The sequence below is a fragment of the Streptomyces sp. MS19 genome, assembly GCF_047200595.1.
GTDB lineage: Bacteria > Actinomycetota > Actinomycetes > Streptomycetales > Streptomycetaceae > Streptomyces.
The window spans coordinates 1-54,731 of sequence record NZ_JBJZOH010000031.1; the positions used below are offsets into that span (position 1 = coordinate 1).

General features: G+C 72.9%; 58 protein-coding genes and 4 pseudogenes (1 of these 62 running past the window's edge). 26 read left to right on the forward strand and 36 right to left on the reverse strand.

Going from position 1 to position 54,731, the window contains the following annotated elements; all coding sequences use genetic code 11:
- Together ACL02R_RS23250 and ACL02R_RS23255 are read left to right on the forward strand one after the other, a co-directional pair.
- Window positions 1-203, forward strand: a pseudogene (locus ACL02R_RS23250) (SAM-dependent methyltransferase); the annotation flags it as partial.
- A 60-nt stretch (window positions 204-263) separates the two neighbouring features.
- On the forward strand, window positions 264-776 hold the full coding sequence (locus tag ACL02R_RS23255; protein WP_412798918.1) for an AAA family ATPase: 513 nt from the start codon (window positions 264-266) through the stop codon (window positions 774-776).
- On the opposite strand, the gene ACL02R_RS23260 is transcribed toward ACL02R_RS23255, so the two are convergent.
- Window positions 725-1,246 carry a winged helix-turn-helix transcriptional regulator gene (locus tag ACL02R_RS23260; protein ID WP_412798919.1) on the reverse strand — a complete coding sequence of 174 codons (522 nt, stop codon included), beginning with the start codon at window positions 1,244-1,246 and terminating at the stop codon, window positions 725-727. The genes ACL02R_RS23255 and ACL02R_RS23260 overlap by 52 nt on opposite strands.
- A 77-nt stretch (window positions 1,247-1,323) precedes the next feature.
- Between ACL02R_RS23260 and ACL02R_RS23265 the strand changes: the two genes are divergently transcribed.
- Together ACL02R_RS23265 and ACL02R_RS23270 are read left to right on the forward strand one after the other, a co-directional pair.
- On the forward strand, window positions 1,324-1,683 hold the full coding sequence (locus ACL02R_RS23265; protein ID WP_412798920.1) for a nuclear transport factor 2 family protein: 360 nt from the start codon (window positions 1,324-1,326) through the stop codon (window positions 1,681-1,683).
- 38 nt (window positions 1,684-1,721) lie between these two features.
- On the forward strand, window positions 1,722-2,564 hold the full coding sequence (locus ACL02R_RS23270; RefSeq protein WP_412798921.1) for an SDR family NAD(P)-dependent oxidoreductase: 843 nt from the start codon (window positions 1,722-1,724) through the stop codon (window positions 2,562-2,564).
- A 139-nt stretch (window positions 2,565-2,703) separates the two neighbouring features.
- Here the strand turns inward: ACL02R_RS23270 and ACL02R_RS23275 are convergent.
- The 3 genes and pseudogenes from ACL02R_RS23275 to ACL02R_RS23285 all read right to left on the reverse strand — a co-directional run.
- Window positions 2,704-3,734 (reverse strand): annotated as a pseudogene (locus tag ACL02R_RS23275) (MFS transporter); the annotation flags it as partial.
- 69 nt (window positions 3,735-3,803) lie between these two features.
- Window positions 3,804-4,397, reverse strand: coding sequence for a WHG domain-containing protein (locus ACL02R_RS23280; protein ID WP_412798922.1), 594 nt, complete (start codon window positions 4,395-4,397; stop codon window positions 3,804-3,806).
- A complete protein-coding gene (locus ACL02R_RS23285; RefSeq protein WP_412798923.1) occupies window positions 4,390-5,226 on the reverse strand; it encodes an alpha/beta fold hydrolase in 837 nt (278 codons plus the stop codon). Before ACL02R_RS23285 ends, ACL02R_RS23280 begins: the two co-directional genes overlap by 8 nt.
- 289 nt (window positions 5,227-5,515) lie before the next feature.
- On the opposite strand from ACL02R_RS23285, the gene ACL02R_RS23290 reads away from it, so the two are divergent.
- Window positions 5,516-5,968, forward strand: coding sequence for a hypothetical protein (locus ACL02R_RS23290; protein WP_412798924.1), 453 nt, complete (start codon window positions 5,516-5,518; stop codon window positions 5,966-5,968).
- A 39-nt stretch (window positions 5,969-6,007) separates the two neighbouring features.
- On the opposite strand, the gene ACL02R_RS23295 is transcribed toward ACL02R_RS23290, so the two are convergent.
- Entirely contained in the window at window positions 6,008-6,892 is an 885-nt protein-coding gene (locus ACL02R_RS23295) for a LysR family transcriptional regulator (protein ID WP_412798973.1), read from the reverse strand.
- A 142-nt stretch (window positions 6,893-7,034) separates the two neighbouring features.
- On the opposite strand from ACL02R_RS23295, the gene ACL02R_RS23300 reads away from it, so the two are divergent.
- Both ACL02R_RS23300 and ACL02R_RS23305 read left to right on the forward strand, forming a co-directional pair.
- Window positions 7,035-7,730, forward strand: coding sequence for a flavodoxin family protein (locus ACL02R_RS23300; protein WP_412798925.1), 696 nt, complete (start codon window positions 7,035-7,037; stop codon window positions 7,728-7,730).
- A 52-nt stretch (window positions 7,731-7,782) separates the two neighbouring features.
- A complete protein-coding gene (locus ACL02R_RS23305; protein WP_412798926.1) occupies window positions 7,783-8,346 on the forward strand; it encodes a hypothetical protein in 564 nt (187 codons plus the stop codon).
- A gap of 13 nt (window positions 8,347-8,359) precedes the next feature.
- Here ACL02R_RS23305 and ACL02R_RS23310 read toward each other — a convergent pair whose 3' ends face one another.
- Both ACL02R_RS23310 and ACL02R_RS23315 read right to left on the reverse strand, forming a co-directional pair.
- Complete coding sequence (locus ACL02R_RS23310; RefSeq protein WP_412798927.1) at window positions 8,360-8,584, reverse strand: DUF397 domain-containing protein; 225 nt, start codon at window positions 8,582-8,584, stop codon at window positions 8,360-8,362.
- Window positions 8,581-9,396 (reverse strand): helix-turn-helix domain-containing protein, encoded by an 816-nt coding sequence (locus ACL02R_RS23315; protein ID WP_412798928.1) that lies wholly within the window; start codon window positions 9,394-9,396, stop codon window positions 8,581-8,583. The genes ACL02R_RS23310 and ACL02R_RS23315 overlap by 4 nt, the downstream gene beginning before the upstream one ends.
- 156 nt (window positions 9,397-9,552) lie before the next feature.
- Between ACL02R_RS23315 and ACL02R_RS23320 the strand changes: the two genes are divergently transcribed.
- Together ACL02R_RS23320 and ACL02R_RS23325 are read left to right on the forward strand one after the other, a co-directional pair.
- The gene (locus tag ACL02R_RS23320) at window positions 9,553-9,801 is read left to right on the forward strand and encodes a hypothetical protein (protein ID WP_412798929.1); all 249 of its coding nucleotides are present in this window, start codon (window positions 9,553-9,555) and stop codon (window positions 9,799-9,801) included.
- Entirely contained in the window at window positions 9,798-9,992 is a 195-nt protein-coding gene (locus ACL02R_RS23325) for a hypothetical protein (protein ID WP_412798930.1), read from the forward strand. Before ACL02R_RS23320 ends, ACL02R_RS23325 begins: the two co-directional genes overlap by 4 nt.
- A gap of 7 nt (window positions 9,993-9,999) precedes the next feature.
- Here the strand turns inward: ACL02R_RS23325 and ACL02R_RS23330 are convergent, their stop codons facing one another.
- The 6 genes from ACL02R_RS23330 to pstS form a co-directional block, all read right to left on the reverse strand.
- Window positions 10,000-10,494, reverse strand: a complete 495-nt coding sequence (locus tag ACL02R_RS23330) for a hypothetical protein (protein WP_412798931.1) — start codon at window positions 10,492-10,494, stop codon at window positions 10,000-10,002.
- Window positions 10,495-10,505: 11 nt separating this feature from the next.
- Window positions 10,506-11,378, reverse strand: coding sequence for an aldo/keto reductase (locus tag ACL02R_RS23335; RefSeq protein WP_412798932.1), 873 nt, complete (start codon window positions 11,376-11,378; stop codon window positions 10,506-10,508).
- Window positions 11,379-11,474: 96 nt separating this feature from the next.
- On the reverse strand, window positions 11,475-12,254 hold the full coding sequence (gene pstB, locus ACL02R_RS23340; RefSeq protein WP_412798933.1) for a phosphate ABC transporter ATP-binding protein PstB: 780 nt from the start codon (window positions 12,252-12,254) through the stop codon (window positions 11,475-11,477).
- Window positions 12,255-12,296: 42 nt separating this feature from the next.
- Entirely contained in the window at window positions 12,297-13,379 is a 1,083-nt protein-coding gene (gene pstA, locus ACL02R_RS23345) for a phosphate ABC transporter permease PstA (protein WP_412798934.1), read from the reverse strand.
- Window positions 13,376-14,335 (reverse strand): phosphate ABC transporter permease subunit PstC, encoded by a 960-nt coding sequence (gene pstC, locus ACL02R_RS23350; RefSeq protein WP_412798935.1) that lies wholly within the window; start codon window positions 14,333-14,335, stop codon window positions 13,376-13,378. The genes pstA and pstC overlap by 4 nt, the downstream gene beginning before the upstream one ends.
- The gene (gene pstS / locus ACL02R_RS23355; RefSeq protein WP_412798936.1) at window positions 14,332-15,435 is read right to left on the reverse strand and encodes a phosphate ABC transporter substrate-binding protein PstS; all 1,104 of its coding nucleotides are present in this window, start codon (window positions 15,433-15,435) and stop codon (window positions 14,332-14,334) included. The genes pstC and pstS overlap by 4 nt, the downstream gene beginning before the upstream one ends.
- 196 nt (window positions 15,436-15,631) lie before the next feature.
- Between pstS and ACL02R_RS23360 the strand changes: the two genes are divergently transcribed.
- On the forward strand, window positions 15,632-15,979 hold the full coding sequence (locus tag ACL02R_RS23360) for a metal-sensitive transcriptional regulator (protein WP_412798937.1): 348 nt from the start codon (window positions 15,632-15,634) through the stop codon (window positions 15,977-15,979).
- A gap of 39 nt (window positions 15,980-16,018) precedes the next feature.
- Here ACL02R_RS23360 and ACL02R_RS23365 read toward each other — a convergent pair whose 3' ends face one another.
- Entirely contained in the window at window positions 16,019-16,843 is an 825-nt protein-coding gene (locus ACL02R_RS23365; RefSeq protein WP_412798938.1) for a hypothetical protein, read from the reverse strand.
- 80 nt (window positions 16,844-16,923) lie between these two features.
- Here ACL02R_RS23365 and ACL02R_RS23370 point away from each other — a divergent pair, with 80 nt between their 5' ends.
- Window positions 16,924-17,109 carry a hypothetical protein gene (locus ACL02R_RS23370; RefSeq protein ID WP_362965696.1) on the forward strand — a complete coding sequence of 62 codons (186 nt, stop codon included), beginning with the start codon at window positions 16,924-16,926 and terminating at the stop codon, window positions 17,107-17,109.
- Window positions 17,110-17,224: 115 nt separating this feature from the next.
- Window positions 17,225-17,821, forward strand: a complete 597-nt coding sequence (locus ACL02R_RS23375; protein ID WP_412798939.1) for an ADP-ribosyltransferase — start codon at window positions 17,225-17,227, stop codon at window positions 17,819-17,821.
- Window positions 17,822-17,861: 40 nt separating this feature from the next.
- Here the strand turns inward: ACL02R_RS23375 and ACL02R_RS23380 are convergent, their stop codons facing one another.
- Both ACL02R_RS23380 and ACL02R_RS23385 read right to left on the reverse strand, forming a co-directional pair.
- Window positions 17,862-18,506: a phosphatase PAP2 family protein gene (locus ACL02R_RS23380; protein WP_412798940.1), complete on the reverse strand. Its 645-nt coding sequence runs from the start codon at window positions 18,504-18,506 to the stop codon at window positions 17,862-17,864.
- 172 nt (window positions 18,507-18,678) lie between these two features.
- The gene (locus ACL02R_RS23385) at window positions 18,679-19,665 is read right to left on the reverse strand and encodes an NlpC/P60 family protein (protein ID WP_412798941.1); all 987 of its coding nucleotides are present in this window, start codon (window positions 19,663-19,665) and stop codon (window positions 18,679-18,681) included.
- A gap of 376 nt (window positions 19,666-20,041) precedes the next feature.
- On the opposite strand from ACL02R_RS23385, the gene ACL02R_RS23390 reads away from it, so the two are divergent.
- Complete coding sequence (locus ACL02R_RS23390; RefSeq protein ID WP_412798974.1) at window positions 20,042-20,344, forward strand: hypothetical protein; 303 nt, start codon at window positions 20,042-20,044, stop codon at window positions 20,342-20,344.
- Between the two features lie 3 nt (window positions 20,345-20,347).
- A complete protein-coding gene (locus tag ACL02R_RS23395; RefSeq protein WP_412798942.1) occupies window positions 20,348-21,520 on the forward strand; it encodes a PQQ-dependent sugar dehydrogenase in 1,173 nt (390 codons plus the stop codon).
- 19 nt (window positions 21,521-21,539) lie between these two features.
- Here ACL02R_RS23395 and mqnP read toward each other — a convergent pair whose 3' ends face one another.
- Together mqnP and ACL02R_RS23405 are read right to left on the reverse strand one after the other, a co-directional pair.
- Window positions 21,540-22,448: a menaquinone biosynthesis prenyltransferase MqnP gene (mqnP, locus tag ACL02R_RS23400; protein WP_412798943.1), complete on the reverse strand. Its 909-nt coding sequence runs from the start codon at window positions 22,446-22,448 to the stop codon at window positions 21,540-21,542.
- On the reverse strand, window positions 22,445-23,896 hold the full coding sequence (locus ACL02R_RS23405) for a menaquinone biosynthesis decarboxylase (RefSeq protein ID WP_412798944.1): 1,452 nt from the start codon (window positions 23,894-23,896) through the stop codon (window positions 22,445-22,447). Before ACL02R_RS23405 ends, mqnP begins: the two co-directional genes overlap by 4 nt.
- 87 nt (window positions 23,897-23,983) lie before the next feature.
- Here ACL02R_RS23405 and ACL02R_RS23410 point away from each other — a divergent pair, with 87 nt between their 5' ends.
- Entirely contained in the window at window positions 23,984-24,397 is a 414-nt protein-coding gene (locus ACL02R_RS23410; protein ID WP_412798945.1) for a PLD nuclease N-terminal domain-containing protein, read from the forward strand.
- 79 nt (window positions 24,398-24,476) lie between these two features.
- Here the strand turns inward: ACL02R_RS23410 and ccsB are convergent, their stop codons facing one another.
- From ccsB to hemL, 6 genes are all read right to left on the reverse strand, one after another.
- Window positions 24,477-25,577 carry a c-type cytochrome biogenesis protein CcsB gene (gene ccsB, locus ACL02R_RS23415; RefSeq protein WP_412798946.1) on the reverse strand — a complete coding sequence of 367 codons (1,101 nt, stop codon included), beginning with the start codon at window positions 25,575-25,577 and terminating at the stop codon, window positions 24,477-24,479.
- Complete coding sequence (locus ACL02R_RS23420; RefSeq protein ID WP_412798947.1) at window positions 25,574-27,379, reverse strand: cytochrome c biogenesis protein ResB; 1,806 nt, start codon at window positions 27,377-27,379, stop codon at window positions 25,574-25,576. The genes ccsB and ACL02R_RS23420 overlap by 4 nt, the downstream gene beginning before the upstream one ends.
- Window positions 27,380-27,384: 5 nt before the next feature.
- Complete coding sequence (locus tag ACL02R_RS23425) at window positions 27,385-28,128, reverse strand: cytochrome c biogenesis CcdA family protein (RefSeq protein WP_412798948.1); 744 nt, start codon at window positions 28,126-28,128, stop codon at window positions 27,385-27,387.
- A 7-nt stretch (window positions 28,129-28,135) separates the two neighbouring features.
- Window positions 28,136-28,726: a TlpA family protein disulfide reductase gene (locus ACL02R_RS23430; RefSeq protein ID WP_412798949.1), complete on the reverse strand. Its 591-nt coding sequence runs from the start codon at window positions 28,724-28,726 to the stop codon at window positions 28,136-28,138.
- A gap of 104 nt (window positions 28,727-28,830) precedes the next feature.
- Entirely contained in the window at window positions 28,831-29,475 is a 645-nt protein-coding gene (locus tag ACL02R_RS23435) for a histidine phosphatase family protein (protein ID WP_412798975.1), read from the reverse strand.
- 157 nt (window positions 29,476-29,632) lie between these two features.
- Window positions 29,633-30,937 (reverse strand): glutamate-1-semialdehyde 2,1-aminomutase, encoded by a 1,305-nt coding sequence (hemL, locus tag ACL02R_RS23440; protein WP_412798950.1) that lies wholly within the window; start codon window positions 30,935-30,937, stop codon window positions 29,633-29,635.
- Window positions 30,938-31,063: 126 nt separating this feature from the next.
- Between hemL and ACL02R_RS23445 the strand changes: the two genes are divergently transcribed.
- The 4 genes and pseudogenes from ACL02R_RS23445 to ACL02R_RS23460 form a co-directional block, all read left to right on the forward strand.
- Entirely contained in the window at window positions 31,064-31,648 is a 585-nt protein-coding gene (locus tag ACL02R_RS23445; protein WP_412798951.1) for a hypothetical protein, read from the forward strand.
- 53 nt (window positions 31,649-31,701) lie between these two features.
- Window positions 31,702-32,388, forward strand: coding sequence for a DUF3558 family protein (locus ACL02R_RS23450; protein WP_412798952.1), 687 nt, complete (start codon window positions 31,702-31,704; stop codon window positions 32,386-32,388).
- A gap of 35 nt (window positions 32,389-32,423) precedes the next feature.
- Window positions 32,424-33,248, forward strand: coding sequence for a DUF3558 domain-containing protein (locus tag ACL02R_RS23455; protein WP_412798953.1), 825 nt, complete (start codon window positions 32,424-32,426; stop codon window positions 33,246-33,248).
- Window positions 33,249-33,374: 126 nt separating this feature from the next.
- Window positions 33,375-33,791 (forward strand): annotated as a pseudogene (locus ACL02R_RS23460) (DUF2637 domain-containing protein); the annotation flags it as partial.
- Window positions 33,792-33,833: 42 nt separating this feature from the next.
- On the opposite strand, the gene ACL02R_RS23465 reads toward ACL02R_RS23460, so the two are convergent.
- The gene (locus ACL02R_RS23465) at window positions 33,834-35,042 is read right to left on the reverse strand and encodes an RNA-guided endonuclease InsQ/TnpB family protein (RefSeq protein ID WP_412798954.1); all 1,209 of its coding nucleotides are present in this window, start codon (window positions 35,040-35,042) and stop codon (window positions 33,834-33,836) included.
- A gap of 102 nt (window positions 35,043-35,144) precedes the next feature.
- Window positions 35,145-36,005: a DUF4231 domain-containing protein gene (locus ACL02R_RS23470; protein ID WP_412798955.1), complete on the reverse strand. Its 861-nt coding sequence runs from the start codon at window positions 36,003-36,005 to the stop codon at window positions 35,145-35,147.
- Window positions 36,006-36,237: 232 nt separating this feature from the next.
- On the opposite strand from ACL02R_RS23470, the gene ACL02R_RS23475 reads away from it, so the two are divergent.
- The gene (locus ACL02R_RS23475) at window positions 36,238-36,777 is read left to right on the forward strand and encodes a hypothetical protein (protein ID WP_412798956.1); all 540 of its coding nucleotides are present in this window, start codon (window positions 36,238-36,240) and stop codon (window positions 36,775-36,777) included.
- A gap of 22 nt (window positions 36,778-36,799) precedes the next feature.
- On the opposite strand, the gene lysS is transcribed toward ACL02R_RS23475, so the two are convergent.
- Window positions 36,800-38,518 (reverse strand): lysine--tRNA ligase, encoded by a 1,719-nt coding sequence (gene lysS, locus ACL02R_RS23480; protein ID WP_412798976.1) that lies wholly within the window; start codon window positions 38,516-38,518, stop codon window positions 36,800-36,802.
- A gap of 135 nt (window positions 38,519-38,653) precedes the next feature.
- Between lysS and argS the strand changes: the two genes are divergently transcribed.
- Both argS and ACL02R_RS23490 read left to right on the forward strand, forming a co-directional pair.
- Entirely contained in the window at window positions 38,654-40,417 is a 1,764-nt protein-coding gene (gene argS, locus ACL02R_RS23485; protein WP_412798957.1) for an arginine--tRNA ligase, read from the forward strand.
- 252 nt (window positions 40,418-40,669) lie between these two features.
- Window positions 40,670-41,884, forward strand: a complete 1,215-nt coding sequence (locus tag ACL02R_RS23490; RefSeq protein ID WP_412798958.1) for a S8 family peptidase — start codon at window positions 40,670-40,672, stop codon at window positions 41,882-41,884.
- Between the two features lie 30 nt (window positions 41,885-41,914).
- Here the strand turns inward: ACL02R_RS23490 and ACL02R_RS23495 are convergent, their stop codons facing one another.
- The 9 genes from ACL02R_RS23495 to ACL02R_RS23535 form a co-directional block, all read right to left on the reverse strand.
- Window positions 41,915-43,024, reverse strand: coding sequence for a serine hydrolase domain-containing protein (locus tag ACL02R_RS23495; protein ID WP_412798959.1), 1,110 nt, complete (start codon window positions 43,022-43,024; stop codon window positions 41,915-41,917).
- Complete coding sequence (locus tag ACL02R_RS23500; protein ID WP_412798960.1) at window positions 43,021-43,779, reverse strand: SDR family NAD(P)-dependent oxidoreductase; 759 nt, start codon at window positions 43,777-43,779, stop codon at window positions 43,021-43,023. Before ACL02R_RS23500 ends, ACL02R_RS23495 begins: the two co-directional genes overlap by 4 nt.
- A gap of 17 nt (window positions 43,780-43,796) precedes the next feature.
- Entirely contained in the window at window positions 43,797-44,132 is a 336-nt protein-coding gene (locus ACL02R_RS23505) for a YnfA family protein (protein ID WP_412798961.1), read from the reverse strand.
- Window positions 44,129-45,124 (reverse strand): porphobilinogen synthase, encoded by a 996-nt coding sequence (gene hemB / locus ACL02R_RS23510; RefSeq protein ID WP_412798962.1) that lies wholly within the window; start codon window positions 45,122-45,124, stop codon window positions 44,129-44,131. The genes ACL02R_RS23505 and hemB overlap by 4 nt, the downstream gene beginning before the upstream one ends.
- A 46-nt stretch (window positions 45,125-45,170) precedes the next feature.
- On the reverse strand, window positions 45,171-46,844 hold the full coding sequence (locus tag ACL02R_RS23515) for a uroporphyrinogen-III synthase (protein ID WP_412798963.1): 1,674 nt from the start codon (window positions 46,842-46,844) through the stop codon (window positions 45,171-45,173).
- Window positions 46,841-47,830 carry a hydroxymethylbilane synthase gene (gene hemC / locus ACL02R_RS23520; RefSeq protein ID WP_412798964.1) on the reverse strand — a complete coding sequence of 330 codons (990 nt, stop codon included), beginning with the start codon at window positions 47,828-47,830 and terminating at the stop codon, window positions 46,841-46,843. The genes ACL02R_RS23515 and hemC overlap by 4 nt, the downstream gene beginning before the upstream one ends.
- Entirely contained in the window at window positions 47,827-49,314 is a 1,488-nt protein-coding gene (locus tag ACL02R_RS23525; RefSeq protein ID WP_412798965.1) for a glutamyl-tRNA reductase, read from the reverse strand. The genes hemC and ACL02R_RS23525 overlap by 4 nt, the downstream gene beginning before the upstream one ends.
- Window positions 49,311-50,069, reverse strand: coding sequence for a redox-sensing transcriptional repressor Rex (locus ACL02R_RS23530; RefSeq protein ID WP_362965753.1), 759 nt, complete (start codon window positions 50,067-50,069; stop codon window positions 49,311-49,313). Before ACL02R_RS23530 ends, ACL02R_RS23525 begins: the two co-directional genes overlap by 4 nt.
- A gap of 244 nt (window positions 50,070-50,313) precedes the next feature.
- Window positions 50,314-50,619, reverse strand: a complete 306-nt coding sequence (locus ACL02R_RS23535) for a glutaredoxin family protein (RefSeq protein ID WP_412798966.1) — start codon at window positions 50,617-50,619, stop codon at window positions 50,314-50,316.
- A gap of 82 nt (window positions 50,620-50,701) precedes the next feature.
- Here ACL02R_RS23535 and ACL02R_RS23540 point away from each other — a divergent pair, with 82 nt between their 5' ends.
- The 4 genes and pseudogenes from ACL02R_RS23540 to ACL02R_RS23555 form a co-directional block, all read left to right on the forward strand.
- Entirely contained in the window at window positions 50,702-51,727 is a 1,026-nt protein-coding gene (locus ACL02R_RS23540; RefSeq protein ID WP_412798967.1) for an HAD family hydrolase, read from the forward strand.
- Between the two features lie 353 nt (window positions 51,728-52,080).
- Entirely contained in the window at window positions 52,081-52,968 is an 888-nt protein-coding gene (locus tag ACL02R_RS23545; protein ID WP_412798968.1) for an ECF subfamily RNA polymerase sigma factor, BldN family, read from the forward strand.
- A 260-nt stretch (window positions 52,969-53,228) separates the two neighbouring features.
- A complete protein-coding gene (locus ACL02R_RS23550; RefSeq protein WP_412798969.1) occupies window positions 53,229-54,482 on the forward strand; it encodes a DUF5667 domain-containing protein in 1,254 nt (417 codons plus the stop codon).
- A 61-nt stretch (window positions 54,483-54,543) separates the two neighbouring features.
- Window positions 54,544-54,731: pseudogene (locus ACL02R_RS23555) on the forward strand (SDR family oxidoreductase) (its annotated part continues 379 nt past the right edge of the window); the annotation flags it as partial.

Sequence of the window (54,731 nt, forward strand, 5' to 3'; positions counted from 1 at the left end):
CGGCGAGCCTCACGCCGGACGGCGCGACCTGGCGCGTCGGGGAGAGCGGGCCCGTTCACCTGTGGAGCCGTGTGGAAGACGTACTCGACGCCTACGACGCCGCCGGTGCCCCAGGGGCGGCGGACTTCACACTCACCATCGACGGGGACGGGCAGCGCCTCCACCACCCCGGCATGCCCCGGCTTGCCCTGCCAGCCGTCTGACGCGTCGCTCTGGCGGATGGGCCGCTCGTCTCCCATGGCGGGTGGGGATAGCGTGCGCGGGTGTGGAGAGTTCTCGTCACCGGCATGTCCGGGACCGGCAAGTCGAGTGCGTTGTGGCGGCTCGGGCGGCTCGGGCATCGTGTGGTGGACACCGACACCGACGAGTGGAGCCGCTGGGTCACCCAGCCCGACGGGTCGGCCGACTGGGTGTGGCGTGAGGACGCGATGGCGGAGCTGCTGACCGGTCACTCCAGCGGGAAGCTGTTCGTCTCGGGCTGCAAGACGAACCAGGGCGCGTTCTACCGGTGGTTCGAGCACGTCGTCCTGCTGAGCGCGCCTGCCGAAGTCCTCCTGGCCCGGATCGCGGAACGGACCACCAACCCGTACGGCAAGACCGACGAGGAACGCGCCCTCGTCCTGTCCCATCTCGCCCACGTCGAACCCCTGCTGCGCGCGGGGGCCACGGCCGAGATCGACGCGTCCGCGCCCCTGGACGAGGTGGTGCGGCGGCTCGACGCGCTTCAGGCCCGTCCGGTGCCTCCGGAGGCGCGGCGGCGGTCGAGTTCGGTGTAGCGGGCGCGCATTGCCGCGCTCGCGGCCGGGCCCGCCGTGAACACGTAGGCGTCGCTGTCGTCCAGGGGCTTCCCCGTGCGCGCGTCGACCACGATCGGGTCCGTCTCCTCGCCGGTCGCCGCGTCCACGAGGATCATCGACCGGTCCTCCGGGGCCAGGTGCCGGTTGCCCCAGGCGGCCAGGGTGACGATCACCGGGCGCAGGGAACGGCCGCGTTCGGTGAGGACGTACTCGTGGCGGACCGGGTTCTCCTGGTATGGGCGCCGTTCCAGCAGGCCGTCCGCGACGAGGGTCTTCAGGCGCGCGGTGAGCATGCTGGTGGAGATGCCCAGGCTCTGCTGGAACTGGTCGAAGCGCGTGTAGCCGTCGAACGCGTCGTGGAGGATCAGCAGCGTCCACCACTCGCCGACGTGCTGCACGGTCGTGGACAGCGGGCACTCGCGGTCCTCCAGCCTGACCCTGCTCGCCATGGCACCCTCCCCAGTCACTGCTAAAGTGAAAGTCACTGACTTCTATTCTAGCAGTCACCTACTCGTGTGAGGCAGCCATGACCCACCAGCCCGAACCGGTCGACATCGCGGGCCTGCCCAAGGCCGTCCGGCTCCACCTGCTGGCCCACGACGCGCGGGACGCCGCCGCCGCCCTCGCCGCGTTCGCGCCGGAGGCCGCCGTCACCGACGACGGCAGGACCCACCGGGGCCACGCCGCCATCGGGGAGTGGTTCGAGGAGGCCACCTCCCGGTTCACGTACACCGCCACCCCGGTCGGGGCCACGCACGACGGGCCCGGCGCGTACACCGTCGTCCAGCACCTCGAAGGCGACTTCCCCGGCGGCACCGTCGATCTGCGCCACCGGTTCACCCTCGACGGGGACGGGCTGATCAGCGCGCTCGTCATCGCCCCCTGAACAGCACGGCCCGAGAGCAACGAGAGCAACGAGGAAGCATGAAGACCTGGTTCATCACCGGCGGCACCCCGGGCGGCTTCGGCCCGGCCTACGCCGACGCCGCGCTCGGACGCGGCGACAACGTCGTCCTCACCGCCCGCCGCCCCCAGTTGCTCGCCGACTGGGCGCGCCCCCACGGCGGCAGGGCGCTCGTCCTGCCGCTGGACGTCACCGACGCCCGGCAGGTCCGGGAGGCCGTCCGCGCCGCCGAGGAGCGGTTCGGCGGCATCGACGTCCTCGTCAACAACGCGGGGCGCGGCTGGTACGGCTCCGTCGAGGGCACGCCCGAGGCCGACGTGCGGCGGTCGTTCGAGCTGAACTTCTTCGCCGTCGCCGATGTCCTGCGCGCCGTCCTCCCGGGCATGCGGGCCCGGGGCGGCGGGTGGGTCGTCAGCATGTCCTCGGTCGCCGGGCTGCGGGGCGTGCCCGGCTTCGGCTACTACAGCGCCGCCAAGGCCGCTGTCGAAAGCCTGACCGAGGTGCTGCGGCGGGAGGTGGCGCCGTTCGGCATCCGCGTGCTGGCCGTCGAGCCCGGCGCCTTCCGCACCCGCGCGTACTCCGGCTTCGCCGACGAGCCGGTGGCGGAGACGGTGGACGCGTACGTGCCGCTGGTGGAGGACGTGCGCGCCGCCATGGTCGGGCAGGACGGGCGGCAGCCGGGCGATCCCCGGCGAGGGGTCCGGGCGGTCCTGGACGCGATGGAGCAGGACGCGCCGCCGCACCGGCTCGTCCTCGGCTCCGGCGGCTATGACGCCGTGCACGGTCAACTGGACGGCATGCTCAGCGAGTTGCGCGCCCACGAGGCCGCCTCGCGCGGCGCGGACTTCCCTCCCGGCCCGTAGCACGCGGGAGCAGCGACGGCGTGGCCGGCAGCAGGAGTCCGGCGGCGGCCGGCAGGCCCCGACCCGCCGTCAGCGCCGCGATGGTGAGCCCCGCGCTCACCGACCACACGGCGAGCGTACGGGCGACCAGGCCGCCGTCCGTGTGCTGGAGCCGGTACGTGGCCGGCACCGGGTTGAACAGCGCGCAGCACGTCACCAGCCCGAGTTGCAGGGCGACGAACAGCACCATCCCCGGCACCCCCGCCGGGATGAACGCCAGCCCCAGCGGCCAGCACACCCGCAGCCACCCGGAGGCGCGCAGCACCGCGTGGCGGCCGTACCGCGCCACGAGGCGGGGCGCCATGCGCGAGCCGGCGAGGCCGCCGGCGCACGGCAGCGCGAGCACCAGCCCGTACCGCCAGGGTTCGAGCCCGAGGTCGCGCAACAGGAGGACGGCGAGGAGCGGTTCCGTCGCCATGATGAGGCCGTTGACGGCGAGGGCGTTGAGGAACAGCGGGCGCAGCACGGGGTGGCCGAGGTTGTGGTGCCAGCCCGTCGGCAGGTCGCCCGCCCGGGGCCGCGCCGCTCGCGGCCCCGGGCGGGGGCCGGTTCCGTGCCGCCGATGGCGCGGATGCCGAGGGCGGACAGCAGGTGGCTCACCGCGTTCACCGGCCCTGACAGCGCGACCGCCGCGCCGCCCACCGGCGGGCCGGTCATGGTGGCCGTCCAAGTCGTCGCCTCGAACCGGCTGTTGGCGGCGAGCAGGTCACCGGGCGGCAGGAGGTGCCGCAGGTACGCGCCGCTCGCCGCGCGGAAGGCGATGTCGGCCGCCGCGACGACGACCGCGACGGCGAGCAGGTGCGCGTAGCCGAGGCGCCCCAGCGCGTACGCGGCCGGCACGGTCAGCAGCGCCGCGCACCGCACCAGGTCCGTCGCCACCATCACCGGCCGCTTGCGGCGGAACTCCACCCACGGCCCGAGCGGCACCGCCAGCACCGCCCCCACGGCCCGCCCCGCCGCCGCGAGCAGCGCCACCCGCGCCGGTCCGGCGTCCAGCACCTCCACCGCGACCAGGGTGAACGCCCCGAAGCCGAGCGCCGTGCCGTACGCGCTCACCGCGTACGCCGCCCACAGCCACCCGAACCGGCGCCCCAGCGCCCGCCTGCCCGCCGTACCTCTCACGCCCGGCATCCAAGCCGCAGCCGGGGGAAGAAATCAAACAACTGTTCCCGCGCGGGCGACAACCGCCCGTTGTCGCGCCTACCGCGCCCCGGCGTCCCCGTCCCCGTCCCTGCCCCAGTCCGCCAGCGCCGCCGCCAGGGCGCGGACGAGGCGGTCGAAGCTGCGGTCGATATCGACGGGCAGCGCGAAGGCGCCGCCGGTCTCCAGCGCGACGAACCCGTGCAGCGCCGCCCGGAAGGACCGGATGGCGTCCACGGCGTCGTCGCCGCCGAAGCCGTAGCCGCCCATCACCGTCGCCAGCACCTGGACGGCACGGGCGCTCGCCGCCTCGTCGTCGGCGTCGCCGGGGACGGGGGCCCGCTGGGCGGCCTGGTAGCGGCCGGGGTGCTCCAGCGCCCAGGCGCGGTACGCGTGCGCCACCGCCACCAGGGCGTCGGCGCGGGCGCGGCCGATGGCGGCGCGGCCCAGGACGTCGGCCAGCTCGTTCTTCGCCAGCACGGCGATGCGCTGCCGGAGCGACGCGAGGCCGTCGACGTGCTTGTACAGCGACGGCTGGCGCACCCCCAGGCGGGCGGCGAGGGCCGCGAGGGTGAGCCGGTCGGTCCCCGTCTCGTCGGCCATCGCGGCGGCCTCGGCGACGACCCGTTCCGTGTTCAGTCCTGCTCTAGGCACGGGCGGCGTTCTCCTTCAGGAACGGGAGCACCAGCGAGACGACCTGCTCCGGGAACTGGTCGTGCGGGTAGTGCCCGGCGCCCTCGACCAGCTCCACGCGGCCCAGGCCGGGCGGCAGGGCGGCCACGATGCCCGCGCCCTCGGCGTGCGGGTCGGCCCAGTCGGGGTCGAGCGTGCCCATCACGACCAGGACTGGCGCGCGGACGCCGCCGAGCTGCGCGCCCGCGTCGGCCGGGGCGGCGCGGAGCATGCCCGTGAACGCCTTCCGCCGGCCCGGCTCGCGCAGCATCGCGTCGATGCGGTCGAGCCGCCCGGCCCAGTCGGCCGGGCGCACGCCGGGGTACGCGACGTCGAGGTACGCGCGCCACTGCCGCGTGCTGCCGGACACCGTCGCGCCGAGGAGGCGCAGCATGCCCTGCCGGACGCGCTTGATCCGCAGGTCGCCGGGGCGGATCGACTGCTTGCGGGTGAAGGGGGCCAGCTCGACCAGTCCGCTGACCAGTCCGGGTTCCCGCGCGGCGGCGATCGTGGCGGCGCCGCCCGCGATCGAGTGGCCGACGAGCACGGCCGGGCCGCCGAGGTGCCGGACCAGCGCGAGCAGGTCGCCCGCGATGGCGGTCCTGCTCCAGTCGGACCAGTCGGCGCTGGACTCGCCGCAGCCGCGCAGGTCCACGGCGGCGACGCGGTACCCGGCGGCCACCAGGGGCGGGACCACCGAGCGGTACGCGGCGCGGCTGTCGCCCAGGCCGTGCGCGAGCACGACCAGCGGGCCGGTCCCCGCCACCTCGTACGCGATCGTGCCGCCGTCGACGGCGAGGTACTCGGTCATGGCCCCTCCAGGACTCGCTATTGCTTATAGCCGGAAAGCTATGCCCGATAGCCAACGCTGTCAAGCCCGCTGCCCGGGACGGTCTTGCCGGGCAGGCCGCCACGGTCGGCCTACGCGCATCGACACACCGGTGCGCAAGAGGGCACATCGCGTCGTGCTCCGCCGGGATCAGGCCGCACCGATGACGCGCCGACACGGTCCCGCCGTCCAGGGGCAGGCACGTTCACGGCGCTGTGTGCCGCCACATCGCCGCACAGCGCGATGGCGGACAAGACGAAGGAGAGACCGCATGAGTGTCATCGTCAGGCGCCTGGGTGATGCCCTGCCGCCCGGCTTCACCGACTTCGCCGATTTCTTCGCCGACTGGGAGAACGCCTTCTGGGCCTATCCGAAGGACGATGTCAGGAACGACTACAACTCCATCGTCTTCGGCGGGACTTCCGCCGACGAGCAGCTGCGGATCATGAACCAGCCGGAGTTCCGGCTGCTGCACAGCCTCCTTCCGGCGGGCACGACACCGGTGACAGCGTTCTGCCAGATCTACTCGCTGAAGTACCGGCGGCAGATGCTGACGCTGGAGATCTCCGGCCTCTACACGATCAAGTTCACGCTGTGGCCGCACGTCAGCGCCAGCCCACTCGGCCCGCAGTCCGCCGACTTCGAGTACACGCTGTACGACAGCGCCAGGGGGACCGTGCCCGTCACCGTCGCGCTACCGCGCCTCGTCCCCGCGACGGACTGACCCGCACCCGCCGGGTCCTGCCGACGGCCGCACCCCCGGTCAGCGCTCCGCCGAGGCGGCGTCCAGCAGCAGGTCGTGCAGCGCCTCGGCCGCGCCGGACGGTTCGGCGGGGGTCAGGATCACCTGGTCCGCGGTGGTCGAGGGGCCGGTGAGGGGGATGACGCGCAGCCCCGGCGGCCGGTGGTCGAGCGCGGACGCGACGGTGATGCCGATGCCCGTCCCGGCCGCGACGTGGGCGGCGATGGCCTGCACGCTGTCGGCCGTCCTGATGATCCGCAGGTCCGCCCCGCCGATGCGGAACGCGGCCAGCAGGCGGTCGCACAGGCCGCTGTTGATCTGGTGGGGCCAGGTGAGCAGGGCGGTCGTGGACAGCTCCGCCGCGCTCAACTCGGCGCGGTCGGCGAGGGGATGGGCCTCGGGGACGAGCGCCGTGAACCGCTCGGTGGACAGCACCCGCGTCCGTACGCCCGTCACGCCGTCCGTCGCCCAGCCGACGCCGAGCCCGATCGCCCCGGCCCGCAGGGCGGTGAGCTGGGCGGTGGTCGGCATCGGCTCGGGGACGATCGTCACGCCGGGGAAGCGGTCGCGCAGCCGGGGCAGACAGCGCAGCAGCAGCCGGTGGCCGGTGTACTCGGCGTGCCCGACGACGAGGGTCGTGCCCGTCCCGTCACCCGCCGCCAGGGCGCGGCCGCGCTGCTGGAAGCGGCGCAGCTGGGCGAGGGCGGCGTGCGCGTCGGGCAGCAGCGCCTCGCCGAGGCCGGTCAGCGCGACGCGGCGGCTGGTGCGGTGGAACAGCCGCCCGCCCAGCGTGCTCTCCAGCCGCCGCACGGCGTCGCTGACCGTGGGCTGCCCCCGGTGCAGGCGCGCGGCGGCGCGGCCGAAGTGCAGCTCCTCGGCGACGGCGACGAACGCCTCCAGTTCCATCCTGTCCACCCCGCCAGGCTAACGCGATCGATCGGCGGCACCGATCGCTGCACGTCGAAGTCTCTCGTTGATGCCCGGCCGCGCACGCGCTGTGATGGAAGGGCAGGCAGGAGCAGGCTCGACCGGAAGCAGTGAGAAGCACATGACAGTCAACGACGCCACCGTCACCGTGACCGTGGTCTACCACTCGGTCCACGGCCACACCCAGGCCCTCGCCGAGCACCTCGCCGCCGGGGCGCGGACCGTCCCCGGCGCGGAGGTGCACCTCGTGGAAATCCGAGCCGAGGACGTCAACGCGGGCCGCTGGTACGACGCGGAGGCGATGGCGCTGGTCGGGCGCTCCGACGCGCTGGTCCTCGGCAGCCCGACGCTGATGGGCAGCGTTTCGGCGGTGTTCAAGGCGTTCATGGAGGCCGCGTTCACGGCGTTCACGACGCAGGCGTGGAAGGACAAGCTGGCCGGCGGGTTCACCATGTCGGCCTCGCAGAGCGGCGACAAGCTGACCGTCCTCCAGCAGCTGTCCGTCTTCGGCGCGCAGCTCGGCATGCAGTGGATCGGCGTCGGCGACATGCCCGGCAACAACTGGACCGGCGGCTCGCGCGACGACCTCAACCGGCTCGGCTCGTGGCTCGGCCTGATGAGCCAGAGCCACGCCGACCTGGACGCCGACGCCGCCGGATCGCTCGGCGACATGATCACGGCGGAACGGTACGGCGAGCGCATCGCGCGCCTGGCCCAGCGCTGGGTCAACGGCACGCCGTACGAGACGCCCCGCATGACCGAACACGAGGCCCGCGCCCTCTCCGCCTCCCTCCGCGAGACGGCAGGCGCCGCCTGATCACGCGGGCGGGCGCCCGTACGCCATGGCCGGCGCGCCCACGGTGCCGGCCATGGCCCGGCGCAGTCCCGGCGGCGCCAGGGCCTCGACGTCCACGCCGGGGCGCAGCAGCTCACCGCACGCGTGCCCGGTGCGCCCCCGGCGGCCGTCGCGGCGGCCTCGACGGCCCGCACGACCTGCGGCGGGACGTTGTGGGGCGGGCAGCGGAGCGGCCCGCGACGGCGGCAGCGACGCCCACCTGCCGGGGCAACTCGCCCATCCGCACACCGTCGTGCACGCCGAGGACCTGACGACGGCGGCCGTCCTGTCGGGCCTGCGCGCCGGACGCAGCTGGATCGCCGCCTCGGCCGCCGTCGAACTGGACGTCTCCGCCGAGGCATCGGGCCGCGTCGCGGGCATCGGAGAACGGCTGGCGGCGGACGGCGCGGCGCTGGTACGCGTCACCGTGGCGGGCGTACCCGGCGGGACCGTCACCCTGCACACCGAGCAGGGCCCGGCACACCGCACCACGGCGGAGACCGTCGAATGGCACACGGACGCGGCCTTCGTACGCGCCGAAGTCCGCCACCCCGACGGCAAGATGGCCGCCCTGACCAACCCCGTCGTACTGCGCTGAGTCGGACGCGCTCTCAGCCCAACTCGGCGTTGCCGAGCGCCTTCAGGAACGCCCCCCACGCGGCACGGCGGACGGCCACGACCGGGCCGTGCGGGACCTTCGAGTCACGCAGCGGCATGACACCCACGTCACGAAGGTGCACGGGCGAGCACTCGACACACTGGCCGCCATCCCCAGCGCTGTACGACGACTTGACCCACTCGGCGACGGCCGGGCCTGCACTCGTTCGCGCGTTCACCGGTATTGCTCCTTCAGCAGAGTGTTCATGAAAGTCCCCGACTTGGCGGGTGGCCACGCGTGCGCCCGCAGTCGATCGTACGTTTTCTGAGCCTTCGTGACGACGCCCGTGTCATCGAAGATCCGCCCGCCGCGCGGCCCGTCCGAGTACAGCACCGGAGGTGAATCCTCGAACTGGAGCAGGGTGAAGGGCCGCGTCACATCATCCGGGGCACCGGCGGAGAAAGGCAGTACCTGGAGAGTCACGTGGGCATGGGCTGAGAGATCCAGCAGGTGCTGAAGCTGGTCTGCCATCAGGGAGTTGCCGCCCACCACGGTCCGCAGAGTGGCCTCGTGCATCATTGCCCAGAGTTCGGGCGGATCTTCCCGCGTCAGAGCCTCGTGTCGGCGCATGCGCGCCGCCACCTTGCCCTCGATCATGTCCTGCTGCGCACGGGGGTTGGCCGCGCGGAACACGGTCCGCGCGTACTCCTCCGTCTGGAGCAGGCCCATGACGAGTGTGGTCGAGTAGTCCAGTATCGCCGCCGCCTTCTCTTCGAGCTGGACGTACGGCACGAACCAACTCGGGTGGTCGCTCTCGGCGATGCGGCGGCGCAACCTCTCCAAGAGCGGATGCGTGTCGAAGACGAGGTCGCACTTCTGCGCGAACTTCTCGCTCGGGAAGACCGTGCCCCCCTCCACCTTGCTGACGTAGGTCTGCGAGTAGCCGGCGCCCTGCGCGAGGTGCTGCTGCGTGAGTCGGCGCCGTCTGCGTACCTCCTTGAGGTCGTCACCGAAGCCATTCATTTCGCCGAGCGCGATGTCCTCTTCCATGTCCCTGACCTCCTCTGTCCGCCCTCCACGGCGACGGGCTGGATCGAGCGAATATGAATCCGACGATTCCTGCGCGACCTGGCCGCTTGGTTCCGTGTTGCTCTGGTCACAGTCCGAGTGCGGCCATCGCGCCGGTTTCGTCTGAGGGAGTAGCCCGTGAGCGACCATATGGGTGCACAGCGTCTCGTCGGTTCTGAACATCATGATCCGGATCGTCTGTGTGATGAGCTGCGTGAGGCGTTGGCCAACGTGGGGGTGAAGCTGCCGTCGCTGGCGGTCGATCCGGTCACGTCGCAGCCGTACTACCGTGCCCCGCTTATCGAGTTGGGGCGTTGCAACGTGGACACGGCCGCCCGGCTGCTGGCCGTGCTGCGGGGCGTTCCCGAACGGGCGGACGAGCGGTGAACGAGAGTACGGCTGTGGACGGGGGCGGCCAGGAGGGGGACAAGCGGGCGTCCGTGCGGGATCTCGGTGCCGAAGTGGAGGCGATGGGGCGGGCGATTGAGGACCACCTCGCGCTGTTGCGCGGCGAACGCTGCTCCTGGCCCGGCTGCCCGCCCGTCGGCGCCGTCCGCTGCCGACGCGGCCTGCCGTAGGCCCGGTCTACGTCAGGGGGGTGGTCGGGGCGTGCAACAGGGGGCGGTCGCCCAGTGGTTCGGTGAGTCCGATCACGCGGGAGACGGGCAAGGGCTGGACGGCGGCGCACATCTCGGCCGGGTCGGGGCGCAGTTCGGCGCTGAGGGGGGCGATCTCCACGCTGTCGGGGCCCTCTTCGACCAGGACGCCGAGCGGTCTGTAGCGGCAGGCGGTGCCCTCCTCGTAGCGGATGACGACCTCCCGCCCGCCGTCCCGCAGGGCCGCGAACTCCCAGGGCAGGACGGCCGCGCCGGGGCGGGCCGCCCGTGTGACCCGTGGTGCGGCGGAGATGTCCTGCGGGGGGCCGTCCGGTGGTGCGGCGGGCGCCAGAGCGTCGGCGGACGGCGGGCCGAGGGGTGGCGGGACGGTGAGCGCCGCCCGTTCGTCAGCGTCGTCGCCGGCGCAGGCGGCCACGGCGGCGAGGAGTGCCGCCGTGGCTGCCGTGCGCCGAGTCCGTGTCACACGAGCAGTGTTCAGGAAGCGGTCGCGTCGGACAATGCCGTGAACTCCTCGTCGGAGAGTTTCACTCCGGCCGCCGCCGTGTTCTCGTCCAGGTGCTGCACCGAGGACGTGCCCGGGATCGGGAGGATGACCGGGGAGCGGTGCAGCAGCCAGGCCAGGGCGAGTTGGGACGGGCGCAGGCCGCGTTCGTCGGCGATGCGGGTGAGCGGGCTGTCCGTACCGGCGAGGCCGCCGGTGGCCAGCGGGTGCCAGGGGATGAACGCGATGCCGTTCGCCTCCGCGTACTCCAGCACGTCCTCGTCCGCGCGCTCGCCGAGGTTGTAGCGGTTCTGCACGGACACGATCGGCGCGATCTCCCGCGCCGCCTCGATCTCCGCGACGCTCACCTGGCTCAGGCCGATGTGCCGGATCTTGCCCTCGCTCCGCAGCGCGGCCAGTTCGCCGATCTGGTCGGCGAGCGGCACGTCCGGGTCGATGCGGTGCAGTTGGAGGAGGTCGATGCGCTCGACGCCGAGGTTGCGCAGGTTCAGCTCGGTCTGCTGCCGCAGATAGGCCGGGCGGCCGACCGGCGCCCACCGGCCGGGGCCCTGCCGCGTGAAGCCGACCTTGGTGGCGATCACCAGCTCGTCGTCGTACGGGTGCAGCGCCTCGCGCAGCAGCTCGTCCGCGATGTACGGGCCGTACGCGTCGGCGGTGTCGATCAGCGTGATGCCCAGCTCGCGCGTGCGGCGCAGGACGCGCAGGGCCTCGTCGCGGTCCCTCGGCTCGCCCCACACCCCCGGGCCAGGCAGCTGCATGATGCCGAAGCCGAGGCGGGTGACGGGCAGGTCGCCGCCGAGGGAGAACGTGCCGGATGCCGCCGCGAGGCGCTGGTCGTCGGTCATGGGTGCTCGTGCCCTTCGTCGGTCGTTCGTCGTACCACGACCGCAACCTAACGAGCGCCCGCGCTGTTCCCCGGCATCACCGCGCCCGAAGGGCCCTCAGCCGAAGCGGCCCGAGATGTAGTCCTCGGTGGCCTGCACCGACGGGTTGCGGAAGATCTTCTGCGTCGCGTCCACCTCGATCAGCTTGCCCGGCTGCCCGATCGCCGCCAGGTTGAAGAACGCGGTGCGGTCCGAGACACGCGCCGCCTGCTGCATGTTGTGCGTGACGATGACGATCGTGTACCGCGTCTTCAGCTTGTCGATCAGGTCCTCGATGGCCAGCGTCGAGATGGGGTCGAGCGCGGAGCACGGCTCGTCCATCAGCAGCACGTCCGGCTCGACGGCCGTGGCGCGCGCGATGCACAGTCGCTGCTGCTGGCCGCCGGACAGGCCGGCGCCGGGGCGGCCGAGGCGGTCCTTGACCTCGTTCCACAGGTTCGCGGCGCGGAGGTTCTGCTCCACGATGCCGTCCAGCTCGGACTTCTTGTACCGCGTGCCGTTGAGCTTGAGGCCGGCCGCGACGTTGTCGTAGATCGACATGGTGGGGAACGGGTTGGGCCGCTGGAAGACCATGCCGACCGTGCGGCGCACCGAGACGGGGTCCACGCCAGGGCCGTACAGGTCCTCGTTGTCCAGCAGCACCTTGCCCTCGACGCGGCCGCCCGGCGTCACCTCGTGCATGCGGTTCAGGGTGCGCAGGAACGTGGACTTGCCGCAGCCGGACGGGCCGATGAAGGCCGTGACCGCGCCCGGCTCCACGTGCATGGTGATGTCCTCGATCGCCTTGTGCGTCCCGTAGTAGGCGGTGAGGCCGTTCACGTCGATGCGTTTGGCCATGATCGGTGTCGTTTCTTTCTCTCTGTGAGGGGCGGCCGGGCGTCAGCGACCGGGCTTCGGTGCCTTCCAGCGGGCGACGGCGCGCGCCGCCAGGTTCAGGACCATCACGAACGCGATGAGGACGAGCGCCGCCGCCCACGCCCGGTCGTACGCGGCCTCGGTGCCGAACGACCACTGCTCGTACACGTACAGCGGCAGCGACGACTGGGCGCCCTCGAAGACGTTGCCGTTGATCATGTTGGTGCCGAAGACCAGCAGGATGATCGGCGCCGTCTCGCCCGCGATGCGCGCCAGCGCCAGCATCACGCCGGTCGCGATGCCGCCGATGGCGGTCGGCAGGACGACGCCGAGGATCGTGCGCCACTTCGGCACGCCCAGGGCGAGCGACGCCTCCCGCAGCTCCGCCGGGACCAGCTTCAGCATCTCCTCGGTGGAGCGGACCACGATCGGCATCATCAGGATGGCCAGCGCCATGGCGCCCGCGAAGCCCGAGTAGCCGAAGTCCAGCATCATGATCCACAGGCTGAGGATGAACAGGCCCGCGACGATCGACGGGATGCCCGTCATCACGTCCACGAAGAACGTGATCGCCTTCGCCAGCCGCCCGCGCCCGTACTCCACCAGGTAGACGGCCGTCAGCAGGCCGACCGGGATGGCGATCACCGAGGCGATCGCGACCTGTTCGAGCGTGCCGAGGATGGCGTGGTAGATGCCGCCGCCCGCCTGCCAGCTGAGGACGCCGTTCATCGAGTGGGTGAGGAAGTACCAGTCCACGTGCGGCACGCCGCGCCTGATCGTCTCGTACAGCAGCGACGCCAGCGGCAGCAGCGCCACGAGGAAGCACGCCCACACGAGCAGCAGCGCCAGCCGGTCCACCGCCCGCCGCCTGCCCTCGACGCGCCAGGCCAGGCCGAACGTCGCGGCGACGAAGACGACCGCCGCGATCAGGCCCCACTGAAGGTGACTGTGCAGGCGGCCGACGACGCCCACGACCACGGCGAACGCGACCGCGCCGACCAGCAGCGCGCCCGTCGCCCAGCGCGGCAGGCGCGGCGGGCGCAGCGACGCGGGGGCCACGAGCGGGGCGTCCGCCGTGGCGTCGGTGACGGGTCGTGATCCGGTCATGCGGCGGTCCCCGAGTACTCCTTGCGGCGCGCGATGATCAGCCGCGCCGCGCCGTTGACGAGCAGGGTGAGGAGGAAGAGCACCAGGCCGGAGGCGATCAGCGCGTCACGGCCCATGGAACCGGCCTCCTTGAACTGGCTGGCGATGTTCTGCGCGAACGTGGCGCCGCCCGACTCCAGCAGGCTCGCGTTGATCAGGAAGCTCGGCGACAGCACCGTCGCCACCGCCATCGTCTCGCCGAGCGCGCGCCCGAGGCCCAGCATCGACGCGCTGATGACGCCCGACCGGGAGAACGGCAGGACCGTCATCCGGATCACCTCCCAGCGCGTCGCGCCCAGCGCGAGCGCCGCCTCCTGGTGCCCCTTCGGCGTCTGGCGGAACACCTCGCGCGTCACGCTCGTGATGATCGGCAGGATCATGACCGCCAGCAGGATGCCGACCGTCATCAGGGAACGGGCGGGCGTCCCGTCGTACGCGAAGATCCCCGTCCAGCCGAAGAACCGGTCCAGCCACTCGTACAGGCCCGTCATGTGCGGCACCAGGTACAGCGCGCCCCACAGGCCGTAGATGATGCTCGGCACCGCCGCCAGCAGGTCCACGAGGTAGCTGAACGTCGCGGCGACGCGGCGGGGCGCGTAGTGCGAGATGAACAGGGCGATGCCGATCGCCACCGGCACCGCCAGCACCATCGCGATGACGGAGCTGACGACCGTGCCGAAGAGGAGGACGGCGATACCGAAGACGGGCGGGTCGCCGTTGGCGTCCCACTGGAAGGTGGTGAGGAAGTTGCCCTCGTTCCGGGAGATCGCGACGACCGCCCGGATGGCCAGGAAGACGGCGATGGCCGCCATGATCGCGAGCAGGGCGATGCCCGAGCCGCGGGACAGGCCGCTGAAGACGCGGTCGCCGAGGCGCTCGGCGTTCCGCTGCGCGTCCCGCTCGGTACCGGGCGTCATGACAGCTCCTCGACGCGCGCGCGTACCCGCTCGACGATGCCGTCGGACAGCGGCGCGTAATCGATCTCGGCGAGGTCGCGCTGCCCCTGCTCACCGGCCGTGTACTCCAGGAACGCCCTGGTCAGCGGCAGGGTGCCGGGGGCGTTGCCCCGGTCGCAGACGATCTCGTAGGTGACGAGGACGATGGGGTAGACGTCGGGCTCGCGCGTCGCGTGGTCCAGGGTCAGGACGAGGTCACCGTCCGCGCCGGTGACGTCCGCCTCGGCGAGGGCGTTCGACGCCGTGTCCACGTCGGCGGGGACGGGCTCGTCGGCGCCGGTGGCGACGCGGACGGTGTCCACCTCGTTCTGGTGGGCGTAGGACAGCTCGAAGTAGGAGATCGCGCCCTCGTTCTGCTGGACCTGGCCGACGAGGCCGGACGAGCCGTCGGCCGACTGGCCGCCGCGGCCGCGCCACGCCTTGTCCGGCTCGTGCGGCCAGGCGTCGGGGGCGGCCTCGTGCAGGTAGGCGGTGAAGTTGTCGGTGGTGCCCGAGCCGTCGGAGCGGTGGAACGGGGTGACGGGCAGGTCCGGGAGGTCCGTGTCCGGGTTGAGCCGGGCGATGGCCGGGTCGTCCCAGCGGCCGATCTCCGAGTCGAAGATCAGCGCGAGGGTCTCCGCGTCCAGGACCAGGTCGTCCACGCCCGGCAGGTTGTAGCCGATGGCGATCGGGCCGGCCAGCATCGGCAGGTGGATCGCGCGGCCGCCGTCGCGGCACACGGAGCGTGACTCCTCGACCTCGCGCGGGGACAGCTCGGAGTCCGAGCCGGCGAACGCGGTGGTGCCCTGGAGGAACTCCTGCACGCCCGCGCCGGAGCCGGTCGCCTTGTAGTTGATCCGGCCGCCTGCACAGTTCGCCTGGTAGCTGTTCACCCAGATCTCCATGGCGTTCGCCTGGGCGCTGGAGCCGGAGGCGAGGAGCGTGCCGTCGCCCGGCGCGCAGTCGACGTCCTTCGGGGAGAACCGCACGGCACCGGGGAGGCCGGAGTTGTCGTCCGAACCGCAGGCAGTGAGGCCCAGGCCGGTGAAGGCCAGGACCGCCGCGCCGAGGCGTAGCTTCACTGTCGTGTCGTTCCTTCCCGTTGCCACTTACGTTCGAAAGTAGGCAGCCAAGGTGAAGTCATCGATGGGCGTAAGTGAAGAGGAGATGAACCCCAGCGGGCAGGGAGGTTGCCCGGAAGGTGCACCTTACTGCCTGCCCCGGCGCGTATTCGTTACGCTATACCCATCAGGGGTATAAGAGTCCGGGAGTACCGATATGACCAGTTCGAGCGCATTCACGGCGGACCCGGGCGCGGCACACGAGGCCGCGCGCCCGGACGGACCGCACGGGTACAGCAAGGACAAGGACGCGCACCTCAAGCGCCTGCGCCGCATCGAGGGGCAGGTCCGCGGCCTCCAGCGGATGGTCGAGGAGGACGTGTACTGCATCGACATACTCACCCAGGTCTCCGCTTCCACCAAGGCCCTCCAGTCCTTCGCCCTCCAGCTCCTGGAGGAACACCTGCGGCACTGCGTGGCGCACGCGGCCCAGGAGGGCGGGCCCGGGATCGACGCGAAGGTCGAGGAGGCGACGGCCGCCATCGCACGGCTGCTGCGGTCCTGACGCGGCGCGGCCGACCCGGGCACCCGGTGTGCTGAACCGTTACGCCACCGCGCCCTCGAACACGTCGTCCGACGCGGGCAGCGCCACCTCCACGGGTGCCCCGAAATCGCGCAGGATCACCGTGGAGGCCACCTCGACCGTCGCTTCCGCCTCCCCGCCGCCGCTGCCGCCGCCGCCCGCGAAGCTGAACTGGTGCCTGATCTTCCGCAGCAGCCCGCGGGCGTCGAAGTACACGTCGAACGGCACCCGGGTGCGCGTGAAACCCCCCACCGCCGTCGCCAGCTGCTCCCGCACGCCGCCCGTCGCCAGCTCGGCGGCGGCGGCGATGTCGGTGACGCCCCGGTAGTGCCGCAGCCGCTCGCCGTCCTCCTCGGACCAGCCGAGGTCCGTCGCGTACGCCACGCCCCGCAGCAGCTCGGCGGCCGTGATCGGGTCGGTCGCGCCGCCGGTCACCAGATTGCCGTCACGGACCGCGTCCGTCTCGATGCGCACCCACTTGTCCTCGGGCACGCCCGCGCCGCGGTTCTTCATGTACAGCAGGCCAGGCACGAACACCTCGGTGACGGGCCCGCCCTCCGGCAGCGTCAGGCGCAGCTCGCCCGTGCGCTCCCCGTAGTCGAACGCGCCCTCGCCCTCGATGGTGATCCGCGTCCCGCCGGACGCCATCCGCAGCGCGGTGAACGCGTGGGACGTCCCGGAGGCGGCGAGCACGTCGGGGGCCTGCCGGACGACCTCGCGGGCGTCCGCCGCGCCACCGCCGCCCTCCGCCGCGGCCCCGGTGCCGGAACACCCGGAGGCCGCCAGCGTCACCCCGGCCGCGAAGAGGGCGACCTTCCCGTTCCTGAGCGTGCGCCGCGCAGCCATGACCTGCCGACACCCCCATAACCGTCGTATCGGACTCGTCACGCCTAACGAGACCCTGGGACGGCCGTTACGGTGGAGACGTGGAGGACGAGGGTGAAGAGAGCACGCCGTCGGCACACGAGCGCGGGCACCGCGTGGTGCTCACCGAACGTGGCCCGTTCCTGGCGCCTGAGTGCAGCTGCGGCTGGTACGGGCCGGCGCGCCGCTCCCGCCCGCTCGCGCGGAACGAGGCGGCGGCCCACGTGCAGGCGGCGGGCGTGCCCTGAGCGACCGGACCCGGCGGGAACTCCCGCTGTGGGCCGTCCAGTTCACGCACGCGCCACGCCGCTGATCGGGTGACAATGCCGTGCCGCCCGCCCCCGCCTCGCCAGGGTGGGCGCCATGGCAATCACACGAGTCCTCCGCCGGGTCGCGGCCGTCGCGCTGCCCCTCGGCCTGCTCTTCACCCCGATCTCCCTCACCGCCGCCCCGACCGCGGGCGCGGCCGTGGCCTGCCCCACGGTCGACGACCCGCTGTACGCCGCGGCCACCCCCGGCGTGGACGTGGACCGCATCTCCCCCGACCCGGCCTGGCGCACCGACTGCCGCCAGCTCTACCGGGCCGACCGCAGGGACCCGGCCGTCGTCTTCGCGGCGGGCTTCGAGCCCAGGGACGTGGTGGACGGGCAGTACGACCTGGAGCAGTACGTGCTGGTCAACCAGCCGTCGCCGTTCGTCTCCACCACCTACGACCACGACCTGTACAAGGAGTGGAGCTCCGGCAGCTTCAACTACTACATCGACGCCCCGGGCGGCATCGACGTCAACGCGACCATCGGCGACCAGCACCGCTGGGCCGACCAGGAAGAGGTCGCGTTCCCGGGCGGCATCGCCAGCGCGTTCATCGCCGGCGCCTGCCCGGTCGACCCGGAGACGCGCACCGAGATCATGGCCGACTGCGTGGACAACCCGCACTACGAGCCCTGGCGCCGCCGCTGACGCGACGGGGCCAGGCCGACGGCGGCCGGGCCCCGTACCGCTACGCGGCCAGGCGCGGGTCGTCGCCCGTGCCGGGGCGGGGCGTGAGCCAGGCGAACGCGCGAGTGCGCCCCGCCCCACGCACCAGGGGCGTCAGGACCGCCATCGCGGCGGGCGCGAGCAGCAGGGCGACGGCGGTACCGAGCGCGAAGCCGCCGATGACGTCGCTGGGGTAGTGCACGCCGACGAAGACACGCGCGAAGCCCTGGCAGGCCGCCAGGGCGAGGGCGGCGACGCCGATGCCGCGGTGCACGAGGAACAGCGCGGCGGCGATGGCCATCGCCGCCGACGCGTGGTCGCTGACGAAGGACCAGCCGTCCTTCCCGTCGACCAGCACGGTGAGTTCACCGGGATGGTCGACGAACGGGCGCGGCCTGGCGACGAAGTCGGCGATCGGCATGTTCACCAGCCGGGCGATCCCGGCGGCGAGCCCGGCCCAGAGCAGCCCGGCGACGGCGGCCGCCGCGTCGGCGCGGCGGCGTACGGCGAACCAGGCGCAGCAGACGAGGGCGACCAGGGCGAGGGGGATGCCGTACTCGCCGAGGAACGCGACGGCGTCCGCGACGGGTCCGGGAAGGCGGTCGGCGAGACCGTTGATGCCGTAGAGGATGTCCAACTCGACGTCGGGGTTATCGAGTGCAGCCATTGCCGATGCGGCCCCTTCATGCTGTGGGGGAACCCTGCCGGGGGGAGGCAGGGCGGAGGAGCCCCTGTACCACTACAGGTAACGCCAAGAACGTCCCCGTCCGTGCCGGTGTCCACCGAAGGAGCACGACAGCGTTATCGAACAGCAACGGGGGCGACGCGCGGCGCGTGGGTCACGCCGCCGTCGGGCGGGTCGCCCCAAAGTAATCGGGAGAATCAATCGGGTCAAAACGGATCTCGGCGCCGGTGTAGGGGGCGTTGATCATGTACCCGCCGCCGACGTAGATGCCGACATGGTGGATGCTCCGCGAATCCTGGAGATCATAAGCGAAGAACACCAGGTCGCCGGGCAGGAGTTGGTCGCGCGACGGGTGCGGGCCCGCCGTCCACTGGTCGTTGGCCACGCGCGGCAGCTCGATGCCCACCGACTCGTACGCGGCCTTCGTGAGGCCGGAGCAGTCGAACCGGCCGCCCTGCTCGGGCGTGCCGTTGCCACCCCACAGGTAGGGGGTGCCGAGCTTGTCCTGCGCGAAGTGCACCGCGCCCGCCGCCTGTTCGAGGGGCGGGACGCCGGTCTCCTCGTCGGGTGCCGCGAAGCTCGCGGCGGAGGTGGTGATGACGTCCACGTAGTGCCGGGTCTCGGCGTACGGGGGCACGCCGTTGTAGCGGATGACGGCGTAGGGGCCCGCGTTGTAGGCGGCCAGCATGTTGGCCACCGGGTCGCCTGGCACGTCCTTCACCTGCTCCGCGAGCGCGCAGTCGTAGCGCGCGGCGGAGGCGATGGCGTCGGCGGGGTCCCAGACGTTCGCCCGCCCGTCGCCGTTGGCGTCGGTGCCGTAGGCGGCCCAGGTGGCGGGGATGAACTGGGCGAGGCCCTGCGCGTTGGCCGAACTGGTCACGTCGGCCTGGAAACCGCTCTCCTGGTTGAGCTGCGCGGCCAGCAGGGCGGGCGAGAGGGCCGGGCAGGACGCGCCGTACCGCTGGACGAGGGGCGCGTACGCGGCCGGCACCGCGTTGGGCGCCAACCGCCCGCCGCCCGTACCGCCGTTGCCGCCGCTGAGCAGCCCGGCGGCGGCGCCGTACACACCGACGACGAGCAGCGCCATGAAGCACGCCAGCAGCGCGAAGCCGCCGCCCACCGCCAACAGGACCTTCCGCATACGTCAACTGTCGCCCATGGCAGGGGTGATGCGCCACTACGGTGCGGTGAATCCGTTGCACCCGCCCCCGCCCTCCTGAGCGGCCCCGGTCCCGGTGCCCGTCCCGGCGCCGCGGCCCACCAGGCCGGGGACGACGACGGCCGCCACCGCGACAAGTGCCGTCAGCATGGCGCGCAGGGGCCGCCGGGGCAGTACGGGTGCCGGTGTGGAACAGGCCTGCTACGCACGGCGGTCGGGGCGCGGGCGTACGGCCGGGTCGTGACGGTAGGTCACAGGCGTCGGCCAAGCCGTCCCGCCACAACGCCGCTTCCGTCGGCCGGGCGTGGCACAATCCGATGGAGTAGCGGCAACAGGTGCCTGTAGGGCGGTGAGTTCGGTGGATGAGAACGAGGAGAACATCGACAGCATCATCGGTGGGATCGCGCCCGACTGGGGACCGTTCGGTGCCGTGGGGGAACAGGCGCGGACCATGATCCAGGTGATCATGGCGCTCGCCATCCTGATCTGTCTCGGCATCGCCATCTGGGGCGCGGCGCAGCAGCGCATCGGGTCCACCGCGACGCGGGACAGCTTCAGCGCCGAGCAGGGCAAGGGCCTGATCGTGGCCGGGCTGACCGGGGTGTTCATCATCGGCTCCCTCGGCACGCTGTTCACCATCATCTACGGGATGTCGATCTAGGGCATGCGCACGCCGGTACGAGTGGCGGCCGCGGCCGTGGTCGTCGCGCTGGCCGCCGGCTGCTCGGTGGGCCCGGCGTCCGACCGCGCCGCGCGCGAAGGCGTCGTCCCCGCCGGGAACGGGGGGAACGGCGCGACGGACGACGGTGGTTCGCCGGAAGGCGGCGACGCCGGAGGCACCGGCGGCGGGACGATACCCGACCCGCCCCCGCAGACCGAAACGCCGGAGCCACCCCCGGAGCCCGCCCCCGCGCAGGGCACCGCCGACATCACCGGCACCCTCGAAACGGGCACGTCCGCCGCGTGCTGCCTCGCCGCGCTGCCGGACGGCGGCACGCTGATCGGCACCGCCGGTGGGGGGCTCGTCCGGCACGTGTCGGCGGACGGCACGGTGACGGACGTCGGGACGGTCCGGAACGCGACCGCCATCCTCGGCCTCGCCGTCCCGCCCGACTTCGACATCACCGACAGCGGCGGGCTGTACGTCTACTTCGCCACCGCGTCGTCGGCCCGCGTCGGCCGCTTCTCCTACTCCGCCTCACGCGAGGTCGGCAACCGGCTGGTGACCGAGCCCGACATCCTGGTCCGCGGCATCCCCCTCGGCGCAGGCCGGGACGGGGGCGCGCTCGGGTTCGGGCCCGACGGGATGCTGTACGTCGGCACGGGCGACGCCGGTGTCGCCGCGCAGGCCGCCGACCCCGAGTCGTACGCGGGCAAGATCCTCCGCATGCGGCCCGACGGCCGCGTCCCCGCCGACAACCCGCAGGAAGGTTCCCTCGTCTACGCGTCCGGCCACGGCGACGTCACCGGCTTCGCCTTCGACGCGCTCGACCGCCTGTGGGCCGTGGACGCGGGCGGCGCCGACGGCGTCGAGCTGAACTCGATCGCCCCCGGCGGCGACTACGCGGCCATGCCCCCCGTCCACACCTGGCCCGAGCCCTTCACGCCCGGCACGCTCGCCTTTTCCGCCGGTTCCCTCTGGCTGCCCGCCGCGGGCGACCCGGGTCTGTGGCGCGTCCCCCTGAACGGCACCGAGCTGACCGCCGACCCGCGGCTGCTCCTCGCCGACGAGGGCCTCACCGCCCCCGCCGCCGCCCAGCCGGGCCCGGACGGCGACGGCGGCCTGTGGGTCCTCGACGGCGGCACGGGCGACCTGCTCCGTACCGACGTGTCCTGATTCACACGGCTACCGCGCGTCACCCGCGCAGGCCGCGCGCCGCCAGGTCGAGCAGGGCGAACGCGAACAGCGCCATCCCCACGAAGCCGTTGACCGAGAAGAACGCCCGGTTCAGCCGCGACAGGTCGTCCGGCTTCACGATCGCGTGCTCGTAGACGAACGCCCCCGCCACCACCGCGAGCCCGGCCCAGAAGAACGCGCCCGCGTCCGTCGCCGCCGCGTACCAGACGAACAACGCCATCGTCAGCGCGTGGCACACCCGCGCCCCGTACAGCGCGCCCGCGATCCCGAACCGCGCCGGGACCGACCGCACGCCCTGTCCCCGGTCAGCCGCCACGTCCTGGCAGGCGTAGATCAGGTCGAAGCCGCCGATCCACAGCCCGACCGCCGCGCCCAGTATCACCGCGTCCCACGACCACGAGCCGGTCACCGCCAGCCAGCCGCCGACCGGGCCCATCGCCTGCGCCAGGCCCAGGATCGCGTGCGGGTAGTCCGTGAACCGCTTGCCATACGGGTAGACCACCATCGGCACCACGGCCACCGGCGCGAGCACCAGGCACAGCGGGTTCAGCAGTGCCGCCGCGCCGAGGAAGACGGCGAGCGCCACCGCCGCGCCGGTCCACGCCGTCCGCACGGACACCGCTCCGGTGACCAGCTCGCGCCCGGCCGTCCGCGGGTTCCGCGCGTCGATCTCCCGGTCGATGACGCGGTTCGCCGCCATCGCGAACGTGCGCAGCCCCACCATCGCGACGGTGACGAGCAGCAGCGTCCCCCACTCGACGGTCTCGTCCCGCCCGTCGAGGAACATCGCGGTCAGCGTCGCGATGTACGCGAACGGCAGCGCGAAGACCGAGTGCTCGATCATCACCAGCCGCAGGAACGCCTTGACCCGCCCCGCGTCGGAATCACCCGCCACCGTCGCCGTCACAGCCCGTACTCCTTCCACCGCCGGTCGACCCGTTCCGCCGTCTCCGGGTCGGAGACGATCATCCGCGGCCAGCCGCCGTCCCGCGTGTACCCCTCGCCGGGCCACTTCGCCGTGGCGTCGATCCCGGCCTTGCCGCCCCAGAACTGCTGGTACGAGGCGTGGTCGAGGTGGTCGACCGGGCCCTCGGTGAGCAGCAGGTCGCGGGCGTAGTCCACGTTCCCCAGCGCCCGCCAGGCGACCTCGTGCAGGTCGTGGACGTCGCAGTCGGCGTCTACGACGACGACCAGCTTCGTGAGGGACATCATGTGCGCGCCCCACACGGCGGACATGACCTTCTGCGCGTGCTTGGGGTACTTCTTGTCGATCGAGACGATCGCGCAGTTGTGGAAGCCGCCCGCCTCCGGCAGGTGGTAGTCCACGATGTCGGGGATGATCACCTTCAGCAGCGGCAGGAAGAAGCGTTCCGTCGCCCGCGCGAGCGGCCCGTCCTCGGTCGGCGGGCGGCCGACGACGATCGACTGGAACAGCGGCTTCTTCCGCATCGTCACGCAGTCGATCGTCAGCGCGGGGAACGGCTCCTGCGGCGTGTAGAAGCCGGTGTGGTCGCCGAACGGGCCCTCGGGCAGCTCCTGCCCCGGCTCAAGCCAGCCCTCCAGCACCACTTCCGCCTGCGCGGGCACCTGGAGCGGGACCGTCACGCAGTCCACCATCTCCACGCGCCTGCCCTGCACGAAGCCCGCGAACAGGTACTCGTCGATGTCGCCGGGCAGCGGCGCGGTCGCCGCGTACGTCACGGCGGGCGGGCAGCCGAACGCGATGGCGACGGGCAGCCGCTCGCCGCGCCTGGCGGCGACCTGGTAGTGGTTGCGGCTGTCCTTGTGGATCTGCCAGTGCATGCCGATGGTCCGCGCGTCGTGGCGCTGGAGGCGGTAGAGGCCGAGGTTGCGGACGCCGGACTCGGGGTCCTTGGTGTGGGTCAGCCCCAGGTTGAAGAACGAGCCGCCGTCCTCCGGCCAGGTGAACAGCGCGGGCAGCCGCGTGAGGTCCACGTCGTCGCCGCGCAGCACGACCTCCTGCACGGGCCCGTTCTTCACCTTCTTCGGCGGCACGTGCGCGACCGACGCGAGCTTGCCGAACGCCTCCCGGACGCCGACGAAGCCCTGCGGCAGCTCGGGCTTGAGCAGCCCGGCGATCTTCTCGCCGATCTCCTGGTAGGACGCGAGGCCGAGCGCCTTCAGCAGCCGCCGGTCGGTGCCGTACACGTTCATCGCGAGCGGCAGGTCGGAGCCCTTGACGTTCTCGAAGAGCAGGGCGGGGCCGCCCGCCTTGTTCACCCGGTCGGTGATCTCGCCGACTTCCAGGTGCGGATCGACCTCGGCCTTGACCCGCTTGAGGTCCCCGTCCCGTTCGAGCGCCTTCAGCAGGCCGCGCAGGTCGTCGTACGCCATGCCGCTCAGTATTGCCGACGCATTACCCTGGATTTGGTCAGGGGGCCCGCCCGCAGGCCCCGGTTCACTTCACCCAGGGGGACTACCATGCTCAGGGTGCTGCTGTTTCTGGTACCGCTAGCGCTGGCCGTCTACGCCCTGGTGGACTGCATCAGCTCCAAGGACGAAGACGTCAGGCACCTTCCCAAGCTCGTGTGGATCGCGCTGATCGCCCTGGCCTGGGTGATCGGGCCGCTCGCCTGGATCCTGGTGGGCCGCAGGCGCGGCGCCGCCGCGGCCCGCGGGCGCGGCGGGGTCCGCTTCGTCGCCCCTGACGACAACCCCGAGTTCCTGCGCTCCCTCGGCGACGACGCCTCGCCCGGCGCGCCCGCGCGGCGTGACGAGGCGGAGAAGGACCGCGAGCTGCTGGAGACGTGGGAGGAGGACCTGCGCCGCCGCGAGGAGGAGCTGCGGCAGCGGGACGACACCGACGACGACAATCCGGCGGGCGGCAAGAGCTGAGCCCGCTCCCGCGACACGGCGAGAGGCCGGAACGGACGATCCCGTTCCGGCCTCTCGCGCTTCCCGTGTCACCGGCGGGTCAGACGCCGCCGTAGCCGTGGAGGCTGTCGAAGAAGATGTTCACGCCGTAGTAGTTGATCAGGAAGCAGACGATGCCGGCGATCGCCAGGTACGCGGCCCGCCGTCCCTTCCACCCGGCCGTGGCCCGCGCGTGCAGGTAGCAGGCGTACGCGACCCAGGTGATGAACGCCCACGTCTCCTTCGGGTCCCACGCCCAGTACCGGCCCCACGCCGTCTCGGCCCAGATGGCGCCCGCGACGATGGTGAACGTCCACACCGGGAAGACGGCCGCGTTCACCCGGTAGCTGAACCGGTCGAGGCTCAGCGCGGACGGCAGCCGCTCCAGCACGGAGGTGGCGAGCCGCCCCGGCTGCCCGCCCGCGGCGAGCTTCGCCTCGTACCGGTCGCGGAAGAGGTAGAGCACCGCGCTGACCGCGCCGAGATAGAAGAGGCCGCCGCAGACGATCGCCAGCGGCACGTGAATCCACATCCACATGGAGTCGAGCGCGGGGACGAGCTGCGTCGACTCGTTGTAGAGGACGGTGACGGCCAGGCCGAGGTCGAGCAGGACGGTCGTCACCAGCGGCAGGCCGAGCCAGCGGACCGGCGTGCGGGCGGCGAGGAAGCCCAGGTAGCCGGCGATGCCGACAACACCGAACGCCACGGAGAACTCGTACATGTTCCCCCACGGCCCGCGGCCCACGGCCACGGCGCGGGTGACCACGGCGCCCAGGTGCAGCAGGAACGCGAGCACCGTCAGCGAGACGGCGATGCGCCCGTACGTGTCGCCCTGCGCGTCCTCGCCCGCCGCGCCGGGGCCGTCCGGGACGGCGTCGCGGGACGGCGTCGTGGAGCGGCTGACGATCCGGGGCCGCTCCAGCACGCTGGTGCCGCCGCCCTTGCGGACGGTGACGGCGGGGCGCTGGGCGGGGACCGCGGCCGTCTCCCCGTCGGTGTCCCCGCCGGTGAGGGCCGCCGCCGTGCGCGCGACCCTGCTGCGGCTGCCGAAGATCCACTCGGCCGTGTAGGCGAGGAACGTCAGGGCGTAGACCGCCATGGCGGAGTAGACCAGGGTGTTGCTGAGGTCGGCAAGACCTTCGTTGGCGGCGGCGAGAGTCATGTGCGTGCTCCTTCGGCAGCGGCGGACTCGGTGGAGGGGACGTCTGCGGCGTCGCCGTGCGCGGGGTCGTCCGGCAGCAGGGGCGCGTCGGGTACGAGGGCGTCGGCGAGCGCGGCCAGCTCGGCGGGCACGCGCGCCGACTCCGTACGGCCCAGCGCGGCCATCTCGACGACGGTCCGCCCGTCGTCGCCCGCCCAGGCGCGCACCCACACGCGGCGGCGGCGCAGCATCAGCGAGCCGACCAGCCCGGCGATGGCGGCGAGCGCGCCGGTGAGCGCCCAGGTGTTGCCCGACCGGGAGGCCATCTGGAAGGTCGCCCACTGGTCGAAGCTCTCGAACGTGATGGAGCCCATGCCGTCCGGCAGGTCCACGGTGTCGCCCGGCTGCATGTCGAAGCGCAGCAGGTCGCCGTCGTCGCCGGTGAACTGCTCCATGTGGGTCGTGTCGAGCTGGTAGACGTTCTGCGGCAGGCCCGAGTCGACGCCGAGGTCGCCGTGGAAGGCGTTGAGCGTGAGGACGGGGAAGTCGGGCTCGGGGAACGTGGAGTGCGGGCCGCGCACCTCGTCCACCCCGTACGTCGGGTTGAAGAAGCCCTGGAACGCGAGCTGGTCCGGCTCGCCGTCCGGGCCGACCGCGTCGGGGACCTTGATGACGCCGGTGGAGGTGAGCGCCGAGTCCTGCGGGATGAACGGGACCGGGCCGCTGTACACCACGTCGCCCTGGCCGTCGCGCACGGTGACGTCGGGCGCGAAGCCGTGGCCGATGAGGCGGACGCGGGTGTCGCCGATGCGCAGCGGCGTGTTCACGTCGATCGTCGTGTCGTGCTCGCGCCCGTCGTCGGTGCGGTAGGTGACGTCGGCGGTGAACTCGGTGGGGGTGCCCAGGTCGGGTCCCGAGCGGGCGAACGAGGCGTGGAAGTCGTTCAGCGTGAAGCCGAAGCGCTCCAGGTCGTCCAGGTCGTAGAGGGTGCCCGACTCGAAGTCGTCGTACATGGTGATGTTGTTCGCGAAGCTGGTGCCCTCGACGACGAGCTTGCCGCCCTCGGCGTAGAAGAGGCGTCCGATGGCGAAGGCGATCAGCAGGACGACGAGCGAGAGGTGGAAGACGAGGTTGCCGGCCTCGCGCAGGTAGCCCTTCTCGGCGGCGACGTGCGGGCGGCCCGCCGCGTCCTCGGGCCTGTCGGTACGGAAGCGCCGCCGCTTCAGCAGCCCGTGCGCGGCGTCGAGCACCTGCTCGGGCGGGGCGTCGGTGCGCCAGGTGGTGTACGCGGGCATGCGCGTCAGCCGCCGAGGGGCGCGGGCGGGGCGGCCGCGCAGCTGGCCCACGAACTGCCAGGAGCGCGGCAGGATGCAGCCCACCAGCGAGACGAACAGCAGCAGGTAGACCGCCGAGAACCACACCGACGAGTAGACGTGGAAGAGCTGGAAGGTGTCGTAGAAGTCCGACAGCCGGGGGTTGCGCTCGCGGAAGTCGCGGACGCCCAGCTCGTCCGTGCCCTCCTGGGGGATCAGCGAGCCGGGGACGCTGGCGAGGGCGAGCAGGAAGAGCAGGACCAGCGCGACGCGCATGGAGGTGAGCTGCCGCCAGAACCAGCGGGCCCAGCCGAGGGTCTCGCGCGCCGTCCAGGCCAGCGCGCCGCCGACGCCAGGGGCGCGTACGCCGCCGAACGAGCCGGGGGCGGACGCCGTGGCCTCCTCCTCGGCGGGCGCGGTGGTCAGCCCGCTGCCCGCCACGGCCTCGTCGGCGTCGCGCGCGGCGTCGTCGGTCCTGGTCTCGTCGGGCGGGGTGGCGTCGTCGGTCATGGCGGTCAGACCCCTGTGGTGAAGTTGCTGGTCCAGTAGCGCAGCTCGGACGTCACGTCGTTCCAGGCGCCCGTGACGAGGAGCAGTCCGGTGACGATCAGCATGCCGCCGCCGATCCGCATCACCCACACGTAGTGCTTCTTCACCCAGGCGAAGGCCCCCAGCGCCCGGCGGAAGGCGAGGGCCGTGAGGATGAACGGCAGCCCGAGGCCGACGCAGTAGGCGAACGTGAGCAGCGCGCCGCGCTCGGCGGTGCCCTGCTGGAGGGCGAGGAACTGGACGCTGCTGAGCGTCGGGCCGATGCAGGGCGTCCAGCCGATGCCGAAGACCACGCCGAGCATCGGCGCGCCCGCGAGCCCTATCGACGGCCTGCGGTGCAGGCGGAACTCCCGCTGCCCCAGCCGGGGGACGACGCCCATGAAGACGATCCCGAGCACGATCGTGAGCGCGCCGAAGATCTGCTGGAGGCCTGTCTGGTGGCGCAGCAGGTTGCGGCTGAACTCGCCGAACAGCGCGCCTGAGGAGACGTAGACGGCGGTGAAGCCGAGGACGAAGAGCGAGGCGCCCGCGAGCATCCGGCCGCGCCTGGCGGTCCCGAGGTCGGCGCCGCCGACGCCCGTCACATAGGAGAGGTAGCCGGGCACGAGCGGCAGGACGCACGGCGAGAAGAACGACACCAGCCCGCCGAAGACCGCCACGGGGATCGCGAGCAGCAGCGCGCCGGTGAGGATCGTCTCGTTCTGGCCCATGACCGGGTCAGCCCTCGGCGATGATCGGGTCGAGGACGTCGCGCAGGTCCTGCTCGCTGAGCGGCGTCAGCGCGCGTACGGCGACGCGCCCCTCGCGGTCCACGATGAGCGTGGACGGGACGCCCTGCGGGTTGAGGGTGCCCTTGGGGAAGTCGAGGAGGACCTGCCCGTCCGGGTCGTAGAGGCTCGGGTAGGGGACCTCGAAGCGTTCCTCGAAGGCGTTGGCCTGGTCCTTCGACCGGTCCTGGAGGTTCAGCCCGACGAACTGCACGCCCTGGTCGGCGGTGTCGTTGGCGACCGCCACCAGGTGCGGCATCTCGGCGCGGCAGGGGGCGCACCAGGAGCCCCACACGTTCAGCACCAGGACCTCGCCCCGGTAGTCGGCGAGGCGGAGCTGGTCGCCCTCCAGGGTCTCGCCCTCGATGTCCGGCAGTTCCTGCCGGTCGGCCTCCGCGACCCGGATCACCTCCCCCGTACCGTGCACGATGTTGGTGTTGTCACCGGAGGAACCCGCCTGCTGGCCCGTGCAGGCCGTCAGCGTCAGCACCCCGGCAGCGAGCCCGGCGACGCCCACGGCCAGAGACCGGAACTGGATCATGTGAAAAGTTTCCCATGCGTGTACGGGCGATCTTCGGTGCCCCCCTTGTCCCATTGTTTCCCCAGGTGGGACGGCCTGTCCGGGGGCCGGGGGACCCCTCGCGGTCAGGCGCCGAAACCCTTCGCCCCCTTGACGGGACGCGCCCCGGCACGCAGGTGCGCGGGCAGCAGGTCGGCGGCCGGCTCGGAGTAGGTGACGGCGACGATCTCGTCCCCCTCGTAGATGAAGCTCGTCAGCGACGCGAGGGTGCACTCGCGCGAGCGCGGGTCGTGCCACAGCCTGCGGTGCTCGACGTGGCAGCGCAGCACCCACACCGGCAGCTGGTGGCTGACGAGGACCGCCTCGTGGCCGCGCGCCGCGTCACGCGCCGCGTCGAGCGCCTCGCGCATCCGGCGCGCCTGCTCGGTGTACGGCTCGCCCCACGAGGGGCGGAACGGGTTGCGCAGGTGCCGCCAGTTGCCGGGGCGGCGCAGGGCGCCGTCGCCGACGCCGAAGGTCCTGCCCTGGAAGACGTTGGCCGCCTCGACGAGCCGGGGGTCGGTGCGCAGGGTGAGGCCGTGGGCCGCCGCGATGGGGGCGGCGGTCTCCTGCGCGCGTTCGAGGGGCGAGGCGACGACCTCGGTGATGTCGCGGTCGGCGAGGTGCGCGGCGACGCGTTCCGCCATCTCCACGCCGAGGGCGGAGAGGTGGAAGCCCGGCAGCCGCCCGTAGAGGACGCCGGTGGGGTTCTCCACCTCGCCGTGCCGCATCACATGGACGACCGTGCGCCCCGTGGCCTTCTCCGCCGCGCCGCTGTCCTGCCCTGCGCTGCCCTGTCCTGCGCTGCCCTGTCCTGCGCTGTCCGCTGTGTTCATCCGCCCGTGCCCGTCCGCTATCCCGTTCTCCTCCGTCACCGTCGCCGCCCCCTCAGACCTCGGCGGCCGCGCGAGCGGCCGTGGGCAGTGCGGCGGCGATCCGTTCCATCGCCTGCGCGTCGTGCGCCGTGGAGACGAACCACGCCTCGAACGCGGACGGCGGCAGGTGGACGCCCTGCTCCAGCATCGCGTGGAAGAAGGCCGTGTAACGGTCGGTCCGCTGGGCCTTCGCACCCTCGAAGTCGGTGACCGGCGCGTCCGTGAAGAAGACGGAGAACATGTTCCCCGCCCCCGAGACGACGTGCGGCACACCCTCCTTGGTGAGCGCCGCGCCCGCGAGGCCGCGCAGCTCGGCGGCGGTCGCGTCGAGCCGCGCGTACGCCGCGTCGTCCAGCAGCCGCAGCTGGGCGAGCCCGGCGGCGGTCGCGACGGGGTTCCCGGACAGGGTGCCCGCCTGGTAGACCGGCCCCTCCGGCGCCAGCCTGGCCATCACGTCGGCCCGGCCGCCGAACGCCGCCGCCGGGAAGCCGCCGCCCATCACCTTGCCGAACGTGATCAGGTCGGGGACGACGCCCTCGACGCCGAACCAGCCCGCGCGGCTCATGCGGAAGCCGGTCATCACCTCGTCCGAGATCAGCAGCGCACCCCCGGCCGCGCACAGGTCCTTCAGCCCCTGGTTGAAGCCGGGCAGCGGCGGGACGACGCCCATGTTGCCCGGCACCGCCTCGGTGATCACGCAGGCGATCTCGCCGGGGTGCGCGGCGAACGCGGCCCGCACGGCGTCCAGGTCGTTGTACGGCAGCACGAGCGTCTCGCCCGCCTGCGCGCCGGTGACGCCCGGGGTGTCCGGCAGGGCGAACGTCACCGCGCCGGAACCGGCCGACGCCAGCAGCGCGTCCACGTGCCCGTGGTAGCAGCCGGCGAACTTCACGACCTTCGCCCGCCCGGTGAAGCCGCGCGCCAGCCGGATCGCCGACATCGTCGCCTCGGTGCCGGACGAGACGAGCCTGACCTTCTCGACGGGCGTGACGCGCGCCGTGATCTCCTCGGCCAGCTCGACCTCGCCCGCCGTGGGCGTGCCGAACGACGTGCCGCGCCCCACGGCCTCCCGTACGGCGGCCAGCACCTCGGGGTGGGAGTGGCCGAGAATCATCGGTCCCCAGGAGCACACCAGGTCCACGTACTCGTGTCCGTCCGCGTCCGTCAGGTAGGGACCGGAGCCCGACGCCATGAACCGCGGCGTGCCGCCCACCGCGCCGAAGGCACGGACCGGCGAATTCACGCCGCCGGGGGTCACGGCGGAGGCGCGGGCGAACAGCGTCTGCGAAACTGGGGCTTCTGCGTAGGATGGCGTCACGCGATCCATGGTGACAGAGCCGTGTACAGGTCGGTCTCAGGGCGTTTCGCCGCGGCCTGACGGGGGAGGTCTTCCGAAACGATGATCGGGTCGCGCGGCGGGGGTCGCGAGTAGTCAGGTGGTGACATGCAGCGCGGTGGCGAAGTGGGCGAGGGAACCGGGGATCCCGGGCCGGAGCCCGCGGGGCCGCGCGCGCGGGCCCGCCGCGGCAGGCACCGCCGCAAGGGGACCGACGGCGTCACCGGAGACTTCGACCCCAGGGGCCGGAGCGGCCGGATGGCGGTGACCTACAAGTACTTCGGCGCCCCCGACGGCGCCACCGCCGCCCGCGTGCCGCTGTCGATGCGGCCCGAGGAGCTGGGCGGCGACGAACTGGGCCAGGGCATGTTCACGCGCATCAAGCCGGAGACGATGGCCGCCATGGTCCTCACCGGCATCGAGGGCATCCCGCTGCACCGCGTCCCGCCGCTTGAGCTGGTCGTCCTCCACCCCGACTACGCGGTCGTGAAATTGCCCACAACCGCGGTGGACCCGCTGCGCGGCATCGGGGACGAGACGGTCGGCGCGGCGGCGTTCATCTGGTCCACGGTCCCCGACCGCAGCGGCCCCAGCGACGCGTTCGGCGTCTACCGGCTGCTCAACGAGTGGCAGGACTTCTCGCGCCGCCTGCACGAGGCCGGTCATCAGCCGTACTGCCTGGTCTGGCCCTGATCCCATGCGGTAGACATGGTGGCCCTGCCGGTTCGATCGAGGGAGGGCGACCGGTGCGGCGCACCGCGACCACGACGCAGGCGCTTCTCGGGGGGCTGACGGCGGTGCTCCTGGCCGCCTGCTCCCCCGGGCTCGGCGGCGGCGACACGGAGGACCCGGGCGCGCAGCCCGCCGCGCCCCGCGCGCAGGAGCCGGCGCCGGGACGTTTCTCCAGCCTGCCGGAGCCCTGCGGCGCCGTCCCGGCCGAGACGCTCCGCGAGCTGCTGCCGGGCGGCGCGGCCGAGGACTACGCCGGCGAGCCGCGCGTGACATACGACACGGGCCGCCGCGTCGGCTGCTCCTGGGGGACGGTGGACGGCGCCGACGCGTACCGGCTCGCGATCGGCATGCTGCGGGTCGTCTCCTACGACCCGGCGGTCAGCGACGACGACCAGGCGGAACGGGACTTCGAGGAACGGGCCACCGACGCGGGCATCCCCGCGGACGCCCCGGCGGAGGGCGCGCTCGCGCCGCGGATGCTGGAGGGCATCGGCCAGATCGCGTACGTCGACGACCGGCTGATCGCGTCAGACGGCGGCCCGACGCGCGAGATCGATCTGACCTTCAGGAGCGCGAACGTTATCGTCACTGTGCAGTACGCCGTCTCGACCAGCGCGCCGGACGCCGTGCCGGAGAGCGAACCGCTCCAGCAGCGGGCCGGGACCGTCGCCCGGCGCCTCGCGGACGGCTTCGACGCCTAGCCGGGGCTGCCACCGATCACAGGAGCGATAACCTCATGGACCGCAACGCCAAGCGCCTCGCCGTGCGGACGGCGGCCTGGGCAGCCGTGCCCGTGCTGCTCGCCGCCGGCTGTTCCTCGGACTCGTCCGGTTCCGACGACGGGGCGGGCTCCGACGGCCCCACGAGCGCGGCGCCGGCGCCCGAGCCCGTACGGTTCGCGGCGCTGCCGGACGTCTGCGCGACGGTCGGGGCCGACCTGATCGGGGAGTACGTGCCCCGCGCCGACCCGGAGGACGGGGACACGCTCACCTCCTCGGACACGACCAGTTCGGCGACCTGCCTGTGGAGCGGCCTGGACGACTACCAGTTCCGCTCGCTGACCGTCTCGCTGCGGCGCTTCGACTCGGACCTGTCCATCGGCAGCGGCGACGAGCGCGCGGCGGGCTACGCGGAGCAGGTCACCGAGGAGGTCACCGGCGACGACGCCAACCAGGACGTCGAGACGGGCGCGCTGGACGAGGCGGGCGACGAGGCCGGCTGGATCGGCTACTCCGTCACCAAGACCGACGAGGACGACAACGAGCAGGACTACCGCGAGAACCGCGTCGTCGCGCGCGTCGACAACGTCGTGCTGACCGTGGACTACTCGGGCGCGGGCCTTGAGGGCGAGGACATGCCGGGCGCGGACGCGATCGCGGACGGCGCGGTCGCGGTGGCGCGCGAGGCCACCGCACGGCTGGACGCGTGGGGCGAGGAGAACGCGGGCGGCGCCCCGGAGTCGGACGGGTCCGGGGCACCGGACGAGTCGGGCGATTCCGGCGAGTCGGAGGAGAACGAGCCCCCGGGGAACGCTCAGGACAAGCCCGACGACAACGGGTGATCCCGCGGCGGGAGTTCGCGCGTTTGTGCGGATCCGCGGCTGACCTCTCTTGACGCATGTGCCAGTCTGGCGGCCGGAGTTCTCTCCGTTCGTTCAGTTGTCCAGTCGAGTCGGGAGGGACCGCGGGTGGCCGCGATCAAGCTCACACGCGCACACCGCATACTCGTCGGCATCGTCCTCGCCGGTGCCGTCGTCATCGCGGCGATCGGCTTCGCGGGCTCCTACGCCTCCGTGCGCGAGCTGGCCGAGGAGAAGGGCTTCGGGGCCTTCTCGCCGTTCTTCCCGATCGGCGTGGACGCGGGCATCGTCGTCCTGCTGGCGCTCGACCTGCTGCTGACGTGGCTGCGCACCCCGTTCCCGATGCTGCGGCAGTCGGCCTGGCTGCTGACGGCGGCGACGATCGCGTTCAACGGCGCCTCCGCCTGGGGCGATCCGCTCGCCGTCGGCATGCACGCGATCATCCCGCTGCTGTTCGTCATCACGGTGGAGGCGGCGCGGCACGCGATCGGCCGCGTCGCGGACATCACGGCGGACAAGCACGTGACTCCGCCCACGCGTGAACGCGTGGGCTTCCTGCGTCGGTGGCTAAGCCACTGTGCAGAGGGCCAGCCCGGCCCTGTCGAGGACGTTCGTCGCACCGACGTGGTCCGCGTTCGCCGCGAACGCGCACGCTGTGCACCGGAACTTCTCCTGGGTGACGCGGTTCTCCTTCGCCACATGTCCGCATCCGGGGCACGTGCGGGAGGTGTTGCGCGCGTCCACCGGAACCACCAGGCGACCGGCGCTCTCAGCCTTGTTCGCCAGGATTCCGAGGAACTGCGCCCAACCCGCGTCAAGGATGCTGCGGTTGAGTACGGCCTTTGCCCGGGCACCGTTCGGCAGGAAGCCGCCGGGCTGCTCGGGGTCGGCCTTGGGTGCGGGTGCGCGGGTCATGCCCGCCGTGTTGAGCCGCTCGTGCGCGATCACGTCGTAGCCGGTGATGAGCGCGCGTGCGGTCTTGTGGTGGAAGTCGGCACGCTGGCGCCGGATCCTGGCGTGCAGCCTGGCGACCTTCCGGGCGCCGGCCCGATGCTTCTTGGTGCGCTGCCTGGTGCGCTTCGGAAACGTCGCGAGGTGCCGCTGCGCTTCGGCCAGTTCACCGGCCGCTGCCTGAAGGAAACGCGGATTGGCGACGTGTCCGCCGTCCGAGGTGGTCAGGAAGTGGGTGACGCCCATATCGATGCCGACGTTCGCACCGGTGGACGGCAGCGGTTCGGTGGGCACCTCATCGCAGGCCAGGACGACGTACCAGCGGCTCCCCTCGCGCTTCACACTGATCGTCTTCACCCGGCCCTGCACAGGCCGGTGCCGGTGCACCCGGATGTGCCCAACGCCCTGGAGACGGACGCGGGTCTGCGGGTCGTGGGGCGTACTGTCCCAACGGCAGCCGTCACCGTCCCTGGGGAAAGTCACAGTGTCGAAGTGCCCGACGCCCTTGAAACGCGGGTAGCCCGGAGTCTGCCCTGCCTTGACCCGACGGAAGAACCCGGCGAACGCCTTGTCCAGACGGCGCAAGGTGGCCTGCTGCGAGGAGAACGACCAGCGTCCCTGACATTCGGGGTCGAACGCGCGGATCTCCTTGAGCTGCGCGGACTGGTCTCCGTACCTGACGCTCGTCTTCGAGACATGCCGGTAAGCGTCCCGGCGCTCCTGCAACGCACCGTTGTACAGCGAACAGTGGTCCCGCAGCATCTCACCCAACGCTGCCGCCTGACCGGCCGTAGGCCGCAGGAGGAACTTGTACGCGCGGATCACAAGCCGTCCCCCTTCTTCCCCGGCCGTTCCCCGGTGCCTACGTACTCCCGACCCTCGCCGCCGATACCGCACCGCCCGACGCGGCGATTGAAACTACTGCTGCTAGGCCGACCGGTCCTCAGTGGAGCTCTGCTGCTCAAGCTGTAGTTCCCGCTTGCGTTGCTCTTCCTTCAGACGCTCGACGAATCGTGCGAACATTCTCAGCCTCTCGTGCTCCGAGAGGGGCGCCGACGGGTCCGTTCCAGCATAGTCATCGAGCATGAACTGCGACGCGTTGTAATGCTTTTCGATATCGTCCGCCGTCGACTGTAGGTTGTACCCACGTTCGCGGAATTTGAAGTAGCCAGTGATGCCAGCAGAGATACCCACGAGGGCGCTGAGCGCTGAAGTGAGGATACGCAGAACCAAGTTCGAGCCTTCGTTCATCGCTGCCAGCGTCGATGTCACGATCGACCCTGTAATGATGATGATCTGGAAGAAGTTGTGGACTCGTCGATTTGTAGCGGCCCCCTTCCGGTACTGGTCGATCAGATCGAGAGACGCCTCACGATAGATCCTTAGACCCGACGGCGAGTCCAGCGGGAGCTTCGCCGCAGCTGTTTGTCGGTCCAGCGACGCGTTCCGCAGCGTCGTAGTCGACGCCACGATCTTCTTGCGGTTCCTCCAGAGTGCCCATCCAGCGGCCACCCACAACACCAGCACGATGACGAGCCCGGCATACCGCGTAAACGTCGGCTGCTCATCCCACAAGCCCACGACGACGGTGTACCCAAGCAGAAAAGCCAGGGCGATGGCGCCCATCATCGTCAGCAGGAAGATCCGCTGGAACGTCCGGGCCGCCCGAAGATCGTCTTCCAACTGGTCGAAGGCTTTCACCTTCTCGCGGTACTCCTGCTGAAGTGCCCTCTCCTGCGCCTCTGTCAACTGAGCCGGACCCGCCCCACCGCCTGCTCCTACGGTCACTATCTCCCCCTGTCGCTACGGCACATACACATGATGCCAGCCAGCCATCAACTACACCGACGTAACTGACGTACCGGAAGGAGCGCGCCCAGTCCCGCTGCACGAGACCGCCCTCGCGGGGCTCGCGGCGGCGGAGCGCGAGGCGCTGCCGCCGGGCGGCGCGTACGTCCCCGAGCAGCGGGCGTACGGCCAGGCGCCGCGCGCACAGGCCCCGGCGGCGCCGACCGCGCCGGTGGACGAGGGCGGGCCGGGCGAGCCGTGGTGGGTGGACAACCAGCCGCAGCACCAGCTCACGCCGCAGATCCAGTCCCAGCCCCAGCCGGAGCCGCAGCCGCAGCCGCAGCCGCAGCCGCAGATGACCGTGCCGGTCGGATCGGGCGGCAGGGTGCGTCCCCTCGGCAACGCCCCCGTCAACGGCCACGCCCAGTACCACCGCCCCGAGGCGCCGCCGCAGATCTTCCCGCAGGCCGAGGAACAGCAGCCGCACCAGGCCGAGCCACAACAGGCGCAAGACGTGGCCCAGTTGACCGAACCCGACGCCGCACCGCCCCCGCCCCTCAGCCCGGCCGACATCGAGGCGTACTACGCCGCCTACCGCCAGTACGTGCTGGAGAACGGCGAGTTCCCCAACGCGCGGCAGCTCTCGCGGTTCCTCAACGAGCGCCACGGCGTCACGGACGGCCAGGGCTCCCTGCTGAGCGAACCGTTCCTCCGCGACGTCACCCGCGGCTTCCGCGAGCGCTACAGCGGCGAGATGGGCACCGGCGTCTGACCGCCGGCGCCCCGCGCCCCGTTCAGCCGCCGAGCAGCGCCCGCACCCGGTCGGCGCCCACCGCGAGCAGCAGCGTCGGCAGCCGCGGCCCCGTCTCGCCGCCGACCAGCAGCCGGTACAGCAGCGCGAAGAACGCCCGCTGCGCCGCCTTCAGTTCGGGCGTCGGCTTCGCGTCGGGCGTCAGCCCCGCCTGCACCTTGGGCACGCCGTACACGAGCGACGTCAGCCCGTCGAGCGACCAGTGGCTGTCGAGCCCGGCGAGCAGCAGCCGCAGCGACTCGCGCCGCTGCTCGTCGAGCGACCCGAGCAGTTCCTCGTCCGGCGTCGCCCGCACACGGGTGCGCGCCTCGGGCGGCATCTGCGTCTGCACCCAGCACGCCGCCCGGTCGAGCCGGGGCCGCACCTCGTCCAGCGCGCGGACCGGGTGCTCCGGGTCGAGGTCGGCGAGGATGCGGAGCGTCTGCTCCTCGTCCCCTGTGGTGATGTCGAGGACGGACGTGAGCGTCCGGTACGGCAGCCGCCGCGGCGTCGCGGGCAGGGCGCCCGCCGCCGTGCCGACCGCGCGGGTCCAGGCGGCGAGGTCGCCCGGCTGCGCGGTCCCGTCGGCGACCTTGCGGTCGAGCGCGTCCCACTCGTCATAGGTCCGCTGGATCTCGCCGTCGAAGGCGATCTTGAACGACTGGTTGGGCCGCCGCCGCGCGTACAGCCAGCGCAGCAGCGGCGCCTCCATGATCTCCAGCGCGTCGGCCGCGATCGGGACGCCGCCGCGCGAGCTGGACATCTTGGCCATGCCGGTGATGCCGACGAACGCGTACATCGGGCCGATCGGCCGCTCGCCGCCGAAGACCTCCTTGACGAGCTGCCCGCCGACGACCCAGGACGAGCCGGGCGAGTGGTGGTCGACACCGGCGGGCTCGAAGACCACGCCCTCGTACGTCCAGCGCATGGGCCAGTCGACCTTCCACACGAGCTTGCCGCGCGTGTGGACGGCGAGCTTCACGCTCTCCCGGTGCCCGCACTCGCAGACGTAGTCGAGGTCGGTCGTCCCGTCGTCGTACGCGGTGATGGTCGTCGTGTCGCGGCCGCAGACCGAGCAGTAGGGCTTGTACGGGTAGTACTCGCCGCTGCCGCCGCTGCCGTCGTCCTCGCCGGCCGCGCCCGAGCCCTCCACGGCCGCCCGCTCCGCCGCGTCGTCCGACGCCTCGGGGGCCTGCTCGGCCTGCTTGGTGCGGTAGCGGTCCAGGACGGCGTCGATGCGGCGCCGCTCGCGCATGGCGAAGAGGATCTGCTCCTGGTAGGCGCCCGACGTGTACTGCTCGGTCTGGGAGATGGCGCGGACCTCGACGCCCAGCTCGGCGAGCGCGGCGACCAGCGGCGCCTTGAAGTGCTCGGCCCAGCTGGCGTACGGGCTGCCGGGCGGCGGGGGCACCTCGGTCAGGGGCTTGCCGATGTGCTCCGCCCAGGACGCGTCCACGCCGACCCCGGCCGGGACCTTGCGGAAGCGGTCGTAGTCGTCCCAGGACACCAGGTGGTCGCAGGGGATGCCGCGGCGCCTGATCTCGTCGGCGACGAGGTGCGGGACCATGACCTCGCGCAGGTTCCCGAGGTGGATGGGGCCCGAGGGGCTCAGCCCGGAGGCGCAGACGACGGGTTTGCCGGGGGCGCGTCGCTCCGCCTCGGCGATGACCTCGTCCGCGAGTCGGGAGACCCAGTCCGCGGTCTCCGGGGTGGTCTGAACCACAGCAGGCACACACTTTCTTGGGATCGGAGGGGCCCCGTCGGGGGCGTTCGGGGTGTTCAGGGCGTCGGCGGCGAGGCCGACGGCCTCCATTCTTCCACCAGCGGGCGGGCGGACGCCCGTGGGATACTGGCGCCCATGACCGCGGTCCCCTCCCTCAGCACCTCAGTCCAGCGCCTCCTCTCCGCAGCCATCGACGCCGCCCTGCCCGACGCGGCCGGCGCCGATCCGCTGCTGCGACCGAGCGACCGCGCGGACTTCCAGGCGAACGGCCTGCTGGCCCTCGCCAAGCGGCTGAAGGGCAACCCGCGCGAGCTGGCCGGCACGGTCGCCGCCGGTGTAGCGCGTGACGGGCTGATCGGCGGCATCGAGGTGTCGGGGCCCGGGTTCCTCAACATCACGGTGACCGACGAGGCGCTGGTCTCCACCCTCGCCGCGCGCGCGGCCGACGAGCGGCTCGGCGTCCCGCTGGCCGCCGCCCCCGGCACGATGATCATCGAGTACTCGCAGCCGAACGTCGCCAAGGAGATGCACGTCGGCCACCTGCGCTCGACGGTCATCGGCGACGCGCTCGTGCGGATCATGGAGTTCCGCGGCGAGAAGGTGATCCGGCGCAATCACATCGGCGACTGGGGCACGCAGTTCGGCATGCTGATCCAGTACCTGACCGAGCACCCGGGCGAACTCGACCACGGCGCGGACGCCGACGCGGGCGACGCCGCCATGTCCCGGCTGAACCGGCTCTACCGTGCGTCGCGCGCGGTGTTCGACAGCGACGCCGAGTTCAAGGAGCGTGCGCGGCGGCGCGTCGTCGCGCTCCAGGCGGGCGACCCGGAGACCGTCGCGCTGTGGCGGCGCATCGTGGACGAGTCCACGGTGTACTTCAACGCGGTGTACGACCGGCTGGACGTGCTGCTGACGGACGACGACATCGTCGGCGAGTCCGCGTACAACTCCGATCTCGCCACGCTCGCGGACGAGTTGGAGCGGTCGGGCGTCGCGGTGCGGTCCGCGGGCGCGCTGTGCGTGTTCTTCGACGACGTGCGCGGCCAGGACGGCGAGCCGGTGCCGCTGATCGTGCGCAAGGCGGACGGCGGCTTCGGGTACGCGGCGACCGACCTCGCGGCGATCCGCGACCGGGTCGGCGTCCTCGGCGCCGACACGATGCTCTACATCGTGGACGCCCGGCAGGCGCTGCACTTCAAGATGGTCTTCGAGACGGCCCGGCGCGCGGGCTGGCTGCCCGAAGGGGTCGCGCACCACCTGCCGTTCGGCACGGTGCTCGGCAAGGACGGCAAGCCGTTCAAGACGCGCTCGGGCGAGACCGTGCGGCTGATGGACCTGCTGGACGAGGCGGTCGAACGGGCCGCCGAGGTCGTCCGCTCCAAGGCGCCGGACCTGCCGGCGGCCGAGGCGGCGGAGCGGGCGCGCGAGGTCGGCATCGGCGCGGTCAAATACGCGGACCTGTCCACCTCGCGGACGCGCGACTACGTGTTCGACCTCGACCGGATGGTGTCGCTCAACGGCGACACGAGCGTCTATCTCCAGTACGCGTACGCCCGTATCCAGTCGATCCTGCGGCGCGCCGCCGAGCGGTCGGCCGGACCGGCCGCCGCGCACCGGGAGTTGGCGCTCGCCCCGGCCGAACGGGCGCTCGGGCTGCACCTGGACGACTTCGCGGAGACCCTCGAAGCGGTCGCGGCGAGCTACGAGCCGCACAAGCTGGCGGGGTACCTCTACGCGCTGGCCTCGCACTTCACGACGTTCTACGACCAGTGCCCGGTGCTGCGCGCCGAGGACGCGGCGACGGTGGCCAACCGCCTGTTCCTGTGCGGGCTGACGGCGCGGACGCTGGCGCAGGGCATGGCGCTGCTCGGGATCGAGACGCCCGAGCGGCTGTGAAGCGGCTGTTGCGCGGCGTCAGTTCCTGATGAACATCGCGTGACCGGCCGGGAGGCGCCCTTGCCGTGGTGCCTCCCGGCAGCCGATGCTTCCGACAGGTGAGCGAACGGCGAACGGACGTACAACAGTTCACGTCCGACCCCAGGGATGTCATGCCCATGCCACTCCGAGGTGCCGCCGCGCGCCCACCCGCACCGCGCACCCCGCACCACACCCCCGCAACGCACCACCGATGAGGAGGAGACCCCTCGCATGGCAGTGCTGCGTACCACCCTCCGCACCACCGCGCTCGCCGCCGCCGCGCTCACGCTCGGCGCCGCGTTCAGCCTCCCCGCCGAAGCCGGCGCCCGGCAGGACGCCGCCCCGGCCGACGCCCGCGCGCTGATCGCGAACGCGGGCGCCCCCGGCACCGTCAAGGGCAGCTACATCGTCCTGCTGGAGCAGTCCGCGTTCGCCGCCGACTCGCCCCGCGCCGAACGCCTCGCCGCCTCCTACGAGACGGAGATCACCAGCACGTACGACACCGTGCTCAACGGCTTCGCGGTGGAGGCCACCGAGGCCGAGGCCGTGGCGCTCGCCGCCGACCCGGCCGTGGCCCAGGTCGTCCAGAACCAGCGCGTCCGCGTCGCCGCGACCCAGCCGAGCCCGCCGTCCTGGGGCCTCGACCGGATCGACCAGCCCGACCTGCCGCTCAACCAGTCCTACACGTACCCGAACAGCGCGGGCACGGGCGTGACGATCTACGTCGTGGACACCGGCATCCGCTACACGCACCAGGACTTCGGCGGCCAGGCCACGTTCGGCTACGACGCCTTCGGCGGCAACGGCTCCGACGGCTACGGCCACGGCACCCACGTCGCCGGGACCGCCGCCGGGACCCGCTACGGCGTCGCCAAAAACGCGGACCTCGTCTCCGTCCGCGTCCTCGACAACTCCGGCTACGGCACCACCGAGACCGTCGCCAACGGCGTCGAGTGGGTCACCGAGAACGCCGACGGACCGTCCGTCGCCAACCTGAGCCTCGGCGGCGGCCCGGACCCGGTGATCGACCGCGCCGTCCGCGCCTCCATCGCCTCCGGCGTCACCTACGCCATCGCGGCAGGCAACAGCTACGGCGCCAACGCGGCCAACTACTCCCCGGCCCGCGTCACCGAGGCCATCACGGTGGCGTCGAGCGCGAGCAACGACGCGCGCTCCTCGTTCTCCAACATCGGCGCGGTCGTGGACATCTACGCCCCCGGCACCGGCATCACGTCGGCGTGGAACACGTCCGACACCGCCACCAACAACATCTCCGGCACGTCGATGGCAACGCCGCACGTCGCGGGCGTCGCGGCCGTCTACCTGTCGTCCAACCCGACGGCGAGCCCGGCGGCCGTGCGCAACGCGGTCGTCGCCCTGGGCGAGCCCAACACCGTCACCAACCAGGGCGCGAACACCACGCGCACCCTCCTCCAGGTGAGCTGACCCCCGGAAGTGGGTCCCGGCCCCCGCGCGTCAGAGCGGCAGCACGGCCCGTGCCAGCTCGCGCGCGGGGGCGCGGCGGTAGTCGTGCCCCACGCCCTGCGCGCGCGTGGGGTGCACGCGGTTGGTCAGCAGCACGAGGAGCACGCCCGTCGCGGGGTCGGCGACGACGCTCGTCCCGGTGAAGCCGGTGTGGCCGAACGCGGTGGGCGACGCCAACTCCCCCATCCAGCCCGGCTGGTCGAGCTGCCAGCCCAGGCCGCGCGCCGCCTCGGGCCCGAGCCCCGCGCCGTTCTGCGGTCTGAGCATCTCCCGCACGGACGCGGGCGACAGGACGCGCCGGTCGCCGTACGCGCCGCCGTTCAGCACCGTCTGCGTGAAGACGGCCAGGTCGTGGGCGGTGGAGAAGATCCCCGCGTGGCCCGCGACGCCGCCGAGGTGGTGGGCGTTCTCGTCGTGCACCGTGCCGCGCACCAGCGCGCGGCCCGTCCACGGCTGCGCCTCCGTCGCGGCGACGCGCGGCAGCAGCGACGCGGGCGGCCGGTAGCCGGTGTCGGCCAACTCCAGGGGCCCGGTGACCAGTTCGGCCACCAGCGCGTCGAGCCCCCGCCCCGCCGCCGTCTCGCAGACGGCGCCCAGCGCGATTAGCCCGAGATCCGAGTACGCGTACCCCGGCGTCAGCGGCTGCCCGGCGATGGCGGCGAGCACGGCGTCCCGGCCGTCGTACGGCGCGAGGTCGGTCACCGGCGGCAGGCCGCCTGTGTGCGTCAGCAGCCCGCGCGGCGTCAGGCCGGGCGCCCGCCGGAAGCCCGGCAGGTACGCCGCGACCGGCGCGTCCAGGTCCAGCACACCGCGCTCCGCCAGCGCCACTGCCACCACGGCCGTGAACAGCTTGGACAGCGACGCGAGATCGAACACCGTGTCACGCCGCATCGCGATGTCCTCGCCCCCGAACCGCACCGCCGAGCCGCCCGCCGCGTGCACCACGACCACCCCGCGCCGCGCCGCCAGCACAACGAACCCCGGGTACGCGCCCGCCCCTTCACACAGCAGATGCGCGCGCGCCGCCGGGACGATCCGCGCGACGCCCGCAGGATCGAGCCCGGCCTCGCGCGGCGACCCGTACCGCAGGACGTGCGTCATGCCTCCCGGTGCACCTTCGTGTTGGACGCCTGGGCGCGCGGACGCAGCACCAGCAGATCGACGTTCACGTGCGGCGGCCGCGTCACGGCCCACGCGACGGTGTCCGCCACGTCGTCGGCCGTCAGCGGCTCGGCGACGCCCTCGTACACCTTCGCGGCCCGCGCCTCGTCGCCGCCGAAGCGCACGAGCGAGAACTCCTCGGTGCGCACCATCCCGGGCGCGATCTCGATCACCCGCACCGGCCGGTCCACGATCTCCAGGCGCAGCGTCTCCGCCAGCACGTGCGCCCCGTGCTTGGCCGCGACGTACCCGGCGCCGCCCTCGTACGTGCCGTGCCCGGCCGTCGAGGAGACGACCACCACCGTCCCCGCGCCCGAGGCGGTCAGCGCGGGCAGCAGGGCCTGCGTCACGTTGAGGACACCGAGGACGTTGACCTCGTACATCGCGCGCCAGTCGCCCGGGTCGGCGTCGGCGACGCTGTCCATGCCGAGGGCGCCGCCCGCGTTGTTCACCAGCACGTCGCACCGCTCAAGCGACGCCGCGAACGCGTCCACGGCCGCCCGGTCCGTGACGTCCAGCGCGTACGCGCGCGCCGCCCGGCCGCCGCCCGTCAGCGTGGCGGCCAGCTCCTCGATCCGCCCGGCACGGCGGGCGGTGAGCACCACCTCGTACCCCTCGGCCGCGAGGCGCCGCGCCGTGGCCGCCCCGATCCCGCTGCTCGCGCCCGTCACGACGGCGATGGGCCTGTCCGACACGTGTGCCTCCCGCGTTCTCAGTGCTCCCGTGGCACATACATGATGACCGCGACGCCCACGAGGCAGAGCAGCGCCCCGACCACATCCCACCTGTCGGGACGGAACCCGTCCGCCACCATGCCCCACGCGAGCGACCCGGCGACGAACACCCCGCCGTACGCGGCCAGGACGCGGCCGAACTCGGCGTCCGGCTGGAGCGTCGCCACGAAGCCGTAGACCCCGAGCGCCACCAACCCGCCGCCGATCCACAGCCAGCCGCGGTGCTCCCGCACCCCCTGCCACACCAGCCACGCCCCGCCGATCTCGCACAGCGCGGCCGGCACGAACAGCGCGACCGACCGGGCGACGCTCACCCGCCCGCCGCCACCCGCAGCCGCTGCGCGAACTCCGTGGCCCAGTACGTCAGCACCATGTCGGCACCGGCGCGCCGGAACGACATCAGCGTCTCCTCGATCGCCCGCTCCCGGTCCAGCCAGCCGCGCTCCGCCGCCGCCTCGACCATCGCGTACTCGCCGGAGATCTGGTACGCCGCCACCGGCACCGGCGACGCGTCCGCGACGCTCCGCAGCACGTCGAGGTACGGCATGCCCGGCTTCACCATCACCATGTCCGCGCCCTCGGCGAGGTCCAGCTCCAGCTCGCGCAGCGCCTCGCGGGCATTCGGCGGGTCCTGCTGGTACGTCCTGCGGTCGCCCTTGAGCGACGAGTTGACGGCCTCCCGGAACGGGCCGTAGAACGCCGACGCGTACTTCACCGAGTACGCCAGCACGCCCACGTCGTGGTGCCCCGCCGCCTCCAGCGCGTCGCGGATCACCCCGATCTGGCCGTCCATCATGCCGCTCGGGCCCAGCACGTGCGCGCCCGCGTCGGCCTGCACCACGGCCATCTCCGCGTACCGCGGCAGCGTCGCGTCGTTGTCCACGCGCCCGCGCGCGTCCAGCACGCCGCAGTGCCCGTGGTCGGTCACCTCGTCCAGGCACACGTCGGACATCACGACCAGGTCGTCCCCGACCTCCTCGCGCACCGCCCGCAGGCCGCGCTGGAGGATGCCGTCCGGGTCCGTGCCCGGCGTGCCCACCGCGTCCTTCTTCGCGTCCTCGGGGACACCGAAGAGCATGATGCTGCCGACCCCGGCCTCCACCGCCTCGGCCGCCGCCTTCCGCAGGGAGTCCAGCGTGTGCTGCGACACCCCCGGCATGGAGGAGATGGCCACCGGCTCGGAGATCCCCTCGCGCACGAAGGCGGGCAGGATCAGGTCCGACGCATCCAGCCGGTGCTGCGCCACCATCCGCCGCATCGCGGGGGTGGTGCGCAGCCGCCGGGGGCGCGTCCGGGGGTAGTTCATGACGTCCTCTCACGCGCCGCGCGGCGCGGGGGCCCGCACCACCGCCTTACGGGGTGCGGGTCCGCCTGCGCTGCGGGCGCTTCTCGCTCGGCCGCTTCAGCACCTCGCCGGCCTCCAGGGCCGCGAGCCGCCGGTCGGCACCGTACTGCGCCAGGGCCTCGGTCAGCTTCTGCACCGAGGGCTCGGGCGCCATCACATCGACGCGCAGGCCGTGCTCCTCGGCGGTCCGCGCGGTCGCCGGGCCGATGCAGGCGATCACCGTCACGTTGTGCGGCTTGCCCGCGATCCCGACGAGGTTGCGCACCGTGCTCGACGACGTGAACAGCACCGCGTCGAACCCGCCGCCCTTGATGGCCTCCCGCGTCTCGGCGGGCGGCGGCGAGGCGCGCACCGTCCGGTAGGCGGTCACGTCGTCCACCTCCCAGCCCAGCTCGACCAGGCCCGCCACCAGCGTCTCGGTGGCGATGTCGGCGCGCGGCAGGAAGACGCGGTCGATCGGGTCGAACACCGGGTCGTAGGGCGGCCAGTCCTCCAGCAGCCCGGCGGCCGACTGCTCGCCGCTCGGCACCAGGTCGGGCCGTACGCCGAACGTGCGCAGCGCCCGCGCCGTCTGCTCGCCGACGGCCGCGACCTTGATCCCGGCGAACGCGCGCGCGTCGAGCCCGTACTCCTCGAACTTCTCGCGGATGGCCCGCACCGCGTTGACCGACGTGAACGCGATCCACTCGTAGCGGCCGGTGACCAGGCCCTTGACCGCCCGGTCCATCTGCTGCGGCGTGCGCGGCGGCTCGACGGCGATCGTCGGCACCTCGCTCGGCACCGCGCCGTACGAGCGCAGCTGCTCGGACAGCGACGCCGCCTGCTCCTTGGTGCGGGGCACCAGGACCTGCCAGCCGAACAGCGGCTTCGACTCGAACCACGACAGCGGCTCGCGCCGTTCGGCCGCGCCGCCCGCGCCGACGACCGCTATGACGGAACGGTCGCCCTCGGCGGACGGCAGCACCTTGGCGGACTTCAGGGTCCGCTCGACCGTGCCGAGCGTCGCCGACCAGGTGCGCTGGCGCGTCGTCGTGCCCGCGACGGTGACGGACAGCGGGGTGTCCGGCTTGCGCCCGGCGGCGACCAGCCGGGCCGCCGTGACGCCCACGGTGTCGAGGGACGTGCTGACGACGACGGTCGCGTCGGACGTGCCGACCTCGTTCCAGCAGCGCTCGTCGGCCGTGGCGGCGTCCACGAAGCGCACGTCGCCGCCCTCGGGGCGCCGCAGCGGCACCCCCGCGTAGGCGGCCACGCCCACCGCGTGGGAGACGCCGGGCACGACCTCGAAGGTGATGCCCTCGCCGGCGAGGGCCAGCATGTCGGCCGTCGCGTCCGTGTCGAGGCCGGGATCGCCCGCGACCGCACGGACGACCCGGCTGCCGGAGCGCGCGGACCGCATGACAAGATCGGCGACATCACCGGCGACGGCTGCCGCCGCGTCCTGCAACGGCGTGTCCGTCTCCGGCCGTACGTGCTCGCGGACGACCTCGTACGCCTCCGGGTCCGCGACCAGCACGTCGGCCTGCCGCAGCGCGTCGACGGCGCGCAACGTCAGCAGACCCGGGTCACCGGGTCCCGCGCCGAGGAAGGTGACGTGCCCGAGGGCTGTGTGGACTTCGCCGGCCGGCTTCGCGGTGACGTGCGGCTGGGGGCGTGTGGTGCGTGCGGCGGTGGGGCTCAATGTTCTCGCTCCCCCATCAGACCGGCCGCGCCCTTGGCGAGCATCTCCTCGGCGAGCGCACGGCCGACGGCCGCCGCCTCTCCGGGGGACGCCGGCAGGGGACCGGTGGTGGACAGCTGCACCAGCGTGGTGCCGTCGGTGGTGCCGACGACGCCGCGCAGGCGCAGTTCGGTGACGTTCTGCCCGTGCGTTCCGTCGCCCGGGAGCAGGTCGGCGTACGCGCCCACGGGCGCGCTGCAACCGGCTTCCAGGGTGGCGAGCAGGGCGCGCTCGGCGGTCACGGCGGCCCGGGTGTGCGGGTCGTCGAGGCCGGAGAGCCGGGTGACGAGGTCCGCGTCGGACGCGGCGCACTCGATCGCCAGTGCCCCCTGGCCGGGGGCGGGCAGCATGATGTCGGGGGACAGCGCCTCGCTGATCTCCCCCGCGCGGCCGAGGCGGTGCAGCCCGGCGGCGGCGAGCACGACGGCGTCCAGCTCGCCGGAGCGGACGAAGCCGATCCTCGTGTCCACGTTCCCCCGGATCGCGACCGTCTCGACGGGGCGGCCGAGCGAGCGTGCCCAGGAGTTGAGCTGTGCCGCGCGGCGCGGCGAGCCGGTGCCGATGCGCACCGGGCGGGTGGCGTCCGCCGTGAGCCCGTCGAACGTCAGCCCGTCGCGTGCCACCAGGACGTCGCGCGGGTCGGCGCGGGTCGGCAGCGCGGCCAGCGCCAGGCCCTCGGGCTCGGCGGTGGGCAGGTCCTTCAGGGAGTGCACGGCGAAGTCGATGTCCCCGGCGAGCAGCGCCTCGCGCAGCGCGGAGACGAAGACGCCGGTGCCGCCGATGGTGGCGAGCGCCTCGCGGGAGACGTCGCCGTAGGTGGTGATCTCGACCAGTTCGACGGGGCGGCCGGTCAGCCGGGTGACCTGCTCGGCGACGCCCCCCGACTGCGCCATGGCGAGCTGGGAGCGCCGCGTGCCGAGCCGCAGGGGCCGGTGCGTCGCGTTCATGACCGCTCCTGTTCCGGGTGGGCGTGATGGGCGTGGTGGGCGTACGGCGTGGGTGCCGGAACGGTCTCCGGCAGTCGTCCCGCGCCGGACGTGACGGGGGTGCCGGGGGTGGCCGTGCCGTCCCCGGCGTCGGCGCCCGCGAGGTCGAACAGCTGGCGCAGGGCCGCCGCGTAGTACGCGCCGCCCGGCTCGCCCGCCAGTTCCTTGACGCGGACGGTCGGCGAGTGCAGCAGCTTGTCGACGACGCGGCGCACGGTCCTGGTGATCTCGGCCCGTTCCTTGTCGTCGAGTCCCGGCAGCCTGCCGTGCAGCCGGGCGAGTTCGGCGGCGACGACGTCGGCGGCCATGGCGCGCAGGGCGACCACGGTGGGCGTGATGTACGCGGCGTGCCGTGCGGCGCGGAAGGCCGCGACCTCCTCGGCGACGATGCGGCGCACGGCGTCCACGTCGGCGGCCATCGGCGCGTCGGCGGAGGCGGCGGCGAGCGACTCGATGTCCACGAGCCGGACGCCGGTGAGGCGGTGCACGTCGGCGTCCACGTCGCGGGGCATCGCCAGGTCGAGCACGGCCAGTTCGGGCGCCGGGTCGGTGTGGCCCTCGACGGCGGGGCAGGGCCTGGCGGCGGCGCGGCGGGCGCGTTCGCGCAGGGCTCCGGCGACGGCGCCCGCGGTCAGGACGAGGCCGGTGGCGCCCGTACAGGACACGACGATGTCGGCGAGGGCCAGCTCGGCGGCCATGGAGATGGCGTTGATCGGGACGGCGCGGGCGCGGGTGCCCTCGCCGGCGCCGAGTGCCCCGGCGAGGCGTTCGGCGCGGTCCAGCGTCCTGTTGGCGATCACCAGTTCGGACACACCGGCGCGGGCGAGCGTCGTCGCGGCCAGCGAGGACATGGAACCGGCGCCGATCACGAGGGCGCGCCGCCCGCGCGGCCACTCCGTGCCGGCGGCCGGGGCGAGCTGGTCGAGGCCGACCGTGACGAGCGACTGCCCGGCGCGGTCGATCGCGGTCTCGCTGTGCGCCCGCTTGCCGACGCGCAGGGCCTGCTGGAACAGGTCGTTGAGGAGGCGGCCCGCGGTGTGCTCGTCCTGGGCGAGGGCGAGGGCCCCCTTGATCTGGCCGAGGATCTGCCCCTCGCCGACGACCATCGAGTCCAGGCCGCAGGCGACGTCGAAGAGGTGCCGGACGGCGTCGTCCTCGTGGTGCAGGTAGAGGTACGGCGCCAGCTCGGCGGCGGGGACGCCGCTGTGCCGCGCCAGGAGGGCGGCGAGGGCGTCCGCGCCGTCGCGCGCGTCCTGCTCCACTGCGGCGTACAGCTCGATGCGGTTGCAGGTGGACAGCACGGCGGCCTCGGTGACCGGGCCGAGGCCGCGGGTGCCCACGGCGGCGTGCAGCAGCGCGGGCCGCTCCTCCGGCGCGAGCGCGGCCCGTTCCAGGAGGCTGACGGGCGCGCCGCGGTGGCTGATGCCGATGACGAGCAGCGTCATGCGGGCACCACCGCCTGCATGCCGTCCCCCGGGCCGGGTTCGTCGTCGCCGCCGGGCGCGGGGAGGTCGCGGCCGATCGGCCCGCCGAGGTCCTCGGCGGCCTTGCGCTGCTCGTGGAACGCGAGGATCTGCAACTCGATGGACAGGTCCACCTTCCGCACGTCCACGCCGTCGGGCACGGTCAGCACGGTCGGGGCGAAGTTGAGGATGGAGGTGACCCCGGCGGCCACCAGCCGGTCGCACACCTGCTGCGCGGCGCCACCCGGAGTGGTGATGACGCCGATGGAGACGCCACCCGCGTGGATGATCGTCTCCAGGTCGTCCACGTGCTGCACGGCGATGCCCGCGACCTGCTTGCCGGTCATGGCGGGGTCGGCGTCGATCAGCGCGGCGACGCGGAAGCCGCGGGAGGCGAAGCCGCCGTAGTTGGCGAGGGCGGCGCCCAGGTTGCCGATGCCGACGATGACGACGGGCCAGTCCTGGGTGAGGCCCAGTTCACGGGAGATCTGGTAGACGAGATACTCGACGTCGTAGCCGACGCCGCGGGTGCCGTAGCTGCCGAGGTAGGAGAAGTCCTTGCGGAGCTTCGCCGAGTTGACGCCGGCGGCACCGGCCAGCTCCTCCGAGGAGACCGTGGGGACCGAGCGCTCGGAGAGCGCGGTCAGCGCCCGCAGGTACAGCGGGAGCCGGGCGACGGTAGCCTCGGGGATTCCCCGGCTACGGGTCGCCGGTCGGTGTTGTCGGCCAGTTGCCACGGTGCTCCTGCCGGTCGGGCCAAGCGGAGGGCGGGCGCCCCTGGCGCGCGAGCGTGCGCAGGGACCGTTCCGTCGTGACCAGGCTATGTCTTTGTGAACGCGTGCACAAAGATGGTGTCCATTTTGTCCGCCCAAAGTGACCGGTGCCACACGGATCAACGGGGACACCGGGCCACACTCCTCACCATTGCTGCCATTGCCTCACCGGCGGATAAAACGACCTCGTATCGTAATCCAAACCGGGTCAAGCTCCCAACGCGCGGCGCAACCGCCCGGCGTCCACGCGCCAGAAGTCGTGCTGCTCGCCGTCCACGAGGACCACGGGGATCTGCTCCCAGTAGCGCCGGTGCAGCTCCTCGTCGGCCGTGATGTCCTTCTCCTCCCAGGCCGCGCCCGTCTCGGCGCACACGGCCTCGACGACGGCGCGGGCGTCGTCGCACAGGTGGCAGCCGGGGCGCCCGATCAGCGTGACGAGCCGGTCGGCGGGCGCCGTGACGGGACGCGCGGCACCGGCGGAACGGTCGCGGCGCGGGCGGAGCAAGGGAGTCATGGGCCCATTGTGCCGCGCGGGAGCCCCGTGTGGTCATGCCCACGCAACCGGGACTTCGGCACGCGGTGGCTATGCTCGACGCATGGCCAGGCCACGCCCCTCCGAGCCGCGCACCGCCCAGTCCGCCGCCAGGGGACGCTGGTTCACCCTTCGCAGGCGCGCGGCCACGGAAAGCGCCGACGGGCGGGCCGGGGAGCGCGAGCACGCCACCACGCCCGCCCCGCGCAGCGCGCGGCAGGAACTCGCGGGTGAGGCCGCCGCCGAGGCGGCGGTGGCGCAGGTCGCCGAGGCGGCCGAGGCCGGCGACACCGGAGAGCCCGCCTTCCCCACACCGGGCGACACACGGGCCGCCGCGTTCTTCGACCTCGACAACACGGTGATGCAGGGCGCGGCGATCTTCCACCTCGGCCGCGGGCTGTACAAGCGGAAGTTCTTCCAGAAGCGCGAGCTGGCGCGTTTCGCCTGGCAGCAGGCGTACTTCCGCCTCGCGGGCTCCGAGCACGCGGGCCACATGCGGGACGCGCGGGACAGCGCGCTCGGCATCGTGCGCGGCCACAGCGTCGAGGAACTCACCGCGATCGCCGAGGACATCTACGACGAGTACATGGCCGCCCGCATCTGGCCGGGCACACGGGCCCTCGCCCAGGCGCACCTCGACGCGGGGCAGCGCGTCTGGCTGGTCACGGCCGCGCCGGTCGAGACGGCCCGCATCGTCGCCCGCCGCCTCGGGCTGACGGGAGCGCTCGGCACGGTCGCCGAGTCCGTGGACGGCGTCTACACCGGCCGCCTCGTCGGTGAGCCGCTGCACGGTCCCGCCAAGGCGATCGCCGTGCGGGCACTGGCCGAGGCGGAGGACCTGGACCTGTCGCGCTGCGCCGCGTACAGCGACTCGGCCAACGACATCCCGCTGCTGTCGCTTGTCGGTTATCCCTATGCGATCAATCCTGACAGCAAATTGCGCGCGCACGCCCGGGAGATGGGCTGGCGGCTGCGGGACTACCGGACCGGCCGGAAGGCGGTCCGCGTAGGGGTCCCGGCGGCGGCCGGAGCGGGTGCCGTGGCGGGGGGCGCGATGGCCGCCCTCGCCCTGCAACGGCGCCGCCGCTAGCGCTTTCCCGCGCCGCTTGCCGGGGGTCGGCCGCATGGCGGTGCCCCGCATTCCGAGTGCCTTACCCCGCGACGGCGCCCGGCAGACCTCCGCGCGGCCATTGATCAATCTCGGTCACGCGATCACACACCCGATCACCAAGTGGTCAGCATTGGCATGGCGTATGCGTGGCGATACGACCACAACGTGTCACAGTTCAAAGCTATTCGGCGATTTTCGCAACTAGGCGTAGCACCGTCAGCACGAAGCGTTATTCTCCTCAGACGCAATCCGGTCCCCAGCCGTTCCCAGCCAGGTGACGGGTGACGGACCCACCACTGCACGTGTTGGAAGCTTAAGCCTCTGGGAGTCCCGTGTACCCACACGTCGGGGTTGACGCCTCGGGCCTGGCTGCGCCGCGCTCAACGGTCCTCGACCGATTGCGCGCCCTCGTCCCCACCGCGTATGCCGTCCCCCCCCTCGCCGCCACACCAGTCCCCGTCCCCGCAGTCCCGGCAGTCCCCGCCGTCCCCGTACGCCCCCCCGCGCCCGCGGTCCCCGCCCACGCCCTCGCCGACCGGACCGCCGACGCCGGCGCCGTGGCGCAGTCCCCCGCGCCCGCCCCGGCGGGTCCGGCCACCGGCACCGTGGGCAGACGTGCCCGCTCCGGCGCCGCCGGCACCTCCACCGCCCGCCGTCCCGCGGCGGACAGCGACAGCCGCCGCATGATGGACCTGGTCGAACGGGCCCAGGGCGGCGAGGCGGAGGCGTTCGGCCAGCTGTACGACCACTACGCCGACACCGTCTACCGGTACATCTACTACCGCGTCGGCGGCCGGGCGACGGCCGAGGACCTCACCAGCGAGACGTTCCTGCGCGCGCTGCGCCGGATCGGCACGTTCACCTGGCAGGGCCGCGACTTCGGCGCGTGGCTGGTCACCATCGCGCGCAACCTGGTCGCCGACCACTTCAAGTCGAGCCGTTTCCGCCTCGAAGTGACCACCGGCGAGATGCTCGACGCGAACGAGGTCGAGCGCAGCCCCGAGGAGTCCGTCCTTGAGTCCCTCGCCAACTCCGCCCTGCTCGAAGCCGTCCGGAAGCTCAACCCGCAGCAGCAGGAGTGCGTCACCCTCCGCTTCCTCCAGGGCCTCTCGGTCGCCGAGACCGCCCGGGTCATGGGGAAGAACGAGGGCGCCATCAAGACGCTCCAGTACCGCGCGGTCCGCACGCTGGCCCGCCTGCTGCCCGACGACGCCCGCTGAGCGACGCTGCCGCCACACCTCCGCACGCTTCGTGAGCAAGCTCCGCCAATCAGTCACATAATCTGCCAGCCGTAACCCGAGTGCCTGTCCGCTCGTTGTCGGGTTCGTGGGCTTCCCACAGCCGGGTCCTGGCCATGGCTTTTCACCCGTCCGGGTGGACATGGCCGGGACCGGAAACCTCTGCCCCGCGCAGGGAGTCGTCCTGGTGACGGGAAGCCCGCCCTGTGAAGAGAAGCCTGTGACGAGAGGAGGTGCCGCCCGTGATCGGTTCCGTGTCGGCGAACCGCCGGGCCAACGCCTTCGCCCATCTCCTCGACGAACCGCGGCTCGCCGAGCCGCGGCCCGGGGACGCGGCGACGGCGGCGGACATCCCTGCGGACGCCCGCGAACAGGCCGCGCTGCTGTCGGTCGCTGACCGGCTCGCCGCGCTGCCGGGGCCGGAACTGGCCCCCGACACCAAGGCCGCCCAGCGCGCCGGACTGATCGCCGCGATGCAGGAGGCGTTCGCCGGTGACCGCGCGGCCGAGAGCCCGCCGCGCCCCGAACAGGTCCCCGCCCAGCGCCGCGCCCGCGGCGGCCGGGGACTCCACCGCGCCGTCCAGGGCGGCGCGCTGGCCAGACTGCGGCCCAGGTCGCGGCTGACCAAGGGCCTCGCCGCCGGGGGGCTCACCATGGGCGTGGCCGCCGGTGCCTTCGGCGGCGTCGCCGCCGCCAGCACCGACGCGCTCCCCGGGGACACGCTCTACGGCCTCAAGCGCGGGATGGAGGACCTCAGGCTCGACTTCGCCGACGGCGACACGGACCGGGGCCGCGTCTACCTCGACCACGCCTCCACCCGGCTGCACGAGGCACGCCGCCTCCTGGAGCGCGGCAGGTCGGGGCCGTTCGGGATCGACGACCTCGCCGAGATCCGCCGCGCCCTGTCCAACATGCGCGACGACGCCGCCGAGGGCCACCGCCTGCTCTCCCAGGCGTACGAGGCGGACGGCTCGCTCGGCCCGATGCAGTCGCTCTCCGCCTTCTCCGAGGGCCACCGGGCGACCTGGACCGTCATCCGGCGCCAGCTCCCCCCGGAGCTGCGGGACGTCGGCACGGAGGTCAGCCACGTCTTCGACCGCATGGACGACGACATCGCGCCCCTCCAGTCCCTCCTGCCCGACGAGCCGCGGGGCACGGCGGCCGCCGACGACCACGGCGGCCCGCCCGCCCGTACGGACGCCGGCTCGTCCACGCCCGCCGCCCCGTCGTCGCCCAGCCCCCCGAGCGGTGACGACGGCCCGGCGGCGGACCCGGACGAGCGGCGCACCCCCGCGGAACGGGACGGCCTCCTCGACGGCGTCGACCTGCTCGGTCCCTCGGCGGGCGCGCCGAGCGAGTCGGCCGGGCCCTCGCCGAGCGCCGAGCCGAGCACCCCGGGCACGGGCCTGCCGCGGCCGGACATCACGATCCCGCCGCTGGTGGACGACCTCCTGCCGGGGCTCGGCCTGGACGTCGGCGAGCGCGACACCGAGTAGCCCCTGCGCGGCGCGTACGCCGGAACGCCCTCCCTGTACCCCGGGGAGGACGTTCCGGACCGCCCGCCGCGCCGACCGCCTCACTGCCCTCGCCGACACCGTCACGGCGCACGGCGGCCAGGCCCTGGCCGTCACCGCCGACGTCACGGACCCCGCCGCCGTACGGGCCGCCGCCGGGCGCGCCGACGAGTGGCGGCGCATGATCGACACCAACCTCACCGGCGCCCTGACCGTCATCGGCGCCCTCAC

Coding starts and splice junctions, on each gene's coding strand:
- ACL02R_RS23260 (WP_412798919.1), bottom strand. CDS start 1,246: ATGGCGAGCAGGGTCAGGCTGGAGGACCGCGAGTGCCCGCTGTCCACG.
- ACL02R_RS23265 (WP_412798920.1), top strand. CDS start 1,324: ATGACCCACCAGCCCGAACCGGTCGACATCGCGGGCCTGCCCAAGGCC.
- ACL02R_RS23270 (WP_412798921.1), top strand. CDS start 1,722: ATGAAGACCTGGTTCATCACCGGCGGCACCCCGGGCGGCTTCGGCCCG.
- ACL02R_RS23285 (WP_412798923.1), bottom strand. CDS start 5,226: ATGACCGAGTACCTCGCCGTCGACGGCGGCACGATCGCGTACGAGGTG.
- ACL02R_RS23290 (WP_412798924.1), top strand. CDS start 5,516: ATGAGTGTCATCGTCAGGCGCCTGGGTGATGCCCTGCCGCCCGGCTTC.
- ACL02R_RS23295 (WP_412798973.1), bottom strand. CDS start 6,892: ATGGAACTGGAGGCGTTCGTCGCCGTCGCCGAGGAGCTGCACTTCGGC.
- ACL02R_RS23300 (WP_412798925.1), top strand. CDS start 7,035: ATGACAGTCAACGACGCCACCGTCACCGTGACCGTGGTCTACCACTCG.
- ACL02R_RS23305 (WP_412798926.1), top strand. CDS start 7,783: ATGGCCCGGCGCAGTCCCGGCGGCGCCAGGGCCTCGACGTCCACGCCG.
- ACL02R_RS23315 (WP_412798928.1), bottom strand. CDS start 9,396: ATGGAAGAGGACATCGCGCTCGGCGAAATGAATGGCTTCGGTGACGAC.
- ACL02R_RS23335 (WP_412798932.1), bottom strand. CDS start 11,378: ATGACCGACGACCAGCGCCTCGCGGCGGCATCCGGCACGTTCTCCCTC.
- pstB (WP_412798933.1), bottom strand. CDS start 12,254: ATGGCCAAACGCATCGACGTGAACGGCCTCACCGCCTACTACGGGACG.
- pstA (WP_412798934.1), bottom strand. CDS start 13,379: ATGACCGGATCACGACCCGTCACCGACGCCACGGCGGACGCCCCGCTC.
- pstC (WP_412798935.1), bottom strand. CDS start 14,335: ATGACGCCCGGTACCGAGCGGGACGCGCAGCGGAACGCCGAGCGCCTC.
- ACL02R_RS23360 (WP_412798937.1), top strand. CDS start 15,632: ATGACCAGTTCGAGCGCATTCACGGCGGACCCGGGCGCGGCACACGAG.
- ACL02R_RS23365 (WP_412798938.1), bottom strand. CDS start 16,843: ATGGCTGCGCGGCGCACGCTCAGGAACGGGAAGGTCGCCCTCTTCGCG.
- ACL02R_RS23375 (WP_412798939.1), top strand. CDS start 17,225: ATGGCAATCACACGAGTCCTCCGCCGGGTCGCGGCCGTCGCGCTGCCC.
- ACL02R_RS23380 (WP_412798940.1), bottom strand. CDS start 18,506: ATGGCTGCACTCGATAACCCCGACGTCGAGTTGGACATCCTCTACGGC.
- ACL02R_RS23385 (WP_412798941.1), bottom strand. CDS start 19,665: ATGCGGAAGGTCCTGTTGGCGGTGGGCGGCGGCTTCGCGCTGCTGGCG.
- ACL02R_RS23395 (WP_412798942.1), top strand. CDS start 20,348: ATGCGCACGCCGGTACGAGTGGCGGCCGCGGCCGTGGTCGTCGCGCTG.
- ACL02R_RS23405 (WP_412798944.1), bottom strand. CDS start 23,896: ATGGCGTACGACGACCTGCGCGGCCTGCTGAAGGCGCTCGAACGGGAC.
- ACL02R_RS23410 (WP_412798945.1), top strand. CDS start 23,984: ATGCTCAGGGTGCTGCTGTTTCTGGTACCGCTAGCGCTGGCCGTCTAC.
- ccsB (WP_412798946.1), bottom strand. CDS start 25,577: ATGACTCTCGCCGCCGCCAACGAAGGTCTTGCCGACCTCAGCAACACC.
- ACL02R_RS23420 (WP_412798947.1), bottom strand. CDS start 27,379: ATGACCGACGACGCCACCCCGCCCGACGAGACCAGGACCGACGACGCC.
- ACL02R_RS23425 (WP_412798948.1), bottom strand. CDS start 28,128: ATGGGCCAGAACGAGACGATCCTCACCGGCGCGCTGCTGCTCGCGATC.
- ACL02R_RS23430 (WP_412798949.1), bottom strand. CDS start 28,726: ATGATCCAGTTCCGGTCTCTGGCCGTGGGCGTCGCCGGGCTCGCTGCC.
- ACL02R_RS23435 (WP_412798975.1), bottom strand. CDS start 29,475: ATGCGGCACGGCGAGGTGGAGAACCCCACCGGCGTCCTCTACGGGCGG.
- ACL02R_RS23445 (WP_412798951.1), top strand. CDS start 31,064: ATGCAGCGCGGTGGCGAAGTGGGCGAGGGAACCGGGGATCCCGGGCCG.
- ACL02R_RS23455 (WP_412798953.1), top strand. CDS start 32,424: ATGGACCGCAACGCCAAGCGCCTCGCCGTGCGGACGGCGGCCTGGGCA.
- argS (WP_412798957.1), top strand. CDS start 38,654: ATGACCGCGGTCCCCTCCCTCAGCACCTCAGTCCAGCGCCTCCTCTCC.
- ACL02R_RS23490 (WP_412798958.1), top strand. CDS start 40,670: ATGGCAGTGCTGCGTACCACCCTCCGCACCACCGCGCTCGCCGCCGCC.
- ACL02R_RS23495 (WP_412798959.1), bottom strand. CDS start 43,024: ATGACGCACGTCCTGCGGTACGGGTCGCCGCGCGAGGCCGGGCTCGAT.
- hemB (WP_412798962.1), bottom strand. CDS start 45,124: ATGAACTACCCCCGGACGCGCCCCCGGCGGCTGCGCACCACCCCCGCG.
- hemC (WP_412798964.1), bottom strand. CDS start 47,830: ATGAACGCGACGCACCGGCCCCTGCGGCTCGGCACGCGGCGCTCCCAG.
- ACL02R_RS23525 (WP_412798965.1), bottom strand. CDS start 49,314: ATGACGCTGCTCGTCATCGGCATCAGCCACCGCGGCGCGCCCGTCAGC.
- ACL02R_RS23535 (WP_412798966.1), bottom strand. CDS start 50,619: ATGACTCCCTTGCTCCGCCCGCGCCGCGACCGTTCCGCCGGTGCCGCG.
- ACL02R_RS23540 (WP_412798967.1), top strand. CDS start 50,702: ATGGCCAGGCCACGCCCCTCCGAGCCGCGCACCGCCCAGTCCGCCGCC.